44 protein-coding genes and 3 riboswitches are annotated in these 48,279 nt (G+C 37.6%); of the genes, 36 read left to right on the plus strand and 8 right to left on the minus strand.

Annotated elements, in window-relative coordinates; all coding sequences use genetic code 11:
- The first annotated feature begins 206 nt into the window (after positions 1 to 206).
- From WKT09_RS08425 to WKT09_RS08475, 11 genes are all read left to right on the plus strand, one after another.
- Entirely contained in the window at positions 207 to 1,508 is a 1,302-nt protein-coding gene (locus WKT09_RS08425; RefSeq protein WP_340415622.1) for a C40 family peptidase, read from the plus strand.
- Between the two features lie 384 nt (positions 1,509 to 1,892).
- Positions 1,893 to 3,005 (plus strand): murein hydrolase activator EnvC family protein, encoded by a 1,113-nt coding sequence (locus tag WKT09_RS08430; protein WP_340415623.1) that lies wholly within the window; start codon positions 1,893 to 1,895, stop codon positions 3,003 to 3,005.
- A gap of 151 nt (positions 3,006 to 3,156) precedes the next feature.
- A riboswitch (cobalamin riboswitch) is annotated at positions 3,157 to 3,337 on the plus strand.
- A gap of 174 nt (positions 3,338 to 3,511) precedes the next feature.
- The gene (locus WKT09_RS08435) at positions 3,512 to 7,957 is read left to right on the plus strand and encodes a DUF4430 domain-containing protein (protein WP_340415624.1); all 4,446 of its coding nucleotides are present in this window, start codon (positions 3,512 to 3,514) and stop codon (positions 7,955 to 7,957) included.
- Positions 7,958 to 7,972: 15 nt separating this feature from the next.
- Positions 7,973 to 8,950 carry a DUF4430 domain-containing protein gene (locus tag WKT09_RS08440; RefSeq protein ID WP_340415625.1) on the plus strand — a complete coding sequence of 326 codons (978 nt, stop codon included), beginning with the start codon at positions 7,973 to 7,975 and terminating at the stop codon, positions 8,948 to 8,950.
- A 71-nt stretch (positions 8,951 to 9,021) separates the two neighbouring features.
- Positions 9,022 to 9,894, plus strand: coding sequence for an energy-coupling factor transporter transmembrane component T (locus WKT09_RS08445; protein WP_340415626.1), 873 nt, complete (start codon positions 9,022 to 9,024; stop codon positions 9,892 to 9,894).
- Positions 9,882 to 11,540 (plus strand): ABC transporter ATP-binding protein, encoded by a 1,659-nt coding sequence (locus WKT09_RS08450; RefSeq protein WP_340415627.1) that lies wholly within the window; start codon positions 9,882 to 9,884, stop codon positions 11,538 to 11,540. Before WKT09_RS08445 ends, WKT09_RS08450 begins: the two co-directional genes overlap by 13 nt.
- On the plus strand, positions 11,531 to 12,232 hold the full coding sequence (locus WKT09_RS08455; protein WP_340415628.1) for an ECF transporter S component: 702 nt from the start codon (positions 11,531 to 11,533) through the stop codon (positions 12,230 to 12,232). The genes WKT09_RS08450 and WKT09_RS08455 overlap by 10 nt, the downstream gene beginning before the upstream one ends.
- A gap of 77 nt (positions 12,233 to 12,309) precedes the next feature.
- Positions 12,310 to 12,888 carry a nitroreductase family protein gene (locus WKT09_RS08460; protein WP_340415629.1) on the plus strand — a complete coding sequence of 193 codons (579 nt, stop codon included), beginning with the start codon at positions 12,310 to 12,312 and terminating at the stop codon, positions 12,886 to 12,888.
- A 63-nt stretch (positions 12,889 to 12,951) separates the two neighbouring features.
- Entirely contained in the window at positions 12,952 to 13,563 is a 612-nt protein-coding gene (locus tag WKT09_RS08465; RefSeq protein WP_340415630.1) for a hypothetical protein, read from the plus strand.
- Between the two features lie 193 nt (positions 13,564 to 13,756).
- Positions 13,757 to 14,629, plus strand: a complete 873-nt coding sequence (gene dpsA / locus WKT09_RS08470) for a dipicolinate synthase subunit DpsA (protein ID WP_340415631.1) — start codon at positions 13,757 to 13,759, stop codon at positions 14,627 to 14,629.
- Between the two features lies 1 nt (position 14,630).
- The gene (locus WKT09_RS08475) at positions 14,631 to 15,206 is read left to right on the plus strand and encodes a dipicolinate synthase subunit B (protein ID WP_340415632.1); all 576 of its coding nucleotides are present in this window, start codon (positions 14,631 to 14,633) and stop codon (positions 15,204 to 15,206) included.
- 28 nt (positions 15,207 to 15,234) lie between these two features.
- Here WKT09_RS08475 and WKT09_RS08480 read toward each other — a convergent pair whose 3' ends face one another.
- The 7 genes from WKT09_RS08480 to WKT09_RS08510 are packed head-to-tail and all read right to left on the minus strand — an operon-like array spanning position 15,235 to position 19,333.
- Entirely contained in the window at positions 15,235 to 15,594 is a 360-nt protein-coding gene (locus WKT09_RS08480; RefSeq protein ID WP_340415633.1) for an SLAP domain-containing protein, read from the minus strand.
- A gap of 16 nt (positions 15,595 to 15,610) precedes the next feature.
- Positions 15,611 to 15,946, minus strand: coding sequence for a fluoride efflux transporter FluC (locus WKT09_RS08485; RefSeq protein WP_340415634.1), 336 nt, complete (start codon positions 15,944 to 15,946; stop codon positions 15,611 to 15,613).
- Entirely contained in the window at positions 15,946 to 16,338 is a 393-nt protein-coding gene (locus tag WKT09_RS08490) for a fluoride efflux transporter FluC (protein ID WP_340415635.1), read from the minus strand. Before WKT09_RS08490 ends, WKT09_RS08485 begins: the two co-directional genes overlap by 1 nt.
- A 1-nt stretch (position 16,339) precedes the next feature.
- Positions 16,340 to 16,753, minus strand: coding sequence for a Fur family transcriptional regulator (locus WKT09_RS08495; protein WP_340415636.1), 414 nt, complete (start codon positions 16,751 to 16,753; stop codon positions 16,340 to 16,342).
- Positions 16,750 to 17,589 (minus strand): metal ABC transporter permease, encoded by an 840-nt coding sequence (locus WKT09_RS08500; protein WP_340415637.1) that lies wholly within the window; start codon positions 17,587 to 17,589, stop codon positions 16,750 to 16,752. Before WKT09_RS08500 ends, WKT09_RS08495 begins: the two co-directional genes overlap by 4 nt.
- An 11-nt stretch (positions 17,590 to 17,600) precedes the next feature.
- Positions 17,601 to 18,359: a metal ABC transporter ATP-binding protein gene (locus tag WKT09_RS08505; protein WP_340415638.1), complete on the minus strand. Its 759-nt coding sequence runs from the start codon at positions 18,357 to 18,359 to the stop codon at positions 17,601 to 17,603.
- Positions 18,360 to 18,397: 38 nt separating this feature from the next.
- Positions 18,398 to 19,333 carry a metal ABC transporter solute-binding protein, Zn/Mn family gene (locus WKT09_RS08510; protein ID WP_340415639.1) on the minus strand — a complete coding sequence of 312 codons (936 nt, stop codon included), beginning with the start codon at positions 19,331 to 19,333 and terminating at the stop codon, positions 18,398 to 18,400.
- A 352-nt stretch (positions 19,334 to 19,685) separates the two neighbouring features.
- On the opposite strand from WKT09_RS08510, the gene WKT09_RS08515 reads away from it, so the two are divergent.
- The 25 genes from WKT09_RS08515 to WKT09_RS08635 all read left to right on the plus strand — a co-directional run bounded on the left by WKT09_RS08515 (position 19,686) and on the right by WKT09_RS08635 (position 48,046).
- On the plus strand, positions 19,686 to 19,979 hold the full coding sequence (locus tag WKT09_RS08515; protein ID WP_340415640.1) for a metal-sensing transcriptional repressor: 294 nt from the start codon (positions 19,686 to 19,688) through the stop codon (positions 19,977 to 19,979).
- Positions 19,980 to 19,995: 16 nt separating this feature from the next.
- A complete protein-coding gene (locus tag WKT09_RS08520; RefSeq protein ID WP_340415641.1) occupies positions 19,996 to 22,374 on the plus strand; it encodes a heavy metal translocating P-type ATPase in 2,379 nt (792 codons plus the stop codon).
- Between the two features lie 24 nt (positions 22,375 to 22,398).
- Positions 22,399 to 22,605, plus strand: a complete 207-nt coding sequence (copZ, locus tag WKT09_RS08525; protein ID WP_340415642.1) for a copper chaperone CopZ — start codon at positions 22,399 to 22,401, stop codon at positions 22,603 to 22,605.
- A 790-nt stretch (positions 22,606 to 23,395) separates the two neighbouring features.
- Positions 23,396 to 25,099: a methylmalonyl-CoA mutase family protein gene (locus WKT09_RS08530; protein WP_340415643.1), complete on the plus strand. Its 1,704-nt coding sequence runs from the start codon at positions 23,396 to 23,398 to the stop codon at positions 25,097 to 25,099.
- Entirely contained in the window at positions 25,100 to 27,250 is a 2,151-nt protein-coding gene (gene scpA, locus WKT09_RS08535; RefSeq protein WP_340415644.1) for a methylmalonyl-CoA mutase, read from the plus strand.
- Positions 27,247 to 28,344: a methylmalonyl Co-A mutase-associated GTPase MeaB gene (gene meaB, locus WKT09_RS08540; RefSeq protein ID WP_340415645.1), complete on the plus strand. Its 1,098-nt coding sequence runs from the start codon at positions 27,247 to 27,249 to the stop codon at positions 28,342 to 28,344. Before scpA ends, meaB begins: the two co-directional genes overlap by 4 nt.
- A gap of 329 nt (positions 28,345 to 28,673) precedes the next feature.
- Entirely contained in the window at positions 28,674 to 30,044 is a 1,371-nt protein-coding gene (locus WKT09_RS08545) for an NAD-binding protein (protein WP_340415646.1), read from the plus strand.
- 588 nt (positions 30,045 to 30,632) lie between these two features.
- Positions 30,633 to 33,032, plus strand: a complete 2,400-nt coding sequence (locus WKT09_RS08550) for a 3-hydroxyacyl-CoA dehydrogenase/enoyl-CoA hydratase family protein (protein ID WP_340415647.1) — start codon at positions 30,633 to 30,635, stop codon at positions 33,030 to 33,032.
- A gap of 38 nt (positions 33,033 to 33,070) precedes the next feature.
- Positions 33,071 to 34,246, plus strand: coding sequence for an acetyl-CoA C-acetyltransferase (locus WKT09_RS08555; protein ID WP_340415648.1), 1,176 nt, complete (start codon positions 33,071 to 33,073; stop codon positions 34,244 to 34,246).
- 229 nt (positions 34,247 to 34,475) lie between these two features.
- Entirely contained in the window at positions 34,476 to 36,260 is a 1,785-nt protein-coding gene (locus WKT09_RS08560; protein WP_340415666.1) for an acyl-CoA dehydrogenase family protein, read from the plus strand.
- A gap of 105 nt (positions 36,261 to 36,365) precedes the next feature.
- Positions 36,366 to 36,689 carry a hypothetical protein gene (locus WKT09_RS08565; protein WP_340415649.1) on the plus strand — a complete coding sequence of 108 codons (324 nt, stop codon included), beginning with the start codon at positions 36,366 to 36,368 and terminating at the stop codon, positions 36,687 to 36,689.
- 320 nt (positions 36,690 to 37,009) lie between these two features.
- Positions 37,010 to 37,118, plus strand: a riboswitch (TPP riboswitch).
- 163 nt (positions 37,119 to 37,281) lie between these two features.
- Positions 37,282 to 37,893 carry a thiamine phosphate synthase gene (locus WKT09_RS08570; protein WP_340415650.1) on the plus strand — a complete coding sequence of 204 codons (612 nt, stop codon included), beginning with the start codon at positions 37,282 to 37,284 and terminating at the stop codon, positions 37,891 to 37,893.
- 1 nt (position 37,894) lies between these two features.
- Positions 37,895 to 38,098 (plus strand): sulfur carrier protein ThiS, encoded by a 204-nt coding sequence (thiS, locus tag WKT09_RS08575; protein WP_340415652.1) that lies wholly within the window; start codon positions 37,895 to 37,897, stop codon positions 38,096 to 38,098.
- 42 nt (positions 38,099 to 38,140) lie between these two features.
- Positions 38,141 to 38,905, plus strand: a complete 765-nt coding sequence (locus tag WKT09_RS08580) for a thiazole synthase (protein WP_340415653.1) — start codon at positions 38,141 to 38,143, stop codon at positions 38,903 to 38,905.
- Entirely contained in the window at positions 38,902 to 39,924 is a 1,023-nt protein-coding gene (locus tag WKT09_RS08585; protein WP_340415654.1) for a MoeB/ThiF family adenylyltransferase, read from the plus strand. The genes WKT09_RS08580 and WKT09_RS08585 overlap by 4 nt, the downstream gene beginning before the upstream one ends.
- A 204-nt stretch (positions 39,925 to 40,128) precedes the next feature.
- Complete coding sequence (locus tag WKT09_RS08590; protein WP_340415655.1) at positions 40,129 to 41,124, plus strand: thiamine pyrophosphate-dependent dehydrogenase E1 component subunit alpha; 996 nt, start codon at positions 40,129 to 40,131, stop codon at positions 41,122 to 41,124.
- Complete coding sequence (locus WKT09_RS08595) at positions 41,121 to 42,116, plus strand: alpha-ketoacid dehydrogenase subunit beta (RefSeq protein WP_340415656.1); 996 nt, start codon at positions 41,121 to 41,123, stop codon at positions 42,114 to 42,116. Before WKT09_RS08590 ends, WKT09_RS08595 begins: the two co-directional genes overlap by 4 nt.
- Before the next feature lie 213 nt (positions 42,117 to 42,329).
- Positions 42,330 to 42,821 carry a nuclease-related domain-containing protein gene (locus WKT09_RS08600; protein WP_340415657.1) on the plus strand — a complete coding sequence of 164 codons (492 nt, stop codon included), beginning with the start codon at positions 42,330 to 42,332 and terminating at the stop codon, positions 42,819 to 42,821.
- Between the two features lie 877 nt (positions 42,822 to 43,698).
- On the plus strand, positions 43,699 to 44,055 hold the full coding sequence (locus WKT09_RS08605) for an arsenate reductase family protein (protein WP_340415658.1): 357 nt from the start codon (positions 43,699 to 43,701) through the stop codon (positions 44,053 to 44,055).
- A gap of 17 nt (positions 44,056 to 44,072) precedes the next feature.
- Positions 44,073 to 44,456: a glycine cleavage system protein GcvH gene (gene gcvH, locus WKT09_RS08610; protein ID WP_340415659.1), complete on the plus strand. Its 384-nt coding sequence runs from the start codon at positions 44,073 to 44,075 to the stop codon at positions 44,454 to 44,456.
- Positions 44,457 to 44,546: 90 nt separating this feature from the next.
- Complete coding sequence (locus WKT09_RS08615; protein ID WP_340415660.1) at positions 44,547 to 44,900, plus strand: toprim domain-containing protein; 354 nt, start codon at positions 44,547 to 44,549, stop codon at positions 44,898 to 44,900.
- Positions 44,901 to 44,905: 5 nt separating this feature from the next.
- Complete coding sequence (locus tag WKT09_RS08620; protein ID WP_340415661.1) at positions 44,906 to 45,214, plus strand: thioredoxin family protein; 309 nt, start codon at positions 44,906 to 44,908, stop codon at positions 45,212 to 45,214.
- Positions 45,215 to 45,285: 71 nt separating this feature from the next.
- Positions 45,286 to 45,395: riboswitch (SAM riboswitch) on the plus strand.
- An 82-nt stretch (positions 45,396 to 45,477) separates the two neighbouring features.
- The gene (locus tag WKT09_RS08625; protein WP_340415662.1) at positions 45,478 to 46,509 is read left to right on the plus strand and encodes a methionine ABC transporter ATP-binding protein; all 1,032 of its coding nucleotides are present in this window, start codon (positions 45,478 to 45,480) and stop codon (positions 46,507 to 46,509) included.
- The gene (locus WKT09_RS08630; RefSeq protein WP_340415663.1) at positions 46,499 to 47,164 is read left to right on the plus strand and encodes a methionine ABC transporter permease; all 666 of its coding nucleotides are present in this window, start codon (positions 46,499 to 46,501) and stop codon (positions 47,162 to 47,164) included. The genes WKT09_RS08625 and WKT09_RS08630 overlap by 11 nt, the downstream gene beginning before the upstream one ends.
- Before the next feature lie 15 nt (positions 47,165 to 47,179).
- Positions 47,180 to 48,046, plus strand: coding sequence for a MetQ/NlpA family ABC transporter substrate-binding protein (locus WKT09_RS08635; RefSeq protein ID WP_340415664.1), 867 nt, complete (start codon positions 47,180 to 47,182; stop codon positions 48,044 to 48,046).
- Here the strand turns inward: WKT09_RS08635 and WKT09_RS08640 are convergent.
- On the minus strand, positions 48,013 to 48,279 hold a 267-nt coding region (locus WKT09_RS08640), incomplete at its 5' end, for a hypothetical protein (protein ID WP_340415665.1). The genes WKT09_RS08635 and WKT09_RS08640 overlap by 34 nt on opposite strands.

The raw sequence follows: 48,279 nt of genomic DNA on the forward strand, positions 1-48,279 counted from the left end.
CTAATTATTTGTGAATAGACATTAATTTTATAAATGGTTTATCTTTTTTCAAAAGTTACCATTATAAGAGCATATTTGAAATATAATTGTAATATTACTTCAATATTGTTGTCATTTTAAAATGTTATACTTGTAAACAGTTGAGTGAGAAAATAAAGAGAGAATTTACATATAATATTAATTTTTAGGGAAGCGGGGATTTTAAGTTGAAGAAAACTTTATTAACTTTAAGTACGGTAGCAGTTGTATCATTAGGTGGAGTATTTATAGGAAGTGATGCAGTTGGTGCTGAACCTTCTTTAGATGAGATTAATAAAAAACAAGATAAAGTTGATTCAAAACTTTCTAAAACAGAGAAAAAACTAGCAGAAACATTAAACAAAATGAAGGGTATTAATGAAGAAATTGCTAGAATTGAAACGGCTATGAAAGCTAACGAAAAAGAACAGAAAAAAGTAAAAGAAGCAATTAATACATTAAATAATGAAGTAGATACGATTAACGATAGAATTGAAGAACGTAACGATATTTTAAAAGAACGTTTAGCTTCTTATCAAGCGAACGGTGGAAACATTCAGTATATGGAAGTGTTATTAGGTTCAAAGGATCCACTTGAATTTTTAAGTCGTGTGGACGCAGTAACGACAATTACAAATTCAGACATTGAGTTAATTGAAGAGAACGAGAAAGATAAAGAAACAGTAGAAGAAAAAATTGAAGAACAAAACGACTTAAAAGTAGAACTTGAAGGAATCGCTTCTACGATGGAAAATCAAAAAGAAGAAGAGAATAAAAAAGTCGCACAATTAAAATCAGAAAAAGATAAGTATGAAACAGAAAAATCTAAATTAGCATCTCAAAGTTCAGAATTAAAGGAATTAGAGGCACGTGTTTTAGCGGAATTAGCTGCACCGGCGGAAGAAGTAGTTGAATCGTCAACAAATGAATCCAATGAATCCAATGCATCCAATGCATCCAATGCTTCTACAGCAAGCACATCGAATTCTAATGGATCTAATAATAACAGTGAAGTAGCTACAAGTACTTCATCATCTACAGGCAGTTCATCAGCTACAAGCACTTCATCATCTACTCCTAAAAAGGAAAAGAAAGAAAGTGCACCAGCATATACTGGAACAGGTGGATCAGCAATCTCAGCTGGTAAACAGTATATCGGTCGTTCATCTTATGTATTTGGAGCGAAAAATCCAGCAGCTGGACAATTTGACTGTTCTGGTTTCGTATCTTGGGCGTATGAGCAAGAAGGAATTTCTTTACCTAGAAGTACATCAGGTATGAGAAGTGTTGGTTCCAAAGTAGATTACAGCAGCGCAAAACCTGGAGATTTAGTATTCTTTGATACGTACAAAACAGATGGACATGTTGGAATTTACTTAGGTGGAGGACAGTTCATCGGATCTCAGTCTGATAGAGGAGTAGAAATCGTAAGCATGAATAATCCTTACTGGAGTAAGGCTTTCAACGGTCACGTAAGAAGAGTTAAATAATTAAGTTTCATAACGAAAAGCTAGTATGAAATAGGTGGAGGACCACTCTATTTCATGCTAGTTTTATTTTGTTTGTATATATGTAAATCTTTGATATGAACGTGTTTTATATATTCATTTTCTTGTTAGTAGTAGGTTGATACTGGGACAAGCTGGAAATAAATATTATTTGTACAAACCTATTTGTAAATGATGCAATGTAACAGTTATTACATAATTTGAAATAATTGTATAGTCACATAAGCATAAGTTACTGAAATAGTAATATGTGCTTATTTTTTGTTTGAAATTTGATAATAAACTGTAATGAGAATCACATTCGCATGAAATGTTAGATTGTTATAATATGCTTTGGGGACAAAAAGAGGAAGGGAGTAAGATGTATTGAAATATGTACAGTTATTTTTAGCAGTAGCAATTTTATTTGCAGGAACTGTTTTATATCCAACAAATGATATTGCAGCTGAAAAGATAGAAGATATTCAAAAAGATAGAGAGAATATAAAGAAAGACTTAAAGAAAGCGAATAAAGAAATCGAAAAAATAGTGAAAGAAATAAAGGAACTTAATATAGAGATAAAAGAATATAAAGAAACATTGAAACAAAATGAAAAGGCAATGAAAGAAACAAAAAAAGAGATAAAGCAAGTAGAAAAGGAAATTGAAAAATTAGAAGAGGAAATCGAAAAACGTTTTGACATTTTAAAAGAACGTGCAAAATCGATTCAATCTAGTGGTGGCGACATTCAATATATCGAAATTTTATTTGGTGCAGAAGATTTTAATGATTTTATTAGTCGAGCAAGTGCAGTTAATACGATTGCTGAGTCAGATGCAAGTTTAATTGAAGACTTAGAAGAAGATAAGGCAAAAGTTGAGAAAAAGCTTGCCCAACTTGAAGATTTAGAGCAAGAGTTAATACAAATTAAGCAAAATACAGAAATGCAAAAAGAGTTAACAGAGGAAAAGAAAGAAAAAATAAAGAAAAAAGAAGCGAAATTTAAAGCTAAAACGAAAAAATTAAAATTAGAAGATAAAGAATTAGCATTATTAGAGGCAGAAAAGGAAGCAGAAGATATCGGAACATCTTTTTCGGTTGATACTGCAAATAGTAACTCATCATTAGGTTGGCCGACAGATGGCGGATATATTTCTAGTCATGTTGGAGAGCGTTGGGGAGCAATGCATAAAGGGATTGACATTGCTCGAACGGATCGAAGCACATCCCCTCCAATTTATGCGGCTGAAGCTGGTACGGTAGAATCGGCTGGGATGAATTCCGGTGGTTATGGAAACATGGTAATTGTAAATCATGGTAATGGTTTAAAAACATTGTATGCACATATGTCAAAAATTACTGTGAAATCTGGCCAAAAAGTAAAGCGTGGAGAACAAATTGGGGTCATGGGTGCGACAGGTGATTCGACAGGTATTCACTTACATTTCGAAGTACATAATAATGGCAACATTACAAATCCAACTGCATTTTTAAGATAATATAGGAAACGAGTGTGAAGAAGGAAACTCCTTTTTCACACTTTTTTTATTGCTTTTTACATTTACTTCCTGACATAGTTATAAAGATGCTTTTAAATTCAGAAAAGTTGTACTATGATATAAGATGGGTGTACATTATACCTACATAAATAACTGTATATTTCATTTTGATGTTGCATATGCAACTTAATAAGGAATCAGGTGAAAATCCTGAACGGTCCGGCCACTGTAATGGGAAGCAAGCTTTTGAATCCACTGGATAAATATCCGGGAAGGAAAAGGCGATTGCAATGATCCTAAGTCAGGAGACTTGTCAAGATGAGTATTATTTCGAACCTTCCGGGACTAAGGGGAAATATTCATTCATATATTATACCTATGTATGCATACATACGTGTATTTATGATAAATATTCATACGATAACCTTGAACAGAACCGGAATGTTCAAGGTTATTTTGTGTGGGGAAATAAGTCAAATCTATTTAAATACGAAGGGGGAATTTTAATGAGGAATGGCAAGAAACAAATTCATAAGTTGATATCAATTTTATTGATATTAGTAATGTTTGTTTCCTGGTTACCAACAAATATTTTTGCTAATGAGTTGGTTGATGAAGAAAAACATATGGAAACAATGAAGGAAGAAACTGAAGGGGTAGACGAAGATACTGTAGAAGAACCGGATGAAACAGGTAGTACCGAAAATGATAATAAAGAAAAAGAAGTAAATAAGGAAACTGAGAATAAAAAGGAAGTAAAAAAGGAAAATAATGAAAAAGATAGTACAAAAGCTCAACCGAATTCGAAAGAGTTAAGTGAAGAAGAGGGAGAGCAAGATAACAAAAATGATAAGTCAGAAGATTCGGAAGAAGTAACGAAAGAAACAACAAAAGAATCTGATGAGGAATCTAACGAAGAATCTGATGAAGAATCCGATAAAGAATCTGACGAAGAATCTGAGGAAAAAACGTTATCTAAGGAAGAACTTAAAACGTTAGTAGATGCATCTACTAATAAAACGGTTCAATACTATAAAAATAATCAACCTGAATACACTGAATCATACAAAGGATCTCATAGTGATTTTTGGGTATTTTCCGCATTATGGAGTTCTGGACTAAAAAATTTAGAAAAGGATTTTCCGTGGAAAGAAGATAGTAATCCATGGTTAGATTTTACATATTGGTCTGAAGGGAAAACAGAAGCATCCAAAGATCCTAATGAAAACGCAGGCGCTGTTATAGGTTCATTAATTCTTGGATTAAACCCATATGAATTTGGCGAGCAAAATTTAGTAGAAGATTTATTAGAATTGCAAAATGATAGAGGAATGTTCTCTACAATATGGGGAGAAGCTTGGGCTTTTATCGCATTAGATTTAGTGGATGCAGATTATGATCAAGATAAACATATTAAATCGATATTAAATGAGCAAAGTAATAACGGCCTTTTCGGTGATACAGATGCAACAGGATGGACACTATTAGCGTTAGCACCACATATGGAGCGTGCGGACGTTAAGGAAGCTGTTGGAAGAGCAGTTGATTATATACACGAGGAATTTGTAGAAAATGATGAATATCCGGGAATGTTTGGACCGAATGCTAATACTACATCTTCCGTTATAATGGGTCTTGCTGCAGTTGGAGAAGATTTATATAGTGATAAATGGACGAAAGAAAATGGTAGTTTATTAGAAGATTTATTAGATTATCAACAAGATGATGGTTCATTTTGGTGGCAGAAGCAATCAGCAGGTGCTATTGGCATGGCGACAGAACAGGCTTTACTCGCTTTAGCTACGGTGGAACACGGACAATCACCTTTTATTTCAATGAAAAATGAACTTGATATTCCTGAGTTACCAGGGAATTCAGAAGAACCAAAAGAAACAATTTTACCATTTAATAAAGAAGTAACGGCACATTCAAAGGAAATATTTGAGATTGCTGATACACAAAATACGGTTACTATGCCAAGTAACTTACCAGAAAATACAACCATTCAGGTAAAAGATGTTACAAAAGAAACGGACTTAGTGGATAATAATTTGTCTGTTGCAGGGAATGTACTATCCTTTACGTTAAATCATCAAGCAACAAGTGAAGATCCATTTGAATTAACAATGTCAGTGAATGAAAATGTGGATCTTACAAAACAAGATGTAGATATATTTTATTATGACGAAGAAAAAAATCAATGGGTGAAACAAAATGGTCAAATAGATCAAGATAAACGTACTATTACTATTCATCCAACAGATTTTTCAACTTATGGTGTTTTTGCCATTAACGATGAACCGAAAGTTGATACATCAAAATTAGAAGCAAGTATTGAGAAGGCAGAGAACGAAACATTAGATGATAAAACAACAGATAGTAAGAAGAAATTTGAGGAAGCTTTAGAAGTTGCTATAGCTATTTTAAATAAGACAGATGCAACGCAAGAAGAGATAGATGAAGCGCAAAAGGCATTAGAAAAAGCTATGGAAAACTTAAAAGATCGAGCTCCCCCTGTTAAGGTAAATGTTCGAGTGGAATCACATGGACAAACGTTAGTGCCGACAACAGAGGTGGAAGTATCTCCATATGACTTAATGGAATATATTAACAACAACAATAATGGTAAATCACTGGTTCATGACGAAGCAAGAGCAATTCATGCAATTATTCGTGCATTAGAAACAGTGGATGGTTTTGATCCGAAAGATGATCAACAATTTGGTTTAAATAATGGTGGAAACTATATTCAAAAGATAGGAGATGCAGCAGAATTTTCTGCAGGTCCTTTAAGTGGTTGGATGTACTACGTAAATAATGAGTTTGCACCAGTAGGAGTAGCGGATTTTAAGGTTAAAGATGGAGATTCTATCGTTTTATATTTTGTTGAAAATTATATAGATTCAACTTATACATGGTTCGATAAGGAATCATATAAAACAAAAGTAGATGAATCGTTATCACTTACTCTAAAAGGAGAAAAATCTGTCGAGGGTGCCCATATATTAATAGATGGAAAACCATATGAAGTCGATGGAGAAAAAGTTCTAATAGATAAAGATGGTAAGGTAAATATTACATTTTCCGAAACAGGCACGTACCATGTTTCAGCTGAGCGATTAAATGATGCCGGGGAAAATAATATCGTTCGTCCATATACGATAGTTGAAGTGATTGATACAGATGTAGTTCCAGAAAAAGATACAACACCACCTTCCATTACAATTACAGGTATAAATGATGGACAAAAAGTGTTAAATGAAAAAATTGAATTTAGCGTAAAAGCAGAAGATGATGTGGATGGACAAGTAGATGCTGACGTAAAATTAAATGGAAAAACGGTTAAACCAACAAAATCTACTTCTTATGCTGTAAAACTGAAAGAAGGAGAAAATACGATTTCAGTTGAAGCAGAGGATTCATCTAATAATAAGGCAAAAAAGGAAATTATCGTTACGTATGAAAAGCCTAAAATTGAGGAATCAGCAGAGAATGCATTAACTGCTTTAAAAGATTATGTATTAAAGACAGGTGTAGACAGTGATTGGTTAGCTATTAGCTTATATCAATCAGGTGAGAAATTACCAAAGTCATATAAAGATGTGTTCGTGAAAAATGTAAATGAACAAATTGTAGGCGCATTAAAAAATGGCCGTTTAACGATCACTGATGTCGAGCGTTTAACACTAGCAGCTTTAGCATTAGAAGTGGATCCAAGAAATGTGGACGGTGTTAATTTAATTGAGTTAATTTATAATAGTCCGGATCGTACATTATATGATGGTACTGTTGTTGATACGATGACATATCAGGGAAATAACGGTTTAGCGTTTGCTTTAATTGCATTAGATGCAGGACAGTTTGATATTCCTGAAGACGCAAAATGGACAAGAGAAGCAATTATTGAAGAATTACTAGAAAATCAAAGAAAAGATGGAGCATGGAATTTAAATGAACAATACGATGTTCCGAATATAGACATCACAGCTATGGTATTAACAGCACTTGCACCATATAAAAACGAGGATCAAGTAGAAAAAGCAATAAAAGATGGTTTCGCGTTTTTAAGTTCCGTTCAAAATGCGGATGGTGGTTTTGATGGCGGAGAAGATGTAGGTGGTGTTACGAGTGAAGCCGCATCGCAAGTTATTATTGCATTAACTGCGAATGGGATGGATCCAAAAGATGAACAATTTAATAGATCAGTAAATGTTGTAGACCATTTATTAAATTATCAATTAGATAATGGTGGATTTACTCATTTATTTGGAGACAGTGAAGCTAATGATATGGCAACAGAACAAGCTTTCTTAGCTTTAACAGCGTATAAATTGTTTGTGGAAGAAGGAAAATCTATTTATGATTTCGGAGTAACAGATGATGAGAATCTGGATGGTACAGTTGACTTAGAAGATGAAGTAGATGAAAATCCATCAACTGATGATGAAACATCTAATTCAGAAGAAGACCCAGAACAAGATTCAGAACAAGGTTCAGGGCAAGACTCAGAACAAGGTTCAGGGCAAGACTCAGAACAAGGTTCAGGACAAGATTCAGGAAAAGACTCAGAACAAGGTTCAGGACAAGATTCAGGAAAAGACTCAGAACAAGGTTCAGAACAAGATTCAGAGCAAGACTCAGGACAAGGTTCGGGGCAAGACTCAGAACAAGATTCAGAACAAGACCCAGAACAAGGTTCAGAGCAAGACTCAGAACAAGATTCAGGACAAGGTTCAGAGCAAGACTCAGAAGAGGCGGATGACCAAGTAATCGGACAATCAAATCAAGGTATACATCATAGTGAGGAAAATATAAAAGATATGGATGATAATGATGAGCAATTACCAAATACAGCTACAAATATGTACAATTATATGCTCATCGGTTTATTGTTTATGATGATTGGATTTAGCTTTATTCTTCTGAGAAGAAAAAATGCATTAAAAAAATAAGGAAGGATGATAGAGTTGCAACGATTAAAAAAATTAGTTCCTATTGTCTTACTTATGACGGCATTATTTATTCTTTCAGCCTGTGGTGCTTCGTTACAAAAGCCTACAGGCCTAGAAAATAATAATGAATCCACAGAAGTAGTAGAAAATGATTTGGGTAATGAGACAGAAAAGAAGACTGAAGAGAAAGATAGCAAGAAAGATACAACGGACAAAACGGAGAAAACAGACAAAACTGAGAACAAAGATAAAGCGGAGAAAACAGACAAAACTGAGAACACGGACAAAACAGATAAAACAGATAAAAATGTAGAGAAGATTGATGAAGCGGAAGAGAAAGAAGACGAAGAAGATAAGCAAAACAGTCATGAAGAAGAGAAACAGACTACACAACTAGAAAAAGAAGAAACGAAGGAAAAACAACCAAAGGCTTCAAATGAGACAAAGAAATCAAATCACCAGTCGATCACATCTAGTTCGACGAATAGTGATTCATCTAGTTCGTCTAATAGTGTGACTAAAAAAGAATCATCGCCTAAGCCGGCACCGAAAAAGGAAACAAGCTCCAATCAATCGGATACTAAAAAAACAGAACAAACGAAGCCAAAGCCTACTCCTTCTAAACCTAAAGAAGAGAAAAAGACTGTTACTTTATCTATTAAAATATCTTCCAGTGAAGTTCCACTTGGAGCTACACAAGTCACCATGAATGATGGAGAGACAGTTTTAGATGCTTTAAATCGCATTACAAAAGAAAAAGGAATTCATCGCGATGTAACAGGTGGCGGAAGTAGTGCATATGTGAGAGGCTTGGCAAATGTATATGAATTTGACCGTGGTCAAGGTAGTGGTTGGATGTATCGGATAAATGGCGTATTTCCTGATCGTGGTGTAGGGGCTGTAAAAATTCAACCAGGAGATAATATTGAATTTTTATATACATTAGATTTAGGGAAAGACTTAAATGCGAACTTACAGCCGTATCGTAGATAAATAATGTACGTGAAAACCGATCTGTTAGTAGATCGGTTTTCATCGTATTTATAGAATATGGGGTGAATGTCATGAACAATGGCTTTTCTCGTCTTCATCCATTTATTTTATTTTTTTATTATATTGTTTCCGGAATATTTATTATGCTATACAATCATCCTGTTTTTATGATGATCGCAATGTGTTTGTTCATCGTTGTAAATATTACACATGATAATGGAAAAGCATTGAGAAAGTGGATGATTCCATTATGTATAATGGGAACTATTTTTGCATTACTAAATCCGCTTTTAGTATCACGAGGCACACATATTTTATTTTATGTTGGTAATCGACAAATCACGTTAGAAGCATTGATGTTTGGTATAACGATGGCTTTAACTCTTATTACGGTAATTATTTTATTTGTATCTTTTAATTTGATTTTAAATGGGAATAAATTTTTGTACTTGTTTTCAAATATTGTACCTAGAACGGCATTTTTAATGATGCTTTCTATTCGATTTGTGCCTCTTTTAAAGAAGAGATATGACGAAATTAATGCAGTTTATCGTGTGCGTGGTATGACAATGTTTCGTGGTAGTTTAAAAGATCGTGCAAGCAATGGAATGAATATGCTTCAAACTTTATTAACATGGTCTTTAGAAGAAGCGATTCAAACAGCAGATTCGATGCTAGCTAGAGGATATCAATCAGGAAATAAATCGTCCTATACATTATATAAAATGACAAAATCAGATTGGATAATATTTAGTATATTAATCGTTATATTAATTATTGGTATGTTAGGGGCTAGTTTTGGATATGGAAAAATCGTTATTTATCCAACATTAGGGACATTGCAATTTTATCCGGGCGATTGGATTGTCTTGTGTTGTATGATGTTAGCAATCTCATTACCATTGATCGTAGAAGGGATGGAGTGGTTACGATGGAAATTTTAAAAGTAGACAATGTAACATTTCGGTATCCAGATATGGAAAAGAATGTACTTCAACCAATATCCTTTTCAATAGAACGAGGGAGTTTTGTCGTATTATGTGGTGCTAGTGGAAGTGGAAAAACAACTTTACTCCGTTTATTAAAACATGAATTAGCACCATATGGTAAACAAACAGGAACAATTTATTATAATGGAAAATCATTGGATGAATGGGATGCACGATTATTAACGACGGAATTTGGGTTCGTTTTTCAGGACCCAGATAATCAAATTGTCATGGATGAGGTATTGCAAGAAATTGTTTTTGGCATGGAAAATATGAATATACCTTATATTGAAATGAAAAAACGTCTTTCGGAATTAGTACACTTCTTTGGTGTAGAAGATTTACTATATAAGCAAACCTCGACATTATCTGGCGGACAAAAACAGTTAATTAATTTACTATCCATTTTATTATTACGTCCAAAAGTATTGTTGTTAGATGAACCGACATCTCAATTAGACCCTATTGCAGCGAAAGAACTATTACAAATTTTAGAACGATTAAATAATGAAATGGGTATGACCATCATTATTGTTGAACATCGACTAGAAGATTTATTTTCTATGGCAGATAAAGTCATCATGTTAGAGGAAGGAAATATTGCATACGAAGGGAAAAGTCGTGATGTCATTAAGCAAATATACGAGAATAATGACCGATCATTTTTACCTTATCTTCCATCTGTTTCCAGATTGTTTTTAGCGATAGAGGAAAAGGACTCCCAAAAAGTTCCACTAAATGTGAAAGAAACGAGAACATGGTTACACAATCGTGCTTCTAAAATGACGAATCATTTTCAAGAGATTTTACCATTTGAGAGAAAAGCTGAGACGATACTAAAGATAGAAAATATATATTTTCAGTATGAAAAAACATTGCCACTTGTTTTGAAAAATTGTAACCTCCAAATTCAAAAAGGAGAGTTCTTTGCTTTAGTTGGTGGAAATGGAACAGGAAAATCTACTTTATTGCAAATTGCAATGGGTATTTTAAAACAACAACGTGGAAATGTTATTTTACGTGAAAAGAAATTGAAGAAATATAGTTTGGATGAATTAGCTCATACATTTGCATATTTGCCACAACATCCATTAGCTTTTTATATAGAAGAAACGATTGGAAAAGAGATGGAACGTATTATACATCAGCACCAAATAGAAGATGGGAAAGAAAGAATGGCAAAGATTGCTAAAAAGTTAAATGTAGATCATTTGTTTGACCGCCATCCAAATGATTTATCAGGTGGAGAATTACAACGAGCAACATTAGCTTGCTTATTGTTAAGTGAACCTGAAGTGTTGTTTATAGATGAACCTACAAAAGGACTGGACCCAATTTCGAAAGAGGCATTAGCGAAACTACTGTTACCATTACAAAAAGATGGTTTAACTATTTTTATGGTTACTCATGATATTGAATTTGCGGTACAATACGTTGATTATTGTGCTATTTTATTTGATGGACAAATTGCAGTAGAGGGAACACCTGAACAATTGTTTAAAAGCAATTATTTTTATACGACTTCCATTAATCGTGCCACAACATCTGTTAACGGACCAGAAATTTTAACGTTAGAGGAGGCGTTAAAACGATGGCGGTAAAAAGTAGATGGTATATTGCTTTATCTTCTATTGTAATGTTTATTTTGCTCGTAAGTTCCGTTTTATTCTTCCATTATGAATCGTATTTATTATTAAGTTTTTCCATCATTGCAATTACAATGATTCCATTTTTTATTCGTTTTGAAGTGAAGCGTATTTCTAGCCGAGAAGTAGTGATATTAGCAATATTAGCTGCGATTGCGGCCGTGAGTCGTGTGCCGTTTGCGCCATTACCTAGTGTGCAGCCGACTTCGTTTGTCATAATGATTGCAGGGCTTGTATTTGGAGCTGAATCAGGTTTTATCGTTGGCGCAGTTGCTGCTATTGTTTCGAATATATTTTTAGGGCAAGGTCCATGGACGCCATGGCAAATGTATGCATGGGGAATGCTCGGCATGACCGCTGGTTTATTTCGGAATCGCTGGTGGATGAAACAGATGTGGGGTAAGTTAATATTTGGGTTTGTTTGGGGATACGTATTCGGGTGGTTTATGAATTTTTGGATAATTGTTAGTTCCATTGAAAATTTCACATGGGAATTTTTTATAAGTATCTATGTCGCGAGTATATACTTTGATTTAGCACATGGGTTATCGAATGTGTTTTTTATTGCGGTTTTTAGTACTAGTTGGATTCGAATTTTAACTCGTTTTAAGCGAAAATATGGATTACTTGATGATCTATCTCCATAAGTTGAGCATATGTTTTGAATGGATGGAAAATGTTTATTATGCTTAAAATTGTATGGCAGAGAAAAGGAGCATGAAAGATGACAGTTCAAACGAAACGAAAAGCAGCATATCCAATTGACGAAGCATATATTCATCGTTGGTCGCCACGTGCGTTTTCAACAAAAGAAGTAGAAGAAGAAAAACTAAATGCAATTTTTGAAGCGGCGAGATGGGCACCATCTGCAGCAAATTGGCAACCGTGGAATTATATCGTTGCTCGTAGCGAAGAGGATCGCGCGACATTTTTATCTTTCATTAATGAAAATAATGTTGAATGGTGTAAGCGAGCACCAGTACTCGTGTTAGCTATTTCCAAAAAAACTCGCAATGAGGAAGGAGATCCAAATCCATGGCATGCATTTGATGCTGGAACAGCTTGGGGCTACCTTAGCTTAGAAGCACATCGACAAGGATTAATTACACATGGTATGGGTGGATTTGACAAAGAAAAGGCACGAGAATTACTAGAAATCCCAGCCGAATATGATATTAATGCGGTTGTTGCAGTCGGTTATCATGACCCAACTACATTATTGTCAGAGCGTAATCAGCAACGTGAAGTCCCATCAGATCGAAAACCTATTGAATCTTTCGTGTTTGAAGGGAAATTTGCATAAAAGGATGAACGACTATATTTATCATTGCGATGAGTATAGTCGTTTTATTTTGTATGGCGGTTTGTGTTTGGGGAGCGTTCTACCGTCCTTGAAATCGTGAAAAATGGAATCTCAGGGACGCTGGGAAGTTCTATCGTCCTTGAAAATGAGAAAAATGCAATCTTAAGGACGGTGGGCCGTTCTACCGTCCTTGAAAATGGGAAAAATGGAATCTCAGGGACGCTGGACCGTTCTACCGTCCTTGAAATCGCGAAAATCCAAAACTCAGGGACGCTGGGAAGTTCTATCGTCCTTGAAAATGAGAAAAATGCAATCTCAAGGACGGTGGGCGGTTCTATCGTCCTTGAAATCGTGAAAAATGGAATCTCAAGGACGCTGGGCTATTCTACCGTCCTCGAAAATGGAAAAAATGGAATCTCAGGGACGCTGGGCCGTTCTATCGTCCTTGAAAATGAGAAAAATGGAATCTCAGGGACGGTGGACAGTTCTACCGTCCTTGAAAATGAAAAAAATGGAATCTCAGGGACGGTGGGCGGTTCTACCGTCTTCGAAATCGCGAAAAATGGAATCTCAAGGACGCTGGGCCCACGCAACACCATCATCACCAACAAAACTCAAAAGAATTTTTCAGACCTCCCATCACACGACCTCAAAAAACGAAAATACCCATTCTAGCCCCAACTGCGCACAATCGAACTTCCCTTACAATGATGAAACTATCCCAGCCCCGTAGCATGATTCCTACAAAAGCGCCACCCAGTACTAATCCCCCACCCCTAAAGCACTCCTAATAATTTTCAGCAATTGACATACACGAACTGAAAATTGTTTCATACGTTATAGCGATGGAAGTTTAGAGCTTGGAGGGATGAGTCTGACAAAGCGAACAATAACGTTTCTTGGTGGAGATAGAAGAAGTGTGTATTTAGCGGAAATGTTTAAGCAAGACAGTTATGATGTGACGACTTTCGGGTTTGATGAGGAAATTCGTGATTGTAAGCGTGCAGAAAATTTACAAGCGGCGATGGAAGATGCACCAATTTTAATTGGACCATTACCGTTTGCGAATAAAGTAGGCCATTTAAATGCGCCATTATGTAATGAAAAAATACCGATAGATCGTATCATCAATGAAATGAAGAATGATCAAATTTTATTTGGTGGGCATATTGAAAAAAAGTGGATGGAAAAAGCATCTAAAGCAAATGTTCAAATAGTTGATTATTTCCATGATGAAGCACTTCAAGTGAAAAATGCAATACCGACAGCGGAAGGGACGATTCAACTCGTCATGGAAAAATTGCCGACGACGATTCATGGAGCAAATGTCATTGTGCTCGGATTTGGCCGGATTGGAAAGGTGCTTGCCCACTTATTTCAGCAAATGGGGGCAAACGTGGCTGTCGGGGCGAGAAAATCTGCTCATTTTGCTTGGATCACACAGGCTGGTTATCGACCAGTTCATCTAAGCGAGATGGCGACCATTTTTCAAGAGATGGATGTGATCGTCAATACGATTCCAGTGCAAATTGTTGGAATGTCTCAGTTGGTCAATATAAGAAAAGATGCATTGCTTATCGATGTGGCCTCACATCCTGGTGGTATCGATTTAGAAGCGGCAAAAGCGTTACAAGTTACACCGCTACAAGCGTTAGGTTTACCTGGAAAAGTTGCACCGAAAAGTGCTGCGAAATATATGAAAGAAACGATTGAAAAAGCAATGAAAAAGCTGGAGGGGTAAAATGGGAAAGTTAAGAGTAGGGTTTGCACTGACAGGGTCATTTTGTAATTTTGAAGTCGTATTAAATGAATTAGAAAAATTAGCGGAAAATGATCATATCGAACTTTTTCCGATTATGTCAGAAGCCTCGAGCAGTTTTGATACGAGATTCGGGAAGGCGAAAGATTGGCGAAAGCGAATTAAAGAGATTACTGGCAATGACATTATTGAAACGATTGTAGAGGCAGAATTAGTTGGTCCGAAAATGAATTTTGATACGATTATTGTGGCACCTTGTACAGGGAATACGTTGGCAAAATTAGCAAATGCTATTACAGATACGACGGTGACGATGGCATGTAAAGCACAGTTAAGAAATATTAAACCGATCGTTTTAGCGATTGCCACCAATGATGGATTGAGTGCAAACGGTAAAAACATTGGTACATTATTAAATGCAAAAAATGTTTATTTTGTCCCATTCGGGCAGGATGATATCGAAGGAAAGCCAAATTCTTTAGTTGCCCATTTTCATCTTATTAAGGAAACGATGGATGCGGCATTGAAAGGAAAGCAATTACAACCATTATTAGTATAAAATAGAGGTTGGGTATTCCTCCCAACCTCTATTTTTTAATGAGATATGTCGTATCCGCACATTCTCCTTCTATTTGTTTGGAAAAAATGAATGTCCATGGCATGGAGTGGTGTGCTGGAATGATAACTGGCACCGTAAAATAGTCTGCGTATGTAACAGTATCTTTTACATATTTCATATGAATATTTTTTAATTCCATGGACGCATTTTCATTGTTATGAATGAGCGTCGTAACGAGGAGATCGCCACGATGATTGACCGCTTCCCATAAAAACGTAAACGAAATTCCTGCATCAATTTGTAAATTAGAAAAAATATCACAAATGGTATCATGGTCCTGTTTACTAATCGTTCTTTCCCAAGCATCTTCAAAAAATAATTTTTGCATCGTGTTATCTTCCTTTCTAAGCGATATAAATGAAATAAACGATTCCGAATGAAACGATGAAAGAGCTCATGACATACATAAAAGCCAGTCCATATTGATCATTCAACATAAATTCCATCGTTTCCTTACCGAATGTGGAAAATGTTGTGTATGCACCACAAAAGCCAATGGTTAGTATGTAAAACAATGCATTTGATAGCTCCACCTGTAATAAAAATCCGAGCAAGACCGCACCAGTAATATTGGCAATCCATGTTCCGATGGGGGATGCATTCGATATGTTTGCAAGAAAAAATCGTGCGATACTACCGAAAAATCCTCCTATACTAACATATAATATTGGAAGTAACATTATGACTCGCCTCTTTCTTTCGTCATTTTTGTAGCGGCAACGATGCCGAGTAGACTTGCGAGTAGTCCGAACAAGACCGTTCCAATCATATAAAGGATAGCAAGACTCATTTGTGTAAACGATAATTCAATTGCCTCTACAATGATTGTAGAAAAAGTCGTATATGAACCGATAAGTCCAGTCGAAAGAGCGGTAAAAGTCGTTTTAGAAAAAGCATTCTTTATCGTTGGTGAAAATGTCATAAACGTTAAAATGAATGCACCAGTAATGTTAACAAAAAATGTGGCAAGAGGCAAAGACCCGAATGATTCAAATAGGATAAAAGAAGAAAGGAGGAAGCGGAGGCTCGCTCCTATCATTCCTCCTATTCCAACTGCAATATATAGTCGCATTTTAAGCACTCTGGCATGTCGGGCATAAGCCGTATACTTCAAACTTATGACCATCAATTTTATATGCTCCTAAAATACGCTCTACCTCATCCATTGGGCATAAATGAATTTTCTTCGCCTTACCACAATCATTACAAATGAAGTGGTGATGGTGCGTCGTTCCACAATTCATGCGGAAATGTTTTTCCCCTTTTAATTCTGTCGATTCTAACACGCCTAAATCATCGTATAAATGTAAATTACGATAGACAGTATCAAAACTTATCCCAGGAAATGTTGCTTCCATATACGTATATAATTCCTTTGCGGTGAAGTATTTATCCTCTTTTGCAAAAAAATGTAAAATATGTTCTCGACGATTCGTCATTTTAAATCCATGTTTTTGTAAAGTTTGAATAGCTTCTTTCACATTCATACTGTTCGACTCCTTTTACGAAGTGTATTCGTACTTAAACTGATAAGCAATATTAGAATAGAAACGACAACAATTGTCCCACCTGGTGGGATATTTAAATAATAACCTGAAATAAGCCCTGTAATGACGGCAATTTCAGCAAAAATAATCGAATAAAAGATTAACTGTTTAAAGCTTACAGCAAAACGCATCGCACTCGCAACTGGAAGTGTCATTAATGCTGAAACGAGTAATACACCAACAATCCGAATCGAGGCCGCAATGACGAGCGCTGTTAAAATAATGAATAAAAAATGAATTCTTTTTGCGTGAATACCTGAAACGGTCGCATGTTCTTCATCAAAAGATAATGTGACAAGTTCTTTGTAAAATAAAATAATTAAAACAATCACAAAAATGGCTATACCGACAATCGTGTAAAAGTCAAGCGGGCTAACTGCAGAAACAGATCCAAATAAAAAGTTAAATAAATCTGTATTAAATCCATTTGCTAATGAAATGAAAATAACACTCAACCCAACTCCACCACTTAATATGATTGGTATACCTATTTCTTGGTATGCCGTATAAACGGAGCGTAATTTTTCAATTAAAATGGCACCGATAATGGAAAAGCCCATTCCACTATAGACGGCATTGATTGGCAGTAAAAATTGTTTCTCCATATATAAACCGAATGCAATTCCAGCTAATGTAACATGGGAAAGTGCATCTGCTAGTAAAGATAGTCGGCGGACGACTAGAAACGTCCCGAGCAATGGAGCGATAATGCCGATAATAATCCCTGTTAAAAATGTATGACGTAAAAAATCAAATTGTAGTATGTCTTGTATCATAAGAACCTCCATTATTCATGGTCATGGACGACGATTTGTACTGGATGTCCATAAATTGCTGATAATTGTTCAGGGGAGAGAGCAGAGTATTCTGCAGATTTCCCGTGAAAGTGTAATGTTTTATTTAAACAAACGATATTTGTCGCGTGTTCGGTCATTGTCCCAGTATCATGTGTGACGAGTAATAAAGTTAAATTATTTTCTATATTTAATTTGTGTAATAAGTCATAAAACCGTGCCACGTTTTGGTGATCGACGCCGACAGTCGGTTCGTCTAATATAAGTAATTCTGGTTCATTCACGAGTGCGCGGGCAATGAAGACACGTTGTTGTTGTCCACCAGATAAGTTGCCGATATTTTGATATGTGTATGCTCCCATACCAACTGCATCAATAGCAGCTAAAATTTTTTCCTTTTCTTTTTTACGGAAAAATTTAAAATACCCAATTTTTGCGGTTAAGCCCATTGCGACGACTTCATATACTGTCGCAGGAAAGCCTTTGTTAAACGTGTTTGCTTTTTGAGAAACAAAACCAATCCGGTTCCAATCGTGAAAATGATCGATCGGTTGATCGAGTAAATATACATGACCAGTATCTGGTTTCAATAACCCTAAAATAATTTTAATAAGTGTTGTTTTTCCTCCACCGTTTGGACCGACAAGTCCCATGAAGTCGCCACGTTTAATTTCCAAATTTACATTTTCTAATACAGGCTTCGCTTCATATTGATAGCTGATATTTTCCAAACGGATAACTGTGTCTGACAAAACAATACCTCCTTATATAGTTCATTTTCTAGTATGTGCTATTTTGTAATTTCATCTAATACTTGTAAGTTTTCTTGCATAATGGACATATAATCTCGCTCCATATTTACATCTTCTTCTGTTAATGTTTCTAAGTTATGGATGTACACATCTTTTGCATCTAAGTTTTCTTGAATAATTGATGCAACATGATTGGAACTATTTTTCTCAAAGACGATATAACGTAAATCAAGTTCATTTGCTCTTTTCACTAATGCAACGAGTTCACGCTGAGAGGGTTCCTCACTGGATGAAATGCCACTAATTGCAAGTTGTTCGATCCCGTAACGTTCTTCCCAATATCCGTATGCAGCATGTGTGACAATCATTTGTTTTTCTGATTTATCTTTTAAGGTGTTCGTAAATTGTGCATCGAGTGTTTCTAATTTTTCTTTATATTGTAAAAAATTCTCTTCAAAAATTGCTTCATGTTCCGGATACAATGTGCTTAAATGTATTTTAATTCGTTCTCCCATATCAATCATGCGCAATGGATCAAACCAAATATGTGGATCTACATCATGGTGATGGTCGTCATCATGATGATGCTCATGTCCATGCTCATGTTCGTGTGCTGCCTCTGCTTCCCGAAAAATAGATTCATCTTCCCCGATTTCAAGAAAATTTGTATCTTCTAGTTGTAAAGCTTCTTCTGTTCGCTCTGCGAAGCTTTCCATCCCTGCTCCGATATAGATGAATAAGTCGCTTCGAGCAATATATGTTAATTGCCTCGTGGTCGGTTCATATGTATGGGCATCTACCCCTGGTGGGTATAAAGATTCCACCGTTGCCAGATCTCCAGTGATTTGTTCTGTCGCATATTGTACAGGATATATAGATGTATAAATAGTTAAAGTTGTTTCTTTTTTAGGGGCCTCGTTTGTGCAGCCGATAAGAAACAAGCTAGCCATTAAGAGTAGTATGATTTTTTTCAAGAGAGAATCCTCCTTTTCCTATGGTTTATTATTTTATCGTAATGATTACGATTTGTAAATAAGAATGATTACGATTTAAAAAATATTTTTAGATTCGTTTCTCACAATTAGGGAGAAGGCGAAACGACCTTTCAACCATTTTTTCGGCTAACTTTTTTTTAATCTCTGTTTGCATGGCTGAAATCAAACTTTTAAAATAGAAGAAAAATAGCCACACTTGGAACCTTATTACATTGACGATATTCCCGTTAAATTTTTTCCATCATCATTTGAAGGAGAAAATATTGTTTGTGTTTTATAGTTTACATAGTATAGGGGGGTATGGTATAATGAATGTAAAGGAGGGAACGGTATGGAAGAAAAGAAACGTGTAAAAGCGAGAGAAAATGACGAAAAAAAGAAATTGATTACGAGATTAAAACGAATTGAAGGACAAGTACGGGGAATTCAAAAGATGATTGAGGAAGACCGTTATTGTGTAGATGTCATTATTCAAATTAACGCCATCAATGCAGCCCTCAAACAAGTCGGATTTTCGTTGTTAGAAGATCATGCGAATCATTGTGTCCTTCATGCACTTGAATCAGGAGATGGAGAGGCTTCCGTTCAGGAATTGATCGATGTAGTAAAACAATTTTCAAAATAAAGGAAGGGAGATTAAGATGACACAAAAAGAACTAACACTTCGTATTACAGGAATGACTTGTGCGGCTTGTGCGAGTCGAATTGAAAAAGTGTTGAATAAAATGGACGCAGTGGAAGCACAAGTAAATTTAGCGACAGAATCGGCGAAAGTGCAATATGATCAAGCGACCGTAACACCAGAAGAAATTATCGAAAAAATTGAGAAGATCGGTTATGGTGTGGAAGTGGAAAAAGAAGAGTTTGATATTACAGGAATGACTTGTGCGGCTTGTGCGAGTCGAATTGAAAAAGTATTAAACAAAATGCCTGGGGTTGAAACGGCGACAGTGAATTTAGCAACCGAATCTGCAACAGTTTCATTTTATGCGGGAATGGTAGAGGAAGCAGATATAATTGGAAAAGTGGCTAATCTTGGGTATAGTGCGACAGTAAAACAGTCAAAAGAAGACCAGCGCTCGAAGAAAGAACAAGAATTACAAAAGAAAAAGCGTACCTTAATTATTTCGGCCATTTTATCTGTTCCATTATTAATTACGATGTTAGATCATTTATTTGGTATGACATTGCCAGAAATTTTTATGAATCCGTGGTTTCAATTTGCACTTGCAACACCAGTTCAATTTATTATCGGATGGCAGTTTTATGTTAGTTCCTATAAAAATTTAAAAACAGGTAATGCGAATATGGATGTGCTCGTCTCATTAGGTACGAGTGCGGCTTATTTTTACAGTTTATATGAAGCGATTAAAACGATTGGAACATCTTATGAACCACATTTATATTTTGAAACGAGTGCGATTTTAATTACACTCATTTTATTTGGTAAATATTTAGAAGCTCGTGCGAAAGGAAAAACGACGGAAGCTATTTCGAAGTTATTACAATTGCAAGCGAAAGAAGCACGTGTACTACGAGATGGAGTCGAGACGATGGTGCCTTTAGAAGAGGTTGTCGTATCAGATGTTTTAGTAATTAAGCCAGGTGAAAAGGTGCCTGTAGATGGGGTTGTGTTAAAAGGAACGACTGCTGTCGATGAATCGATGTTAACGGGGGAATCCATCCCGGTGGAAAAACAAGTTGGCGCCGACATGATTGGTGCGACGATGAATATAAATGGAACGATTGAAATGGAAGCGACAAAGGTCGGAAAAGATACGGCATTAGCTTCGATTGTAAAGGCGGTAGAAGATGCACAAGGTGATAAAGCGCCAATTCAACGTATGGCAGACGTTATTTCGGGTTATTTCGTACCGATTGTCGTTGGCATTGCGGTGATCACATTTATCGTTTGGATCACACTCGTTTCTCCAGGGCAATTTGAGTCGGCATTAACGGCAGGGATTGCTGTCTTAGTTATTGCATGTCCATGTGCATTAGGATTAGCGACACCGACATCGATTATGGTCGGGACTGGAAAAGGTGCCGAAAACGGTATTTTATTTAAAGGTGGCGAACATTTAGAACGGACACATGAATTAACGACGATCGTATTTGATAAGACTGGTACGATTACGAAAGGAACACCTGAGTTAACAGATTTCACTGGCGATGATAGAGTATTACAACTTGTCGCAAGCGCTGAAAAAGGTTCGGAACATCCACTTGCAACAGCAATTGTCTCTCACGCAGAAGCGCGAAATGTCGAACTATTAGAGACAGATCATTTTGCCGCGATTGCAGGTCATGGAATTGAAGCGACATTTGGGGAAGATGACGTATTAGTTGGAACTAGGAAATTAATGTATGATCGTGGGATTGATGTTGCACATGTAGAAGATGAGATGCAACAATTTGAAATAGATGGAAAAACAGCAATGCTTATTGCAGTAAATGGCGAGTTTTCTGGTATTGTTGCCGTAGCTGATACGGTGAAAGAAACAGCGAAAGAAGCGATGGCAATTTTACATGAGCAAGGATTAGAACTTGTCATGTTAACAGGAGATAATGAGCGAACAGCAAATGCAATTGCTCGTCAAGTCGGCATTGATCGTGTCATTGCGGAAGTTTTACCAGAAGAAAAAGCGGAGAAAATCAAACAGTTGCAAGCAGAAGGGAAAAATGTTGCAATGGTAGGTGACGGGGTAAACGATGCGCCGGCACTTGCAATAGCGGACATTGGGATTGCGATTGGAACAGGAACTGAAGTAGCTATTGAAGCTGCAGACATTACCATTTTAGGTGGAGAATTATTACTTATTCCAAAAGCGATTCGCTTAAGTGCAGAGACAATTAAAAATATTAAGCAAAATTTATTTTGGGCGTTCGGGTACAATACGATTGGTATTCCTATTGCAGCGTTCGGATTACTTGCCCCTTGGATCGCTGGAGCGGCAATGGCATTTAGTTCTGTCAGTGTAGTATTAAACTCTTTACGTTTAAAGAGAGTAAAAGTATAAATTTTATATAGGAGAGTGGAAAAAATGGCAGTAACATTAAAAGTAGAAGGCATGAGTTGTGGACATTGTGAAAAAGCAGTAAAGGGTGCTTTAGGAAATGTAAAAGGGGTAGAAGATGTGCAAGTCGATTTAGCGGCGAAAACAGTGAAGGTGGAATATGACGAGGAGAATGTCACAATTCCACAGTTAGCTGAAGTGATTGAAGACCAAGGATATGACGTGGTCGAGTAAAATCATTGCATGCGTTTCATACTCTTTGAATGAAATGATGCGGTAAAACACTTTAGTTTTGAAGAGGAAAAATGAAACGAATTGTTAAAGTTGTTTGATTGTTGAGTAGAATAGTCAGGATGACACAGTGATGCGGATAAGTGTTACTGTGTCATTTTTTGTAGATGTTTGAACCGCTAAACAGAAGCGATAACGCGGGGAGCAGATGCAATGAAGCGATAAATAGAAGCAATAACGTGGGGAGTAGATGCAATGAAGCGTCAAACAGAAGCAATAACGTGGGGAGTAGATGCAACGAAGCGTTAAACAGATGCAATAAAGTGGAAAGCAGATGCAATGAAGCGAAAAACAGAAGCAATAAAGCTGTAAACAGATGCAATGAACCGCTAAACGGATGCGATAAACGAAATTCAGATGCAACGAAGCGCAAACAGATGCAACAAACAAATTTCAGATGCAACAAATGCAAAAGCAGATGCAATAAATGAAATTTAGATGCAACAAATGCGAAAACAGATGCAATGGAGCGCAAAACAGATGCAATAAATGAAATTTAGATGCAACAAAGCGGAAAACAGAAGCGACAAACCTCAAAACAGATGCAACGAACCGCCAAACAGACGCGATAATTTTCATAAAAGTTTTAATTGCTAAAATGTTCGTTCCAATCGTAAACTTTCATTGCCAAGGTGCATTAAATACGAACGTGAGCGGTAATTTACGTTCCATCCAACAATGGCAACGCTTTTATCGGAATGATATAATAAATGGCAGATAGGAGTGGGTAAACATGATTTCAGAAATGAAGCAAACGACCTTTCCACGTATCGATGATGCGAAATGGCGTGAAGTTGCTGAAGCATCGTTACGAGGATTACCATTTGAAAAACTAATTACAAAAACATTAGAAGATATTGACATTAAACCATTATATACAAAGGAAGCGTTCGAACAACAATATGCAGACAAACATGATGCAATGTTAAAGACAATTCGAAAAGGAATCGGTTCCCCGAACTGGACGATTGCTCAACGTTCGTATGCAAAAGATGGTGCTAAATTTTTAGAAGAATCGATGATTGCCATTGAAAAAGGGAACGAAGCCATTGTTTATGACGGAGCACATGGTGTCGTTTGGACAGACGATCAACTGAAGAAATTAGCAACGCTCATGACGAAATATCCAATTTATGCATTCCAAGTACATAGTAATGACGATTTTTTAACCGTTTTCAATCACATTAATGAGTCTGATCGTGCCCTTGTTCAAGGTGCTGTAACAGGTTATGACATCGATTTGCCTAGTGGGTATGACAATGTTCGTACAGTAGTAGCAGATTTAGTCGAAGATCATGACCGTGGGGCAGATATTGTTACGGAATTGGCGCTTACATTAGCGATTGCGACAGAACAATTAGAAGAATATGATTCTTTTACTGCATTTGCGAATGATTTCATCGTGCGGTATGCTATCGATACGAATTTCTTTATGGAAATCGCGAAACTTCGCGCATTCCGTTTATTATGGCAAACATTAGCGGAAGCATATGGGGAGAAAGAAGCGCCGAATGCAAGCATTTATACAGAAACATCTTTACGTACCTATTCAAAATTGGATATGTATGTAAACTTACTTCGGGCAGGAAACGAAGCGTTTTCGGCTGTACTAGGTGGGGCAGATGTGGTGACCGTCCATCCACATGATGTGTTGTCAGCAATTACACCGCAGTCCGAACGAATTGCTCGTAATGTACAACTCGTTATTAAAGAAGAAACATTTGTCCATTATGTGTTAGATCCAGCTGGTGGTTCGTATTATATAGATACTTTGACAGACCAGTTAGTGGAAAAAGCTTGGAAAGCATTTTTAGAGATAGAGGATAAAGGTGGCTATTTAGCATATGTAAATAGTGATACTTATAATGAAAAAATTGCCTCCTTATATGAAAAGCGACTGACATTATTAAGTACACATAAAGCTTCATTGATTGGAACGAATATGTATGCTGACTTAGAAAATGTGATCGAAGACGAACATCCAACATTAGTAGTAGAAAATCGCTTAGCAGAACCGTATGAAAACGTCCGAAAATATTTTACAGAAAATCAACCAAATGTTGTTTTACTAAACTTCGGTATGTTAAAAGATTACAAACCTCGTGCAGATTTTGCCAAAGGATTTTTAGCAGCAGCTGGTATTGAAATAAGTGCTGAACCAGCATTTACCACAGCGGAAGAAGGAGCGAAATGGGCGATGGAGCATCCATTTGATTATGCGATTATTTGTGCTTCTGCAAAAGAAACAGAGACATTTGTCGATGGTTTTGTAGCTCATTTCCCGGGTAATAAAAAAGTGGATGTAGCAGGAAAATATGCACCGGAACTTGTAGAAAAATGGCAAGCAAAAGGAATCCATGGTTTTATATGGAAAGGACAAGATCAATTAGAAAAGTTCCAAATGTTACAACGTCTTTTAGAAAAGGAGGGGTGTTAAATGATGAAACCGAACTTTAAAGATGTTCAACCGAAATTAACGGCAGATATGGAAAAAGTAGTTCAAGAAGTTGCCGTTGAAACGAATGAAGGCATTTCAGTGAAAAATGTGTACCGTAAAGAAGATGTGCAACATCTAAAACATTTACATGATTATGCTGGAGTGGCCCCGAATACGCGTGGACCATATCCGACAATGTATGTGACACGTCCTTGGACGGTAAGACAATATGCAGGATTCTCGACAGCAGAAGAAAGTAACGCATTTTACCGTCGTAACTTAGCGATGGGACAAAAAGGACTATCGGTTGCGTTTGACCTTGCCACACACCGTGGTTATGACTCCAATCATGAGCGAGTACATGGAGATGTTGGAAAAGCAGGAGTAGCAATTGACTCTGTGGAAGATATGAAAATTTTATTCGACGGTATTCCATTAGATGAAATGTCTGTATCCATGACGATGAATGGGGCGGTATTACCAATCATGGCGTTTTATATTATCGCGGCAGAGGAACAAGGGGTCCCACCTGAAAAATTAGCGGGAACGATTCAAAATGATATTTTGAAAGAATATATGGTTCGTAACACATATATTTTCCCACCTGACATGTCGATGAAAATTATTGCGGATATTTTTGAATATACGTCAAAATTCATGCCGAAGTTCAACTCGATTTCCATTTCGGGGTATCATATGCAAGAAGCGGGAGCAACGGCAGACATTGAATTAGCGTACACATTAGCAGATGGGCTGGAATATGTACGAACTGGGTTAAAGGCTGGAATTGATGTCGATTCATTCGCCCCAAGATTGTCGTTTTTCTGGGCGATCGGAAAAAACTATTTTATGGAAGTGGCGAAAATGCGTGCTGCACGTCGTATGTGGGCACAAATGATGCAAACCTTTCATCCCAAAAATGCCAAATCACTTGCATTACGTACCCACTCTCAAACATCTGGTTGGAGTTTAACCGAGCAAGATCCATTCAATAATGTGACACGTACATTAATCGAGGCGAATGCTGCGGCGATGGGACATACACAAAGTCTACATACGAATGCATTGGATGAGGCGATTGCCCTTCCGACAGATTTCTCAGCGAGAATTGCACGTAATACACAATTGTTTTTACAAGAAGAAACGATGATGACGAACGTAGCAGATCCTTGGGGTGGTTCGTATTATGTCGAAAAATTAACAGACGAGTTAATGGAAAAAGCTTGGGATTTAATTGAAGAAATTGAGGAGTTAGGTGGTATGGCTAAAGCGATCGATACTGGCCTACCAAAATTAAAAATTGAAGAAGCAGCGGCGAAGCGTCAAGCACAAATTGATTCGCAAACAGAAACGATTATCGGCATGAACAAATATCAATTAGAGGAAGAGGAACCGATTGATATTTTAGATATTGATAATACAGTTGTACGTGAAAAACAGATTGAACGGATCGAAACGATGAAAGCCAATCGGGATGAACAAGAAGTTCAACGTTTATTACAAGAATTGACAGAAGCAGGACGTACAGGTGAGAAAAATTTACTTGCATGTGCGGTAGATTGTGCGCGAGCTCGTGCGACTATCGGAGAGATATCGGATGCAATTGAAGCTGTATCCGGACGACATAAGGCGGTGATTCAGTCAGTGAGTGGTGTATATAGTTCCAATTTTGATAACCAAGAGGAAATCGAAGAAATGCAACGAATGACAGAGGAATTCTTAGAAAACGAAGGAAGAAGGCCACGTATTTTAATTGCGAAAATGGGGCAAGACGGACATGACCGTGGAGCAAAAGTGGTTGCATCTTCTTATGCAGACTTAGGGTTTGATGTCGATATTGGGCCACTTTTCCAAACACCGGCAGAAACTGCGGCACAAGCTGTTGAAAACGATGTGCACGTTATCGGGGTAAGTTCATTAGCAGCAGGACATAAAACATTAGTACCTCAATTGAAGGCAGAGTTAGAAAAATTAGGCCGGGATGATATTTTAATTATCGTTGGTGGAGTGATTCCAGCCCAAGATTATGAAGCATTATATGAAAGCGGCGCAGTAGCTATTTTCGGACCAGGTACAGTCATTCCAGTCGCATCGCAAATTATATTGGAGGAAATTTACAAGAAGCTGGGATACGAGGAAGTGGAAGAATGAGCCACAAAAAAAACGAAGACAAGTCACATAAAAAAGATAGTGCATTGCACGTCATGGGTGGTATTCATAGCTCCCATGACGGCATGAAACGAAAAAAACGTCGTCGTTTTGTAAAAAAAGAAACTTCTGTAAATATCGATTCGTTATTTGATTCGATTGCCGCTGGTTCCAGAAATGATTTAGCGCGTGGGATTACGTTGATTGAAAGCATGAAACGAAGTGACCATGATCTGGCGCAAAACTTGCTCCAAAAAGCATTGCCACACACGGGAGAAAGTGTTCGTATTGGTGTAAGTGGGGTACCTGGTGCTGGAAAAAGTACATTTATTGAAACGTTTGGGCTTATGCTAGCGGATAAAGGACATAAAGTTGCTGTTCTTGCGATTGATCCAAGCTCTGCCGTTTCCGGTGGGAGTATTTTAGGGGATAAAACACGCATGGAGAAATTGACGAATCATCCGAATGCATTCATCCGTCCTTCTCCGACTTCGGGTACCCTCGGAGGAGTCCATCGTAAAACACGTGAGACGATGCTTTTATGTGAGGCAGCAGGTTTTGACATTATTTTAATCGAAACAGTTGGGGTTGGTCAAAGTGAAATTGCCGTACGAAATATGGTCGATTTTTTTGCGATGGTTGCCATTACCGGTGCGGGTGATGATTTACAAGGAATGAAAAAAGGGATCATGGAAATTACAGATCTCATTATCGTTCATAAAGCAGATGGCGATAATGTCCGCCGTGCGAAACGAACAGCCAGGGAATTCAAGCAGATTTTACATTATTTACAGCCAGCTACACCTGGTTGGTTATCGACTGCAATTCCGGTATCCTCTTATGAAAAAACGGGACATGAAGAAGTGTGGGAAACGATTCATGATTTCCGGGAAAAAGTGATGGAAACTGGATACTGGGATGACCGACGTAAAAATCAAGTGAAAAATTGGTTCCATGATATGATTTATGAAGAACTTGTCGAACAGTTTTTCCGTCGTGATGGAGTAAAAGAAAAAGTAGCTCAATTAGAAGCAAAAATTTTAGCCGATGAATTGCCAGTGACAAAAGCGATGGAACTGTTATTTCAAGAGGAATAGTAAAAAACGCGTCGGTAAAGACCGAAAGCGAAAGAACGATGGGACAACATATGGTGTTGGTGGAAAAATCCACCGGTACCTTTTTCTTTTTTTAAAAATAGCCCTAGCGAAGATATGCAAGCACTACAACGTCATGAAATTGCCCAAAACGACGATTTTATTTAAAAAAGTGCAAAGCTGTCGGATGCTACCAATCTTTTTGGTGGATGAAATATACGAATTACTCGTACAAATTTACTTTACCGCGTTTCCTTTCATCTATACCGTGTTGAAACTTCTCCTATGATACATGTAGAATAAAGGAAAGGATAGGAATGGAGGGCTATAGAATGGAGGAAAAACGATCGACATGGAAACAAGTAACCCTTTATTATTATATAACGATCATTGTTGCCACTGCACTCATATTGGGACTTGCGCCAATAGATGACTCGATTGATGGTCCCATCATTATCATTCTCGCAATATATTTACTCGGATTTCCAGTTGTTTTACGTTATACATATCGCTATGCACTACATATTTTTTTATTCATGCTGGCATTTATTACTGGATTGTACGGCTTCTATCATTTGTCTGTGGATCATCACTCCTTGTCAAACGCATTATATTTTACCTTTCGACTTTATTTACTCGATTTTGCGGATGTATTCACGGTGGATGGAACGAGTCCGACACAGTATCCTTTATTACTCGAAATAGCCCGCTGGTCTGCGGCGTCTTACACGATATCAACGGTTTTCATTGCGATGTACCGGACATTAGAAATGAGGTTTTTGCTGTTTCGTGTACAACGATTCGGGAAACATTATGTTATTTTTGGCTATCATGAAAAAAGCCATTTATTGATAGAAGATTTACGACATCATCGGGAGACGGTCGTCGTTATAGATGAGGATTTTTCTATAGATGCTATACAACGGCTGGAAGAAATGGGGGTAATCGTCCTGCCAACAGCGATCCATGACCAAACTATTTTTTCAAAAAGTGCTGTCCATAAGGCAAAATCTGTTTTATTATTTGAGGAAAAAGATCAGGACAGTTTATACACATTAATGGAATTAGAAAATTTTGTAGAACGTCATAAAAAGCCGATGCCATTACAAAAATTAATTATCCATTTAGAAAATGTTCGTTATCAAAAAGAATTAACGTCGTTTATCGAAAATATGGAAGGATTTTCATTCCATGTCGAAATAATAAATGTATACCATATGCTTTCCGTTAAATTTTGGCAAGAACATGAGCATATATTTACGAAGTCAAAACGATTAGATGTATTAGTTGTCGGGAATGGAAAAATCGGGACACAAATGGTCGCCGAAGCTGAAAAGATGTATGAAAAGCAACATGTATCGATCCCTTTTTCACTCACCGTTTTAGGGGATTTTCCTAGAAAAACGTCTACTGGCAATCAAATACATCTCCCATTTCATGCAGAGACAGATGAACTTGTCACAGTAATCGAAAATGAAGAAAAGGATTTTACACATATTTTCATTTGTTTGGAAGAAGATTATGTTGATTTAATGGAGGGCATCGATTTATCGGAAATCTTTCCGGAAACGCCTATTTTTATGAATTTTTCTGATAAAATGATCGACCATACATTTAAAATTGTGACGACAGAAAGTGAAAAAACATTGTACAGTATGGGGACATTGAAAGATGTATTAACGAAAGAAATGTTACAGTTGTAGAAAAACTAGCAGCAATACGCATGACACTTCTAGCTTTTTGTATAAAAGAGGGCTTAAAAATCGATGTGGAATAGATAGAATTTCAAAAAAATATAGGTATGCCTCACAATGATGTAGGTCATATTTTTTTCATTCGTTCATATTATAAAAAGAAAGTGACGAAGCCATGTTACGTAAATGAACAAGTTAGAGTCATCTCATTGTGAGGAATTTTCCCTGACGAATAAACAGGTATGACCATTATTTTTTATGAAATGAAAAAAACTTCCTGAATAGATTAGTCATCAAGAATATGCACCAAATGCGCATACATTCGACAAAACGATACACTTTATGTTGAATATTTTTCCGAAAAGACGAATCTTTTTAAAAATTTTAGAATGTAACCGTTGCCAAAACGAAAGAAATCGTTTATAGTAATGATAGTATAATTTTTTTATTTTCCCACTTCATGAATGAGGGTTCATTCAAGCGGTAGCATGAAGCAAAGAAAAAGTTCGTGTTTTGTCGCATAAAAAATAAATGATGCTTCATTCAATATGTGGCTATATAAAAAAGAACAAACAAAGATGTAAGGAGGATTACAATATGACACATCGTATTAAAAGGGCTGCAGTATTAGGTTCTGGTGTGATGGGTTCGGCGATCGCTGCGCATTTAGCGAACAATGGAATCCCAACAATCATGCTTGATATTGTACCTAGAGATGTCACAGAAGATGAAAAGAAAAAAGGATTAACGTTAGAAGATAAGGCGGTAAGAAACCGAATTGCACAAGCAGGGAAACAGGCGTTATTAAAACAAAAACCATCACCAATTACATCAAAGAAAAGTTTGGACTTAATTACAGTAGGTAACTTAGAAGATGATTTAGAAAAACTAGCAGACGTTGATTGGATCGTCGAAGTTGTCGTGGAAAATTTAGACATTAAAAAGCAAGTATATGCAAATATCGACAAAGTAAGAAAAGAAGGTACGATTGTATCATCCAATACATCCGGAATTTCCGTAGAAGCGATGATTGAAGATTGTTCAGAAGACATGAAAAAGCATTTCTTAGGAACGCATTTCTTCAATCCACCACGTTACTTAAAACTATTAGAAATTATTCCGACGCAACATACAGATGAAGAAGTATTAAACTTCATGAAACAATTTGGAGAAGACGTATTAGGAAAAGGTGTCGTCGAAGCAAAAGATACGCCGAACTTTATCGGAAACCGAATTGGAACTTACGGTTTATTAGTAACCGTACAAGAAATGTTGAAACAAGGACTATCAATTGGAGAAGTTGATTCTATTACAGGTCCACTTATCGGCCGTCCGAAAAGTGCTACATTCCGAACATTAGATGTGGTCGGATTAGACACATTCATTCATGTTGCAAATACAGCATATGAAAAAGTGGAAGGCGAAGAAAAGAAAGTATTCGAAATTCCATCGTTTATGAAAGAAATGAATGAGCGCGGTTGGTTAGGTGCAAAAGCGAAGCAAGGATTTTTCAAGAAAGAAAAAGGGGAAAAAGGAAGCGTCATTTTAGAGATTGACCCAGAAACATTCGAATATAGCGAACAAAAGAAATTAAAAACTGCTGCGATTGAAATGGCGAAACAGCAAAAAGGAACACGTAAGAAAATTAAAGCAGTCGTTTCTCAACAAGGAGACAAAGCAAGTGATTTCTTATGGAGTATCTTAAAGCCAACCTTATTATATAGTGCAGAGTTAGTAGGTGAAATTGCTGATGACCTAACACAAATCGACAATGCGATGAAATGGGGATTCGGCTGGCAGTTCGGTCCATTTGAAACATGGGACGCTATCGGTGTTCGTAAATCGGTCGAACGTATGAAGGCGGATGGAGAAACAATTCCGGCTTGGGTCGAAACATTACTGGAAAAAGGAAATGAAACGTTCTATAAGCAAGAGAATGGAAACGTTTACTATTTTGACAAAGAAGACTATGCACAAGTTGCCTTCAATGAAAAGGAAATTAATATTCGTCGTTTAAAAGAAACAAATGACGTCATTATGAAAAATAATGGAGCAAGTTTAGTCGATATCGGTGACGGGGTTGCATTATTAGAATTTACATCACCGAACAACTCGATCGGTATGGATGTTATTCAAATGATTAATAAATCTATTGAAGAAGTAGAGAAAAACTATGAAGGACTTGTGATTGGGAACCAAGGGAAAAACTTCTGTGTTGGTGCGAATTTAGCGCTAATGTTAATGGAAGCACAAGACCAAAACTTCTTTGAATTAGATATGGTCATTCGTCAATTCCAAAACATGACACTAAATATTAAATATAGTGAAAAACCAGTAGTAACAGCACCATTTAATATGTCTTTAGGTGGTGGAGCAGAAGTAACTTTACCAGCTGCAAGTGTTCAAGCTTCTACAGAAACCTATTTAGGATTAGTAGAAGTAGGAGTTGGATTAATCCCAGGTGGTGGAGGAACGAAAGAATTATATTTAAAAATGCTTCGTGACATACCACAAGGTGTTAATTTTGACTTAATGCAAGTAGCGAATACAGTGTTTGAACGTGTAGCCACAGCTGCAGTATCGACTTCAGCAGAAGAGGCACGCGAAAACGGATTTTTAAATCGTTATGATGGCATTAGTGTGAATCCTGACCATCTATTACACGATGCAAAACAACGTGTATTAGGTTTAAGCAAATTAGGTTATAAAGCACCGAAACCTGAGAAGATTCCAGTTGTTGGAGATGCAGGATATGGAGCAATGCTATTAGGAGCGAAAAACTTACACTTAAGTGGATATGCATCTGAACATGATCTAAAGATTGCGGAGAAATTAGCATATGTTATTTCTGGTGGACGAATTAATGAAGGATCACTGATCGACGAAGAAACGATGTTAGCATTAGAGCGTGAAGCTTTCTTAAGCTTAATCGGTGAGCCGAAGACGCAAATGCGTATGCAACATATGTTATTAAAAGGAAAACCATTACGTAACTAATCATAGATGAAAGTTTTGAAAAAGAAGGAGGAATTTTCGTGAGAGAAGCAGTCATTGTTGCAGGAGCAAGAACCCCTGTAGGACGTGCGAAACGAGGGTCACTTGCACATGTTAGACCAGATGATTTAGCTGCGATTACAGTAAAAGAAACATTGAAACGTGCAGGAAATTACGACGGAAATATCGATGATGTCATTTTTGGTAATGCGATGCCAGAAGCAGAACAAGGAATGAATATGGCGAACAATATCGCTGGACTTGCTGGATTGAAAGAAGAGACACCAGCACTGACGATTAACCGTTATTGTTCGAGTGGATTACAAAGTATTGCATTCGGTGCAGAACGTATTATGTTAGGACATAGTGATACGATTTTAGCTGGTGGAGCAGAGTCGATGAGTTTAATTCCGATGGGTGGACATGTCATTAAACCGAACTCATCCTTAGTAGAAAATGCACCAGAATACTATATGGGAATGGGACATACGGCAGAAGAAGTTGCAAATCGATACGGTATTAGCCGTGAAGAACAAGACAGTTTTGCTGTAGAAAGTCATCGAAAAGCAGAAGCGGCAATTAAAGCTGGAAAGTTTAACGACGAAATTGTCCCTGTGGAAGTAACGAATCGCTTCGTCGGTGCGAAACATAAAATTGAAGAAACGACTCGTATGTTTGAAATGGATGAAGGTGTTCGTCCAGGAACAACAGTAGAAGTATTAGGGAAACTACGCCCGGCATTTAATGTTCGCGGTTCAGTAACAGCTGGTAATGCCTCACAAATGAGTGATGGTGCTGCATCTGTTTTATTAATGGACCGCGAGAAAGCAGAGGCTGAAGGTTTAAAGCCGTTATTAAAATTCCGTTCATTTGCAGTTGCCGGTGTAGCACCTGAAGTGATGGGAATTGGTCCTGTTGCAGCTGTGCCGAAAGCGTTAAAATTAGCTGGTTTAGAATTATCAGATATAGGCTTATTTGAATTAAACGAGGCGTTTGCATCTCAGTCGATTCAAGTAATGCGTACGTTAGACTTAGATCCAGAAAAAGTTAACGTAAATGGTGGAGCAATTGCACTTGGTCACCCACTAGGAATGACAGGAACGAAATTGACGTTATCGATCATGCATGAAATGATTCGTCGTAACGAACAATTCGGAGTTGTCACAATGTGTATCGGTGGCGGAATGGGTGCTGCTGGAGTATTTGAATTACTTTAATTTGGTGTAAAACTTTCCGCAAAAATCGCTGTTGCGTCTTATAACTCCCATTATCGATAGACCGTAATTTTTGCGGAAGTTTTCATATATGAAAAACCTCTTAAATATTTTCATATTATTCGTGGGGTTGTTGTGCCTTGCACACATCTCCCACACCCTTTTTATAAAAAGGGAAGAAATGAGAGGAAACTAAATTTTATTGTATACATGAATCATGAAAACAGAAAGGATGTTAACGATGACAGAGAAATTAATTAAAGGTGGAGCATTTTTAATTGAAGACTTAACTGGTGAGGATGTCATCACACCAGAAGATTTCACAGAAGAACATAAAATGATTGCTAAAACAACAGAAGATTTCGTACAAGGAGAAGTTGTTCCTTTAATCGATAACTTAGAAAATCACGAATTTGAACATTCGGTAAAATTATTGAAAAAAGCTGGGGATTTAGGACTTTTAAGTGCTGATATTCCAGAAGAATATGGTGGGCTTGCATTAGATAAAATTAGTTCATCTTTAATTACGGAAAAATTTGCTCCTGCTGGTGGATTTTCAATTACACATGGTGCACACGTCGGAATTGGGTCCTTACCGATTGTATTTTTCGGAAACCATGAACAAAAGGAAAAATATTTACCGAAATTAGCGACAGGTGAACTTATCGCTGCATATGCATTAACAGAGCCAGGTTCGGGTTCAGACGCATTAGGGGCAAAAACGACAGCAAAGTTAAATGATGCTGGAACTCATTTTATTTTAAACGGGGAAAAACAGTGGATCACAAACTCTGATTTCGCTGATGTGTTCGTTGTATATGCAAAAATTGATGGCGAGCATTTTTCTGCATTTATTGTAGAGCGTGAATTCCCAGGAGTTTCTGTCGGACCAGAAGAGAAGAAAATGGGAATTAAGAGTTCATCGACACGTACATTAGTATTAGAAGATGCGGAAGTACCGGTAGAAAACTTATTAGGAGAAAAAGGCCGCGGACATATTATTGCGTTTAACATTTTAAACGTTGGTCGTTATAAGTTAGCAATCGGTGGCGTTGGTGGTGCGAAGCGTGCTTTAGAATTAGCAACGAAATATGTTAATGAACGTAAACAGTTCGGTACACCGATCTCGAGCTTTACTTTAACACAGGAAAAATTAGGAACGATGGCAGCAGAAATATACGCAAATGAAAGTGCCGTATACCGTACAGTAGGGTTATTTGAACAACGTATGGGATCATTGTCAGATGAAGAATTAAAAGACGGTCGTGAAATTGCAAATGCGATTGCGGAATATCAAATCGAATGTTCCATGAACAAATATACAGCAACAGAACTATTAGACTATGTTGCAGATGAAGCGGTTCAAATGCATGGTGGATATGGTTTCATGGCAGAGTATGAAGTCGAGCGTATGTACCGTGACTCACGTATTAACCGTATTTTTGAAGGAACGAACGAAATTAACCGTTTAATTGTTCCTGGTACATTATTGAAAAAAGCTATGAAAGGTGAATTGCCATTATTACAAGCAGCTCAAGGGTTACAGGAAGAGTTGTTAATGATGATGCCAGAAGAAGTTGGCACAGAGCCTTTAGAGCAAGAAAAATATTTACTGAAAAATGCGAAGAAAATCGTATTACTAGGTGCTGGATTAGCTGCTCAAAAATATATGCAAAAGCTAGAAGGCGAACAAGAAATCTTAGCAAACTTAGCAGATATGGCAGCAGAAGTGTACAATATGGAAGCGGCAATTTTACGTACGGAAAAAGCAATCGGACGCGATGGTGCGGATAAAGCGAACTTGAAGTTATTATATACACAAGTATATGCACAAGAAGCATTCAACCGTATCGAAGCAGATGCAAAAGAAATCTTAATTGCAGTAGAAGAAGGGGATACATTACGTATGATGTTGTCTTCTTTAAGAAAACTAACGCGTCATGATCCAATTAACGTCATTGCGAAGAAACGTGAAATCGCAGCAGAAATCATTGAAGCGGAGAAGTATATCGTATAAAATATACGATGCTTTGTGACGGTGTTCATCTATTATGGTGGACACCGTTTTTCTGATGTATTTGAAAGCTACTGGCTCTGCCCGGGAGGGGGGCAAGAATGCGGGTTGGAGTTGCAAGAATATGGCCTGAGGTTGCAAGAATACGGGCTGGAGTTGCAAGAATGTCATGCGAAGTTGCAAGAATATCATGCGAAGTTGCAAGAATATCGTGCGAAGTTGCAAGAATACGGGCTGGAGTTGCAAGAATATCGGGCAAAGTTGCAAGAATATCGTGCGAAGTTGCAAGAATACAGTTCGAAGTTGCAAGAATATCGAGTAAAGTTGCAAGAATACAGTTCAAAGTTGCAAGAATGTAGGCCAAAGTTGCAAGAGGCAACCATAAAGCTCAATCACCTTCCTCACAAAATGAAACAGGAAGTTATGATGTAGAAGATATTTTGTGGATACAATAGGAAGAAATCTAGGAATATGTATGAAATCTGCTAAAAAATGATGATATAAGCGAACAACTAACGTAATTTGAAAGTGCAATCCATTAACAGGACAACAAAATTAAAATTCTAACTTTATGGGTTCAGTACACACAACCTTCACACTAGTGGTTTTGATTTTAATAGATTGGGAGCGGTAGTGGAGGTTTTTTACTTGCGGTCATCATGACTACATGTTTAATGGACTGAAAAGGTACTTTTCCTTATTTGACATTTTTTCATTCCGTGATAAGATAAGGACGAACAAACAAAATTACATATGAACACTAGGGGTGCTTGTGTTACAAGCTGAGATCGGAGTATAACTCCGGGATTCTTATAACCTGATCTAGTTAAAACTAGCGAAGGGAAGTGATGTTTAGTATATATTTTCGGGAGAACTCGAAATTTTTGCATGGACGATATACATACTAGGCCACTTTCCTTTTCAATGGAGAGTGGCTTTTTCGTTCTCCTAAAATGGCTCTCTTGCATTCAGAAGAATCCGAATTTTCGTACTCCTTATTACGTATGAAAAGAGGTGAAGTACCTTGTTCCAACTACATGCTATATCTTCAGGCAATGAAACGGCCACTAGTTTTGCGGAAAAAGCACACGACATATATGACATCGTTGATTATATACACATTCGTGAACGATCTTGGACGGTGAAAGACTATGAAACTGCGATTCGACTTGTAAAAGCATATGATCCTACTTTACAAAAAATTATTATAAATGATCGCGCAGATATGGCGAGTATGTACGGTGTTCAACGCGTTCATTTGCCAGAACATAGTTATGAACCAGTACAAATCCGTGCTCATTTTCCCAATTTGGAATATGGTTGTGCCGTTCATCAAATCCCTTTTGCACAAAGTCGAGCACGGGAACAAGCGAAATATGTCATGTATGGTCATATTTTTCACACGACTTGTAAAAAGGACTTGAAACCCCGTGGTCTCCGCAAACTAAGTGAGCTCGTACATGCTGTTACGATTCCTGTCATAGCGGTCGGAGGGATTACAGCGGACAATATTAGTGCAGTGATGGATACAGGGGCAGCAGGAGCTGCAGTCATGTCGAATATTTTTTCTGTAGAGAATGTTCGTAAAAGCGCACAAGCGTACAAGGATAAAATATTAGAAAAAGGGAGTGAATGAAATGGATGTACGTATTAATGGGAATAAAATGAATATCCCACAAGATGTGAATACGATTTCTAAGTTGATTGCACATCTGAACATTTCGAATCCGGTTATTATCGTGGAACATAATGCACAAATTTTGCAAAAAGAAGACCACGCTACAACAGAAGTAGCACCGAATGACAACATTGAATTGATTCAATTCGTCGGTGGAGGTTAGAAAACGGTCTCCTCTCAAATAAAAACAAAAAGGAGCATACATATGTTACAAATTGGACCATATCATTTTCAATCTAAATTATTTTTAGGGACGGGAAAGTTTTCGAATTTTGATATTCAAAAAGAAGCAGTTGATGCATCAGAAACAGAAGTTTTAACATTCGCTGTACAACGAATGAATATTTATGAGCCGAATCAGCCGAATTTTTTAGAAAAGATTGATTTACAAAAATTCAAATTTTTACCGAATACTGCCGGTGCGAAAACGGCCGAAGAGGCTGTTCGAATTGCAAAATTAGCACAAGCATCAGGGATATGCCACATGGTGAAAGTTGAAATTATCGGTTGTGATAAAACATTATTGCCAGATCCAGTGGAAACATTACGAGCAACAGAAATGTTACTGGAAGAAGGGTTTATCGTTTTACCTTATACATCAGATGACGTCGTTTTAGCAAAACGTTTGGAAAATCTTGGTGCACATGCGATTATGCCGGGAGCATCGCCAATCGGTTCGGGTCAAGGAATTGTGAACCCGTTAAATTTACAATTCATTATCGAACAGTCAGAGGTACCTGTCATTGTTGATGCGGGAATTGGGTCCCCGACAGATGTAGCATATGCCATGGAGTTAGGGGCGGATGGTGTGTTATTAAATACAGCTGTTTCAGGAGCAACAGACCCCGTTAAAATGGCAGTGGCAATGAAACTTGCGGTTCAAGCTGGACAGTTAGGATTTGAAGCAGGGAGAATTCCGAAAAAGACCCATGCAGTTGCAAGTAGCCCGCAAGAAGGGCTCGGGCTATGAGACAAGATCGATATTCTAGGCAAATATTATTTCCGCCCATTGGAAACGATGGGCAGGAAATATTGCGAAATAAACATGTGCTCATCATTGGTGTTGGAGCATTAGGTACGCAAAGCGCGGAAATGCTTACACGTGCTGGAATTGGTACATTAACGATTGTTGACCGTGATTATATTGAATGGAGTAATTTACAACGGCAATATTTATTTACAGAAGCAGATGCAGAAAATCGAATGCCGAAAGCTGTTGCGGCGAAGCGAATTTTAAGTGAAATAAATAGTGAAGTAAACATCCATGCACATGTGATGGATGTGACACCGAATGAACTTACATATCTTGTTGATGGAGTGGATGTCATTTTAGATGCGACAGATAATTTTGATATTCGGATGATGATAAATGATATTTCCCATAAAAAAGGCATCCCATGGGTATATGGTTCATGTGTTGGTAGTTATGGTGTTAGTTACACGATTTTACCAGGAAAAACACCTTGCTTACAATGTTTGCTTGGGACAATTCCGATCGGAAGCCAAACTTGTGATACAGCTGGGATTATCCAACCGGCAGCAGCACAAGTCGTGATCCATCAAACGACAGAAACGTTGAAATTACTTCTCGGGGATAACGATGCATTACGAGGAAAATTACTAGCCTTTGATTTATGGAAAAATGAAATCATGCAAATGGATATTCGATCTTACAAGAAGGCTGATTGTCCAACATGTGGCGACTCCCCGACATATCCATATTTGAGTTATGAAGAACAGACGAAAGTTGCCGTGTTATGTGGTCGATCATCCGTGCAAATTCGGCCACCTGAGATGCAACAGCGTAACTTGGCGCAAGTTGCCGAGAGCTTAAAACAAACTGGTGGGAAAGTTGAACTTAATGCATTTTTATTATCATTTACATTTGAAGAAAGACGGATGGTGTTGTTTAAAGATGGCCGTGCATTCATCCACGGGACGAATAATCAAGATTATGCCAAATCTTTGTATTATCGATATTTTAGTTAAGGAAGAAATTCGCTATCATGAGGTAGTTTATTGAAACAGTAGGGAGTAAAGTCGCGTCGCTTTTGGAGAGGTTGCTATCTAACTTGGCGTCAATTTTTGCATAGAACGTTGTTCAACAAAGGAGGTAATGTTTGCTTGAAAAAGTATATTATACTAGGGGAAAAGTATGCACGACGATAGGAATTATTTTGGACATAGAAAGGGATGAACAGTGTGCCATATGAGCGGAAAAACATAGAAGAATGGTTTACATTATATGAAAAAATGGTGCGCATTCGACAGTTTGAAAATGAGGTAGAAAAAAATGTTCAGCGAGGGCATTTGCATGGAACGACTCATTTATATAATGGACAAGAGGCAGTTGCTGTCGGTGTTTGTTCTGCGTTGCAAAACGGGGACTACATATCGAGTACACATCGTGGCCACGGGCATGCGATTGCAATGGGTGCTGACATACATAAAATGATGGCGGAAATGTTCGGCAAAATAACGGGCTATAGTAAGGGAAAAGGTGGTTCAATGCATATAGCAGACATCGAGGAAGGGAATCTTGGTTCAAACGGCGTCGTTGGAGGTGGAATTCCAATCGCTGTTGGGGCGGGATTAAGTATGCAAATGCAGCAAAAGAACAATGTCGTCGCATGTTTTTTCGGGGATGGTGCAATCAATGAAGGAAGTTTTCATGAGGCGTTAAATATGGCGTCAATTTGGCAAGTGCCTGTCATTTTCATTTGTGAAAACAATATGTATGGGATGTCGAGCGCAATTGGTGATATGACGAATATTGATCAGTTGTCAGAACGAGCTGTGGCGTACGGAATTCCTGGTGTGACCATTGATGGAAATGATGTTTTAGTTGTAAAAGAAACGATGGAAAGAGCTGTCGAACGCGCGAGAAATGGAGCAGGACCGACCTTCATAGAAGCGAAAACATATCGGTTCAAAGGCCATTCGAAAAGTGATAAGCAATTGTATCGGATGGAGGAAGAAGTCGAAGCATATAAAAAACGGGACCCCCTTATTCAATTGGAGCAAAAATTACTTCATGTTGCAATAGAAGCAGCCGGTCGAATAAAAGCGATACACCATACTGTACAAAAAGAAGTTGACGCGGCAACGGAATTTGCAACAGCCAGTGACGAGCCTGGGATAGATGAACTATATAAGGATGTGTATGCGATTCGGGAGGTGGAACTATGAACGCGCAAACGACGACATATTTGGAGGCGATTCGTGATGCGTTACGAATTAAACTGAGGGAGGACGAGAAGGTCCTTTTACTCGGAGAAGATATCGGTGTGTATGGTGGTGCTTTTGGGGTGACGGCGACATTGCTGGAGGAGTTTGGATCAGCTCGCGTGCGCGATACACCGATCAGTGAACTCGGAATGACAGGTGTTGCAGTCGGGGCTGCATTAACTGGCATGCGACCTGTCGTCGATATCCAATTTTCTGATTTCTTAACATTAGCCTTAGACCAAGTCGTAAATCAAGCTGCGAAAATCCGTTATATGTACGGTGGAAAGGCGACGGTGCCACTCGTTATTCGTACCCCATCTGGCTCTGGAACAGGTGCAGCTGCCCAACATTCTCAGAGTTTGGAAGCTTGGCTCGCCCATGTTCCAGGTTTAAAAGTAGTCCAACCTTCTACCCCATACGATGCGAAAGGACTACTCATAGCAGCGATAAATGATCCAAATCCAGTCATTTTTTATGAGCATAAATTATTGTATAAAAAGACTGGTGACGTACCGACAGATACTTATGAAATTCCTCTTGGCGTAGCAGATGTGAAGCGGGAAGGAACAGATGTCACGATCATTGCAACAGGTATCATGGTGCAAAAAGCATTACAAGCTGCAATGGACTACGCTGCTCTAGGTGTATCGGTGGAAGTCATCGATCCACGCACACTCGTGCCATTAGATGAAGCGACGATTCTTAACTCTGTGGAAAAAACGGGACGTGTCATCATCGTCCATGAAGCGGTAAAACGTGGCGGAATTGGTGGGGAAATTACCAGTTTAATTGCTGAACGAGCTTTTCATGCTTTACGTGCACCAATCATTCGTCTCGGAGGGGCTTTCGTTCCAATGCCATATAATGCAAAATTGGAGCACCAGGCAGTTCCACAAGTAGAGGATATCGAACGGGCGATAGGGAAACTTGTCAGAGAAACGATTCGCTCATGAAAACTACGTCGAGATTTTTTTGTTTCGATGTAGTTTTTTTGTAAATGGATAAAATTGAATTTTATCGCAAGTATTCGTGGTGAAAATGGTGAAACCCCTAGATGATTTTTGCATTTTCGTCCCTGTTTTTCGTCCAAAATAGCAGTTTTGTCTTTTTGCAATATTTGTATAACTAGTTATTGTAAGAAGAAAGGGTTTTAGTGGAGGGAGAATATGAACGAATCCGTACAAAAATCATCACTATTATACGTATATGAATTACTGCAAAATCGTATCGTTTTTTCGAAGGAGGATGAGCAACAATTTTACAAGGAACTCCAAGGTTATCGAGGGGAATGTCGTTTTGAACAATTAGTTGTGGAAAAATTACAAGTTGATTATATCGCTTTGTATAGCTTACTCTTTGACAAAAGTGGTCGACTATCGCAAATTGATTGCTTGTTAATTTTTGCAACGAAACTACTTTTAGTAGAAGTTAAAAACTTTGAAAATGAATATGCATATTTTGATGATCAGTTTACATCACTTCGGACGAATAAAGTGATAGCAAACCCGTTACATCAATTGAATCGCACAGAAATTTTGTTAAAGGAAATACTTTTATCTCTAAATATTCATCTACCTGTTCTACCTTATGTCGCCTTTGTGAATGATCGTTTCACATTGTACATGAAGCCAAATGATAAAATTGTTTTGCCGACATAATTGCAAGGTTTTTTTTCGCATTTAAATAATGAGCGTGCAACCTTGAATGCTACCCACATCGCATTAGCTGAAAAATTACGTACTTTACATGTAACAGAAAATCGATTTGTTCGCACCCCTTCATTTGAGTGGGAGACTTTGCGAAAAGGCATTACTTGTGTACGTTGTCGTGGTTGGATGGCTCGGGAATATCGGCATATGTGTTGTGCACGGTGCACGTATAGGGAGTCGCTTGCATCTGCTGTTGTCCGTAGTATTGTGGAATACGTCACCCTTTTTCCAGAGGCCCCCATCACAACCGAGCGAATCTACGAATGGATAGGAGGAATGGTGTCCATACGAACCATACAATCTATTTTGCAATTGTACTTTAAGAAGGAAAATAGTCGGAAGAATGCTAGCTATCGATTTATTACTTGAAGTACATTTAATAGCGCGGGGAATTGTTGGTGAACTTGCGACGGGGCTGTGATGTATATCCGCAAGTTATTGAGGAAACGGCTTTGCACTTGCGTAATTATTGATTATATCCGCAAGTTATCGTGAAAACCGCCTTGCACTTGCGTAATTATTGGTTATATCCGCAAGTTATCGCTGAAACGGGCTTGCACTTGCGTAATTACTGCATATATCCGCAAGTTATCATGAAAACCGCCGAGCACTTGCGGAATTATTACACACATCCGCAAGTTATCATGAAAACCGCCTTGCACTTGCGTAATTACTGCATATATCCGCAAGTTCCCACTGAAATCGCCCTACACTTGCGGAATTATTACACACACCCACCAGTTTTCATGAAAAAATTTATCCCTTTGTAGCGCGGGGGATTATTTGCTATAATCAGATTAGTAAATTTTTTATACGGAGGTTTACGATGTCACTAACATTATATTGGTACCCGAATTGTAGTACATGTAAGAAGGCAAAAAAATGGCTAGATGATCACGGGAAAACGTATGAATTAGTTCATTTAGTCGAAGAAACACCTTCAGAAGCGACGATAAAATCGCTTATTGAAAAAAGTGGACTAGAACCGAAGAAATTTTTTAATACGAGTGGGAAAGTGTATCGCGAACAAAATATGAAAGAAAAAATAAAAGATGCCACACTCGATGACATGGTTACATATTTAGCGTCAAATGGCATGCTTATTAAACGGCCAATCCTGACAGACGGCACGAGCGTGACAGTTGGCTTTAAAGAAGAAACATACGAAAATACATGGAAGTAACGTAGGAGGAGAAAAATATGTCATTACCAACAGAGTTATTATATTCAAAAGAACATACGTGGGCACGAGAAGAAGGAAGCGATATTCGAGTCGGACTTACTCAATTCGCTTTAGAAGAATTAGGGGACATCGTATTTGCAGAACTTCCTGAAATTGGTGCGGAAATTGAAATGAACGAACCATTTGGAAGCGTAGAATCTGTCAAAACAGTATCCGAATTATATGCACCAGTAAGTGGACGTGTAGTGGAAATTAATGGAGCACTACAAGATAGCCCTGAAACAGTAAATGAGTCTCCTTATGACCAAGGATGGTTCATCGTCATCGAGCCGACAAAGGATGAGCAGTTAGACGAGTTACTTTCAGCAGACAAATACGAGGCATTAATCTCAGCAGAATAATGGAAAAGCTATTCAACGATGAGCAGACAAAACTCATCGTGAATAGCTTTTTGTTTTAAAAAGGTGCAATGAAAAGGATGCAATGATAAAATGAAAATAGTGATTGTTGAAGGAAAACAAGATAAAAAGCGGCTCGAAACAATTATCGATGGCCGTGATGACGTACAAATTTTATGTACATTCGGAACATTTAGTATTGAAAAATTTGATGAAATGCTGGAAACGTATGATTTGGATCACCATCTTGTCTATATTTTCGTCGATGAGGACCGTCCAGGAAAACAACTTAGAAAAAAGTTGAATGAAGAGTTGCCACATGCAGAAAATATGTATATTCCAGAAGAATATATGGAAGTGGAGGCAACCCCATACAATATTCTCGCAACAGAACTCGTCAAATTTCATATTCGAATTAATCCGATATATTTTTTAAAAGATTGGTGAGAAATATGCAAGAGATCAAACAATTACCATTACCGGATGATGGTTTCCTTTTTATTCATACCCCATTTTGTGGGACGTGTCATGTCGCAAGAAGTTTTTTACAGAAAATTGAAATGACACATAAGGAGGAAATTTTTCTAGAAATGAATGGATCCCTATTTCCGGAATTCATGCAAGAAAATAAAATCGAAAGTGTACCGTGTTTACTCATTGTGAAAGATGGAGAAATAAAGGAAAAAATTTATACATTTCATTCGGTTGCACACATCTATCATTATGTGTTTGAGTACAAACCCGAGTTATTTGCTAGGTAATGTGCATTATCGTTGACAAAGGCAACAAGGACTGGTAAGATTCAATATAATAACCAATTGAATATGATAAACTCTTATGAAGAGCAATGGAGGGACTGGCCCTGTGAAGTTGCGGCAACCTTCAATGTAAAGATTGAAAGGTGCTAAATCCTGCGAAGCACACCGCTTTGAAAAATGAGAGAACGTGAAGATATATAATCTTTTTGTTCTCTAGAGCAAAGGGATTTTTTTATTGGAATAAAAGGAAAAGGAGGGTACGCATTTTGATTTCGATCAAAAATTTAAGGAAAACATTCACGATTGACAATCGCCCAATCAAGGCAGTCGATGACATCACATTGGATATCGAAACTGGTGAAATATTTGGAGTGATTGGATATAGTGGGGCTGGAAAAAGTACGTTCGTTCGGTTATTAAATCGCCTGGAAGAACCGACAGCAGGAACCATAACCATTGACGGCGAGAGCATGACTGAATTAAATACGAAAAATCTTCGTACAGCGAGACAAGATATCGGAATGATTTTCCAACACTTTAATTTATTATGGTCACGAACGACGGAAGATAATATTGCCTTCCCTCTCGAAATCGCTGGTGTGCCAAAAGCAGAAAGAGAAAAAAGAGTAAAGGAACTCATTCAATTAGTTGGATTAGAAGGTAGAGAAAAAGCGTATCCGTCCCAACTTAGTGGGGGACAAAAACAACGTGTCGGAATCGCAAGAGCACTCGCGAATAACCCGAAAGTGTTATTATGTGATGAAGCGACATCTGCATTAGACCCGGAAACGACAAACTCTATTTTAAATTTACTCGTAGATATTAATGAGAAACTTGGTTTGACGATCATTTTAATTACACATGAAATGAACGTCATCCGAAAAATTTGTCATCGTGTTGCAGTGATGGAACAGGGGAAAATTGTGGAACAAGGAAATGTGTATGATGTTTTTACGAATCCACAACATGATGTGACACAACGATTCATTGGAGAGGTCGTGGAAGAAGGCCGTGAAGATGATACATTGGATGAAGTGCTAGAGGAAGTAGAACGAAAAGGAAAAGTTCTTCGTTTACGATTCCAAGGGACAGCAACCAATGATGCTCTAATTAGTGAAATTGCGAAAAACTACGATACTCAAGTGAATATTTTACATGGTAAAATTACGAAAACGACTTACGGTACGCTTGGTTCTCTTGCTATTCAATTAATTGGAGACAAAACAGAAATAGAGAAAGTTGAGGCTTTTGTTCAAGCTTCCTCGGTAACAGTGGAGGTAATTCGCGATGACACTTGATTTTTCAAAACTTGATACGAACCAATTGCTTGAAGCTACATATGAAACGTTTTACATGACCATCATCGCACTTATTGGAACGTTTATTTTAGGATTATTGCTTGGCTTATTACTTTATTTAACAGATAAAGATGGTCTATGGGAAAATAAAATATTAAATTTTATCATTGCGACATTTGTTAACGTCTTTCGTGCTATCCCATTTATCATTTTAATTTTATTATTGTTCCCATTAACGAGATTTTTAATTGGAACGATTCGGGGACCGAATGCAGCACTTCCAGCTTTAATTTTAGGAGCGGCACCGTTTTACGGCCGTTTAGTGGAAATTGCATTGAAGGAAGTAAATAAAGGTGTAATTGAGGCAGCAAAAGCGATGGGATCCACGACGAGACGTATCATTTTTAAAGTATTAATCCCAGAATCGATGCCAGCACTTATTTCAGGAATTACCGTCACAGCGATTGCGTTAATTGGTTATACAGCAATGGCTGGAGCGATCGGAGCAGGTGGACTAGGGAGTTATGCATATTATGCAGGATTCCAACGAAGAATTTTTGAAATTGTCCTCGTCTGTTCTATCATTATTGTAATTGTCGTTTTTATTTTCCAATTCATTGGAGATTTTATATCTAAAAAAATTGATAAAAGGTAAAGGGGAGAATGTTTCATGAAAAAGGTTTTAGCTTTATTTGCATTAATTTCAATTTTAGTTTTAGCAGCATGTGGTGGAGGAAATAACAACAACTCAGCAAACAACGCAGGCAACAACGACGCAGGTAATAATGATGGAAACGCTGAAGAAGTGACAATTAAAGTTGGAGCTTCTAGTGTGCCACATGCAGAGATTTTAGAAGAAGCGGCACCAATTTTAGCGGAAGAAGGTATTACTTTAGAAATTGAACCATATGAGGATTACGTTTTACCAAATGATGACTTAGCAAGTGGCGATTTAGATGCAAACTATTTCCAACATATTCCTTATTTAGAACAAACAATTGAAGATACAGGATACGAGTTAACACATATCGGTGGAATTCATATTGAACCAATCGCAGCATACTCAAAAACTATTGATTCAATCGATAATATTAAAGATGGCACAGAAGTTGTATTAAGTAACTCTGTAGCTGACCATGGACGTGTGTTACAGTTATTCGAAGCAAACGATTTAATTACAATAAAAGACGGAGTGGAAGAGGGTAAGGCTGAGTTAGATGATATCGAAGACAACCCGAAAAATTTAACATTCTCTCCTGACTATGAGCCAGCATTTTTACCAGAGATTTATGAGTCTGAAGAAGATGTATTAGTGGTCATCAACACGAACTATGCTATCGGTGCAGGACTTGATCCAGTGAACGACTCTATTTTCCGTGAAGGGGACGACTCTCCTTACGTGAACGTATTAGCGGTTCAAGAAGGTAACGAAGAAGACGAAGCATTAAACAAGTTATTAGAAGTGTTACGTTCTGAAGAAATTCAAGACTTCATGGTTGAGAACTACGACGGTGCGGTAGTACCAGTATCAGAATAATGTATATAAAAAATTGCCTCCACGATGGTGGGGGTAATTTTTTTTGGGTATACTAATGGTGAGTAAGTAGTAGTTGGTGTTGGTAGGTTTGCGGAAATGTGATTTAATTCCGCAAGTAAAAGTGGAAAAGTCGTTTCACTTGCGGATATATGGGATAATTCCGCAAGTACAAGCGAAAAAGTCGTTCTACTTGCGGATATATAGGATAATTCCGCAAGAACAAGCGAAAAAGC

The sequence above is a fragment of the Pseudogracilibacillus sp. ICA-222130 genome, assembly GCF_037892545.1.
Classification (GTDB): domain Bacteria; phylum Bacillota; class Bacilli; order Bacillales; family Amphibacillaceae; genus Pseudogracilibacillus.

What these genes read in the sequence shown, in the direction of transcription:
- WKT09_RS08435 (WP_340415624.1), top strand. Translation starts at nt 3,512, where the DNA reads ATGAGGAATGGCAAGAAACAAATTCATAAGTTGATATCAATTTTATTG.
- WKT09_RS08445 (WP_340415626.1), top strand. Translation starts at nt 9,022, where the DNA reads ATGAACAATGGCTTTTCTCGTCTTCATCCATTTATTTTATTTTTTTAT.
- WKT09_RS08450 (WP_340415627.1), top strand. Translation starts at nt 9,882, where the DNA reads ATGGAAATTTTAAAAGTAGACAATGTAACATTTCGGTATCCAGATATG.
- WKT09_RS08455 (WP_340415628.1), top strand. Translation starts at nt 11,531, where the DNA reads ATGGCGGTAAAAAGTAGATGGTATATTGCTTTATCTTCTATTGTAATG.
- WKT09_RS08460 (WP_340415629.1), top strand. Translation starts at nt 12,310, where the DNA reads ATGACAGTTCAAACGAAACGAAAAGCAGCATATCCAATTGACGAAGCA.
- dpsA (WP_340415631.1), top strand. Translation starts at nt 13,757, where the DNA reads ATGAGTCTGACAAAGCGAACAATAACGTTTCTTGGTGGAGATAGAAGA.
- WKT09_RS08475 (WP_340415632.1), top strand. Translation starts at nt 14,631, where the DNA reads ATGGGAAAGTTAAGAGTAGGGTTTGCACTGACAGGGTCATTTTGTAAT.
- WKT09_RS08480 (WP_340415633.1), bottom strand. Translation starts at nt 15,594, where the DNA reads ATGCAAAAATTATTTTTTGAAGATGCTTGGGAAAGAACGATTAGTAAA.
- WKT09_RS08485 (WP_340415634.1), bottom strand. Translation starts at nt 15,946, where the DNA reads ATGTTACTTCCAATATTATATGTTAGTATAGGAGGATTTTTCGGTAGT.
- WKT09_RS08490 (WP_340415635.1), bottom strand. Translation starts at nt 16,338, where the DNA reads ATGCGACTATATATTGCAGTTGGAATAGGAGGAATGATAGGAGCGAGC.
- WKT09_RS08495 (WP_340415636.1), bottom strand. Translation starts at nt 16,753, where the DNA reads ATGAATGTGAAAGAAGCTATTCAAACTTTACAAAAACATGGATTTAAA.
- WKT09_RS08500 (WP_340415637.1), bottom strand. Translation starts at nt 17,589, where the DNA reads ATGATACAAGACATACTACAATTTGATTTTTTACGTCATACATTTTTA.
- WKT09_RS08515 (WP_340415640.1), top strand. Translation starts at nt 19,686, where the DNA reads ATGGAAGAAAAGAAACGTGTAAAAGCGAGAGAAAATGACGAAAAAAAG.
- WKT09_RS08520 (WP_340415641.1), top strand. Translation starts at nt 19,996, where the DNA reads ATGACACAAAAAGAACTAACACTTCGTATTACAGGAATGACTTGTGCG.
- copZ (WP_340415642.1), top strand. Translation starts at nt 22,399, where the DNA reads ATGGCAGTAACATTAAAAGTAGAAGGCATGAGTTGTGGACATTGTGAA.
- WKT09_RS08530 (WP_340415643.1), top strand. Translation starts at nt 23,396, where the DNA reads ATGATTTCAGAAATGAAGCAAACGACCTTTCCACGTATCGATGATGCG.
- scpA (WP_340415644.1), top strand. Translation starts at nt 25,100, where the DNA reads ATGATGAAACCGAACTTTAAAGATGTTCAACCGAAATTAACGGCAGAT.
- meaB (WP_340415645.1), top strand. Translation starts at nt 27,247, where the DNA reads ATGAGCCACAAAAAAAACGAAGACAAGTCACATAAAAAAGATAGTGCA.
- WKT09_RS08545 (WP_340415646.1), top strand. Translation starts at nt 28,674, where the DNA reads ATGGAGGAAAAACGATCGACATGGAAACAAGTAACCCTTTATTATTAT.
- WKT09_RS08550 (WP_340415647.1), top strand. Translation starts at nt 30,633, where the DNA reads ATGACACATCGTATTAAAAGGGCTGCAGTATTAGGTTCTGGTGTGATG.
- WKT09_RS08560 (WP_340415666.1), top strand. Translation starts at nt 34,476, where the DNA reads ATGTTAACGATGACAGAGAAATTAATTAAAGGTGGAGCATTTTTAATT.
- thiS (WP_340415652.1), top strand. Translation starts at nt 37,895, where the DNA reads ATGGATGTACGTATTAATGGGAATAAAATGAATATCCCACAAGATGTG.
- WKT09_RS08580 (WP_340415653.1), top strand. Translation starts at nt 38,141, where the DNA reads ATGTTACAAATTGGACCATATCATTTTCAATCTAAATTATTTTTAGGG.
- WKT09_RS08585 (WP_340415654.1), top strand. Translation starts at nt 38,902, where the DNA reads ATGAGACAAGATCGATATTCTAGGCAAATATTATTTCCGCCCATTGGA.
- WKT09_RS08590 (WP_340415655.1), top strand. Translation starts at nt 40,129, where the DNA reads ATGAACAGTGTGCCATATGAGCGGAAAAACATAGAAGAATGGTTTACA.
- WKT09_RS08595 (WP_340415656.1), top strand. Translation starts at nt 41,121, where the DNA reads ATGAACGCGCAAACGACGACATATTTGGAGGCGATTCGTGATGCGTTA.
- WKT09_RS08600 (WP_340415657.1), top strand. Translation starts at nt 42,330, where the DNA reads ATGAACGAATCCGTACAAAAATCATCACTATTATACGTATATGAATTA.
- WKT09_RS08605 (WP_340415658.1), top strand. Translation starts at nt 43,699, where the DNA reads ATGTCACTAACATTATATTGGTACCCGAATTGTAGTACATGTAAGAAG.
- gcvH (WP_340415659.1), top strand. Translation starts at nt 44,073, where the DNA reads ATGTCATTACCAACAGAGTTATTATATTCAAAAGAACATACGTGGGCA.
- WKT09_RS08615 (WP_340415660.1), top strand. Translation starts at nt 44,547, where the DNA reads ATGAAAATAGTGATTGTTGAAGGAAAACAAGATAAAAAGCGGCTCGAA.
- WKT09_RS08620 (WP_340415661.1), top strand. Translation starts at nt 44,906, where the DNA reads ATGCAAGAGATCAAACAATTACCATTACCGGATGATGGTTTCCTTTTT.
- WKT09_RS08630 (WP_340415663.1), top strand. Translation starts at nt 46,499, where the DNA reads ATGACACTTGATTTTTCAAAACTTGATACGAACCAATTGCTTGAAGCT.
- WKT09_RS08635 (WP_340415664.1), top strand. Translation starts at nt 47,180, where the DNA reads ATGAAAAAGGTTTTAGCTTTATTTGCATTAATTTCAATTTTAGTTTTA.